Here is a 56,521-nt window from a genome sequence, read left to right as displayed (position 1 = left end):
ACGTAGATCAGTACCTGCACCCAGGCGATGAACTCGGCCGTGAGCAGGAGGTACTCGACGGCGATGCCGCCGAGCGCCACGACGAGCCAGAGTGCGGCGTGCACGAGCTGCTTGGTCGTGACGGTGATGACGGCTGCGCCGAACGTGGCGAGGCCGACCAGGAGGAAGGCGATCTCCACACCTGTCGGGGAGAGGAACCCCGGGTGGGCCGCGGCGGCTGCGAGCGTCACTCCTGGCCCTCCTGTCCGGATTCCTTGGGCTGCGCGGTGTCCTGGGCCTGCTCGGGCTGCTGGGCCTGCTGGGCTTCCCTGGCCTGCTGGGCCTGCTCGGCTTCCTGGGCCTTGAGCTTGTCCGCCGTCTTGCGGGCGGCGGCGAGCTCCTTCGGCTCCTCGGCTCCCGGGTCGAGCGCCGGCGGCTCCGGCACGGTCCACATCCACTCGCGGAGCTTGTCGCGCTCATGGGTGAGTTCGAGGATGTCCGTCTCCGCGTACTCGAACTCCGGCGACCAGAACAGGGCGTCGAAAGGACAGACCTCGATGCAGATACCGCAGTACATGCAGAGGGCGAAGTCGATCGCGAAGCGGTCGAGGACGTTGCGGCTGCGCTCGCGGCCGCCCGGTGCGGCGGCGGGCACCGTCTCCTTGTGGGAGTCGATGTAGATGCACCAGTCCGGGCACTCGCGGGCGCAGAGCATGCAGACCGTGCAGTTCTCCTCGAACAGTCCGATGACGCCCCGGCTGCGGGGCGGCAGTTCGGGCTGGACATCGGGGTACTGCGCGGTGACCGTGCGCTTCGTCATGGTCCGCAGGGTGACGGCGAGACCTTTGGCCAGGCCGGAGCCGGGGATCGGGGCCATTAGTTGATCGCCACCTTCACGATGCCGGTGAGCGCGATCTGCGCGAGGGCGAGCGGGATGAGCGTGGTCCAGGCGAGCTTCTGCAACTGGTCCTCGCGGAGTCGGGGGTAGCTGACGCGCAGCCAGATGACGACGAAGGCGAGGACCGCGGTCTTGAGGAGCGTCCAGACCCAGCCGAGTCCGTCGGCGCCGAGCGGGCCGTGCCAGCCGCCGAGGAAGAGGACGGTGGTCAGTCCGCACAGCACGACGATGCCCGCGTACTCGGCGAGCAGGAACAGCGCGAAGCGCAGGCCGGTGTACTCGGTGTAGGCGCCGAAGATGATCTCCGAGTCGGCGACCGGCATGTCGAACGGGGGGCGTTGGAGTTCGGCGAGACCGGCCACGAAGAAGACCAGGGCACCGACGATCTGCCAGGGCAGCCACCACCACTCGAAGGCGTTGAGGATGCCGGGGAGGGAGACCGTGCCCGCCGCCATGGCCACGGAGGCGGCGGCGAGCAGCATCGGCAGCTCGTAAGCGAGCAGTTGCGCGGCGGTGCGCAGCCCGCCGAGGAGGGAGAACTTGTTGGCCGAGGCCCAGCCGGCCATGAGCGAGCCGAGCACGCCGACGCCCATCACGGCGAGCACGAAGAAGATGCCCGCGTCGACGACCTGGCCGACCGCGCCCTCGCTGGGGCCGATGGGGATGGCGACGAGCACGAGGAGGTACGGGAGGAGGGCGACGGCGGGTGCGAGCTGGAAGACGCGCCGGTCGGCATCCGCCGGAACGATGTCTTCCTTCTGTACGAACTTCACGCCGTCCGCGGCGAGCTGGGCCCAGCCGTGGAAGCCACCCGCGTACATGGGGCCGAGGCGGCCCTGCATGTGGGCCATCACCTTGTGTTCGGTCTGGCCCACGACGAGCGGGGCGACCATGAAGACCGCGAAGACGATGAGGAGCCGGAGGGCGACGTCGAGTACGTCGTTCACGCGGTATCGCCTCCGGCGGGGTGGTCGGGGTCGGTCTCGGGGGTGGCCTTGGGCGGCGCGGGGGCGTCCGTGGGCTCGGCGGGAACCGCGGGCTCGGCGGGAACCGCGGGCTCGGCGGGAACCGCGGGCTTGCCGCCGGTCCGGTCGCCGGTCTCGTCGTCCGGGGTGTCGAAAGCCGGGCGCGCGTCGTGCCACGGGGCGTCCGGGCCGCGTGGCGCCGGTTCCGGGGCCGTGGGCGGTGGCGGCTGCTGGCTCGCCGAGCCCTGGGACACGCTGCGGGAGCGGCGCGCGGGAGCGGCCGGGGCCGTGGTGGCCGTCGGCTCCGCCGGGGTCGCCGCGTCGCCCTCCGCCGTGGGCCGGGTCCGGCGGGCCGGGCGGTCGCCTGCGGGGCGGGCGGCTCTGGCCGGGCGGGCCGGGGCGGGAGGGAGCTGGCCCTTGAGGGGGCCCCACTCGTTCGGGTCGGGGACTCCGGGCGGGAGCATCGTGCGCCGCTTGGGGCCGCCGTGTTCGGACTCGCCCGGCTCCTTCGCGCCGGGCCATGCCTTGGCGACGCGGGCGGCAAGGACGAAGTCCTTGCGCAGCGGGTGGCCCTCGAAGTTCTCGGGCAGCAGCAGCGGGACCAGATGCGGGTGGCCCTCGAAGGCGATGCCGAACATCTCGTGCGTCTCGCGCTCGTGCCAGTCGGCACCCGCGTAGACGCCGAGGGCGGTGGGAAGGGAGGGGGCGTCGTGCGGGACGGTCGTGCGGACCAGCAGGCGCCGGACCCTTCCGGTCCCGGGTGCCGCGACATGGACGCAGACCCGGAAGCCCGTGTCCGCTTCGTCGACGGCGCTGAGCCAGTCGAAGTAGCTGAGGCCCAGTTCGTCGCGGGCCGTTTCGAGGGCTGCGGTCCAGGAGGCCGCCGGTACGTCGACGGTGAGCAGGTCGTAGGCGTACTCGGCCGTGGCGTCCGCACCGAAGATCTCGGTGACGGCGTCGGGGAGACGGTCGTACGTGTCGGAGGGGTTCGCGGTCACTTGCCCTCCTCCCCCGCTGCCGGAGCCGCCGGGGCCGCCGGGGCCTGCGGGGCCTGCGGGGCGGCGATCAGACCGCTGCGGAGTGCGGCGGCGGAGGGGCGGCCCGCGTCGGGCGCGCCGTACCGCTCGGCGAGCGACTCGCGGGCGATCTTCTCCTGGAGCTTGATGATGCCCTGGAGCAGGGCCTCCGGCCGGGGCGGGCAGCCCGGTACGTACACGTCGACCGGGATGATCTGGTCGACGCCCTTCGTCACGGAGTACGAGTCCCAGTAGGGGCCGCCGCAGTTGGAGCAGGCCCCGAAGGAGATGACGTACTTCGGCTCGGGCATCTGCTCGTAGAGCCGCTTCACGGCCGGGGCCATCTTGTCCGTCACGGTGCCGGACACGACCATGAGGTCGGCCTGCCGGGGGCCGGGAGCGAACGGGATCACGCCGAGCCGCATGAAGTCGTGCCGTGCCATGGACGCGGCGATGAACTCGATGGCGCAGCAGGCGAGCCCGAAGTTGAAGACCCAGAGGCTGTAGCGGCGGCCCCAGTTCAGGACCACCTTCATGGGTTCGGGCGCGAGCCGGGACAGCACGCCGAGCTTCTTGGGCTCCAGCAGCGTCGGATCCGGCAGCGCGACGGGTCCTGGCTGCGGTTCGCTCGTCACGCCCATTCGAGGACGCCCTTCTTCCATGCGTAGAGCAGTCCTACGGCCAGGAAGCCGAGGAAGATGAACATTTCCACCAGCGTCGTCGCCCCGTATCCGGGTGCGGCGAATACCGTCGCCCACGGGAAAAGGAAGATCGAATCCACGGCGAAGATCACGTACAGGAAGGCGTAGACGTAATAACGGACTTGAGTGTGCGCCCAGCCCTCTCCCACGGGGTCGACACCGCACTCGTAGGTGAGGAGTTTCTCCGGCGTCGGGACCACGGGCCTGAGCAGCCGGCCGGCGCCGAAGGCGACGGCGACGAACAGCACGCCGATGACGGCGAGCAGTCCGACCACTGAATAGCTCTCGAAGTACTCCGCCGCGAGAACGGTCGATTCCGGCACGCTCCGCACGTCCGCCACGTCCGCCCCTCGCTCCCTCGAACCTGTTCGACGATCTGTACGCACGGGAGTCTAGGCCCTGCTAAAGGGACGGTAAGCAGCCGCGTCGGACAACGGTGGGGTTATCCCTACTTCACCCCACCCACGTACCCCATGGCGTGCGCAGGTCCCGCCCGGCAGGCTGGGCGTATGACCATGAGCCCTTCTGTGCCGGACAACGACCGGCCGCCGCCCGCCCGTTTCGCCCTGGGTCCGTGGGCCTGGAAGGAGATCGCTTATCTGCTGGCCAATCTCCCGATGGCGATTGCCGGCTTTGTTTACACAGTGTTCATGATCGGTGTCGGCGTGGGGCTTTCGGTCACCGTCATCGGTCTGCCGCTCCTGGTGGCGGGGCTCCAGGGCGCCCGCTGGATCGGCCGCCTGGAGCGGGGCAGGGCGCGGGCGATGCTCGGGGTGCGGATCGACGAGCCGAGCGCGATCACGCGCGGCAGTCGCGAGACGGGGTTCTTCCCCTGGCTGTGGGCGGGGCTGAAGGACCCGGTGGGGTGGCGTTCCCTGCTGTACGCGTTCATCCGGCTGCCCTGGGGCGTACTGACGTTCACGGTGGCGCTGGTCAGCCTGTTCGTCCTGTGGCCCGTACTTCCCTTCATCGCCCGCGGTCTGACCAACGCCGACCGGGCCATGGTGCGGGGGCTGCTCTCCCCCTCCGACGAACTGGAGCGCAGGATCGCGGAGCTGGAGTCGGACCGGGGTGTCGTCGTGGACACGGCCGCCGCCGACCTGCGCCGCATCGAACGCGACCTGCACGACGGCGCCCAGGCACGCCTCGTCGCCCTCGCCATGGGGCTCGGCCTCGCCAAGGAGAAACTGACCGACGACCCCGAGGCCGCGGCCCGCATGGTCGACGAAGCCCACGGCGAAGTGAAGGTCGCCCTCCAGGAACTGCGCGACCTCGCCCGCGGCATCCACCCCGCCGTCCTCACCGACCGCGGCCTGGACGCCGCACTCTCAGCCATCGCCTCCCGCTGCACCGTCCCCGTGAAGGTCGACGTGGAGCTGACGGGGCGGCCGGCGGAGGCGATCGAGGGGATCGCGTACTTCACGGTGTCGGAGCTGCTGCAGAACGTCAGCAAGCACAGCCGCGCCCGGTCGGCGTCCGTCGGTGTGTGGCGGTCCGGGGACCGGCTGCTGATCCAGGTGCAGGACGACGGGTCCGGTGGCGCGCGGATGGACGGCGGTACGGGCATGGCCGGGCTCGCGGAACGGCTCGGGGCCGTGGACGGGGTGTTCGTCCTCGACAGCCCGGTGGGCGGTCCGACGACGGTCACGGCGGAGCTGCCGTGGCGGGACCGCGTGGGCACGGCGCCGGAGCCGACACCCACAGCCGGGCCGTAGTCGGCCCATGGCCCTATCCGTGTCCGTGTCCGCGCTCGCGTCGGATCGGCGCGGAAGCCCCGGGGTGGGGAAAACCCCCGCCCGGATACGGCGACCGCCCTCATGGTGCGCTTCCCTCCGGCACAGCACTCTTGACAGAGCGAACAACCCGGTGAGACGACCGCTGAGAAGAAACGGACGGCATCCATGGCCACGGCATACGGACCGGACACCCGGGACCACCAGAGGTACGGGTCCGGTTCCGGGGACCACCCCCCGGCGAGGCACGTCTTCCCGGCGGCACTGCGCGCGCCGTTCGAGGCGCGGACCTGGCGCGAGTTCGGTTATCTGATGCTGAGTCTGCCGATCAGCGCGGTGCTGTTCAGCCTCGCCATCGCCATGACCTCACTGGGCATCGGCATGCTGATCACCTTCCTCGGCATCCCGATACTCGCCGCCTGTCTCGCCATGTGCCGTGGCTTCGGCGCGATGGAGCGCACCCGGGCGCGCGCCCTGCTCAAGCTGGACGTGGCGGACCCCGCGCGGGTGCGCGGCAGGACGGGCGGCCTGATGTCCTGGGTCGGCGCGGTCCTGAAGAGCGGGGTGTCCTGGCGGCACCTGCTCTACGCGCTGCTGCACCTCCCCTGGGCGGTGTTCGCCTTCTCCGTCTCGCTGACCTTCTGGGCGTACGGATGGAGCGCGCTCACCTACCCGCTGTGGCGCTGGGTCTTCCCGGTGTACGCGGGGGTCGACGGCATCCAGCTGTACGGGGACAGGGGCCACAACGTCTACCTCGACTCCCCCTTCGAGCTGGCGGTGACCAGCGCCGTGGGGCTGTTCCTCGTCCTGATCACGCCGTGGATCATCCGGGGTCTCGCCTCCGTCGACCGGGTGATGGTCGTCGGTCTGCTGAGCCCGTCCCGGCTGGCGGTCCGGGTCTCCGAGCTGGAGTCGGACCGGGGTGTCGTCGTGGACACGGCCGCCGCCGACCTGCGCCGCATCGAACGCGACCTGCACGACGGCGCCCAGGCACGCCTCGTCGCCCTCGCCATGGGGCTCGGCCTCGCCAAGGAGAAACTGACCGACGACCCCGAGGCCGCGGCCCGCATGGTCGACGAAGCCCACGGCGAAGTGAAGGTCGCCCTCCAGGAACTGCGCGACCTCGCCCGCGGCATCCACCCCGCCGTCCTCACCGACCGCGGCCTGGACGCCGCACTCTCAGCCATCGCCTCCCGCTGCACCGTCCCCGTGAAGGTCGATGTGGACCTGGACGCCCGGCCCGCCCAGGCGATCGAGGGCATCGCGTACTTCACGGTGTCGGAACTGCTGCAGAACGTCAGCAAGCACGCGCACGCGACCCGCGCGTCGGTGGACGTCTGGCGCGCGTCGAACCGGCTGATGCTCCAGGTCACCGACGACGGCCGGGGCGGCGCCGATGTGGCGGCCGGCAGCGGGCTGGCCGGTCTGACCGAGCGGCTGGACGCGGTGGACGGCATTCTGGTCGTCGACTCCCCCGCCGGCGGCCCGACGAGGGTCACGGCGGAGCTGCCCTGGCGGGGCTGAACCGGCCATTTTCCCGCGCACCCGTCCTTCCTCAACCGTGTACACGTCCGAAAGTGTCCCGGCCCGGCCCATGGAGGCGCCGATGCTGGGATGCTGGAACCCGCAAGGGGCGGCGCCGGCGTCTGTGACGCCGGCCAGCACGTACACATCAACAGTGGGGGACACAGCGTCGTGGAGGACAGGGTGCGGGTGGTCATCGCCGAGGATTCGGTGCTGCTCAGGGAAGGACTCACCCGGCTTCTGACCGATCTCGGGCACGACGTCGTCGCGGGGGTGGGAGACGCCGAGGCACTGCTCAAGACCGTGGCGGATCTCGCCGCGCAGGACACGCTGCCCGACGTCGTCGTCGCCGATGTGCGCATGCCGCCGACCCACACGGACGAAGGGGTACGGGCAGCCGTACGGCTGCGCAAGGACTACCCGGAGATCGGGGTACTCGTCCTGTCCCAGTACGTGGAGGAGCAGTACGCCACCGAGCTCCTCGCCGGCAGCACCCGGGGCGTGGGCTACCTGCTCAAGGACCGGGTCGCCGAGGTCCGGGAGTTCGTGGACGCCGTGGTCCGGGTGGCCCAGGGCGGCACGGCGCTGGACCCCGAGGTCGTGGCCCAGCTGCTGGGGCGGAGCCGTAAGCAGGACGTGCTGGCGGGACTCACGCCGCGCGAGCGGGAGGTCCTCGGCCTGATGGCGGAGGGCCGGACGAATTCCGCGGTCGCCAAGCAGCTGGTGGTCAGCGACGGGGCCGTGGAGAAGCACGTCAGCAACATCTTCCTGAAGCTGGGCCTGTCGCCCAGTGACGGGGATCACCGGCGCGTTCTCGCCGTCCTGACCTACTTGAGATCGTAAAACGCTGATACTCCGTCAGGCGGCGACGGAGGCCGGGGAGACCTAGACCCAAAGAATGAGCGCACGGCGTCTTCGACGAACGGCTGGGGGGCCTGTTAACTATGACGAACCAGGACAAACGCGCGTCTCAAAATGACGTCCACCATATGATCGGTCCAGGGAAGGCGACCCTTACCGAAGTAGGGTGGGCTGCGGGACCGCCGGTGGGCCGGCCGATCCCGAGCCGCCGCCCCGAGGGAGGTCCAGTTCAGTGACCCAGGTCAGTAGCCCAGCCGAAAAGGCCGACGAGGCCAGCGAGGCTGTCGTCGGGGAACAACGAATCCCCGTGCCCGGCAGTGCGGGCGGCACCGGTGAGAAAGAGGTCCGCCGCCTCGACCGCGTGATCATCCGGTTCGCGGGCGACTCCGGTGACGGCATGCAGCTCACCGGCGACCGCTTCACCTCCGAGACCGCGTCCTTCGGGAACGACCTCTCGACGCTGCCCAACTTCCCCGCCGAGATCCGGGCCCCTGCCGGCACCCTGCCGGGAGTCTCGTCCTTCCAGCTGCACTTCGCCGACCACGACATCCTCACGCCGGGTGACGCGCCGAACGTGCTCGTCGCGATGAACCCGGCCGCGCTCAAGGCCAACATCGACGACGTGCCGCGCGGCGCCGAGATCATCGTCAACACCGATGAGTTCACCAAGCGGCCGATGGCCAAGGTCGGTTACGAGACGAGTCCGCTGGAGGACGGGTCACTGGAGGCGTACAACGTCCATCCGGTGCCGCTCACCACGCTGACCGTCGAGGCACTGAAGGAGTACGGGCTCTCCCGCAAGGAGGCCGAGCGCTCGAAGAACATGTTCGCGCTCGGACTGCTGTCGTGGATGTACCACCGGCCGACCGAGGGGACGGAGAAGTTCCTGCGGCAGAAGTTCGCCAGGAAGCCGCAGATCGCCGAGGCGAACGTGGCGGCCTTCCGGGCCGGCTGGAACTTCGGCGAGACCACCGAGGACTTCGCGGTGAGCTACGAGGTGGCGCCCGCATCGCAGGCGTTCCCCACGGGCACGTACCGCAACATCTCCGGCAACCTCGCCCTCTCCTACGGGCTCGTCGCCGCAGGCCGGCAGGCCGATCTGCCGCTGTATCTGGGGTCGTACCCGATCACCCCGGCCTCGGACATCCTGCACGAGCTCAGCAAGCACAAGAACTTCGGCGTGCGGACCTTCCAGGCCGAGGACGAGATCGCGGGCATCGGTGCCGCGATCGGCGCCGCGTTCGGCGGTTCGCTCGCGGTGACGACCACGTCCGGTCCGGGTGTGGCGCTCAAGTCGGAGGCCATCGGGCTCGCGGTCTCGCTCGAACTGCCGCTGCTCATCGTCGACATCCAGCGTGGCGGCCCCTCCACGGGTCTGCCCACCAAGACCGAACAGGCCGACCTGCTCCAGGCCATGTTCGGACGCAACGGCGAGGCTCCGGTGCCGATCGTGGCGCCGATGACCCCCGCCGACTGCTTCGACGCCACGATCGACGCCGCGCGGATCGCCCTGCGCTACCGCACCCCGGTGTTCCTGCTCTCCGACGGCTACCTCGCCAACGGTTCCGAGCCGTGGCGCATCCCCGAGGTCGACCAGCTCCCGGACCTTCGGGTGCAGTTCGCCACCGGGCCCAACCACGAACTGGCCGACGGCACCGAGGTGTTCTGGCCCTACAAGCGCGACCCGGAGACCCTGGCCCGCCCGTGGGCCGTACCCGGCACGCCCGGTCTCGAACACCGCATCGGCGGCATCGAGAAGCAGGACGGCACGGGCAACATCTCCTACGACCCGGCCAACCACGACTTCATGGTCCGCACCCGCCAGGCCAAGGTCGACGGCATCGAGGTCCCCGACCTGGAGGTCGACGACCCCGCGGGCGCCAGGACCCTGGTGCTCGGCTGGGGTTCGACGTACGGCCCGATCACCGCGGCCGTACGCAGGCTGAGGGCGGCCGGAGAGCCGATCGCCCAGGCCCACCTGCGTCACCTCAACCCCTTCCCGAAGAATCTCGGCGAGGTGCTGAAGCGTTACGACAAGGTCGTCGTCCCGGAGATGAACCTCGGTCAGCTGGCGATGCTGCTCCGGGCGAAGTACCTGGTGGACGCCCACAGTTTCAACCAGGTCAACGGAATGCCGTTCAAGGCCGAGCAGCTCGCCACAGCTCTCAAGGAGGCCATCGATGCCTGACACCAACGAGCTTCTCCAGCTGGTGCCCAAGGCCGAGGCGAAGCAGTCCATGAAGGACTTCAAGTCCGACCAGGAAGTGCGCTGGTGCCCGGGCTGCGGTGACTACGCGGTCCTCGCCGCCGTCCAGGGCTTCATGCCCGAGCTGGGCCTGGCGAAGGAGAACATCACCTTCGTCTCCGGCATCGGCTGCTCCTCCCGCTTCCCGTACTACATGAACACGTACGGGATGCACTCCATCCACGGCCGCGCCCCCTCCATCGCGACCGGGCTCGCCACCTCACGCCGTGACCTGTCGGTCTGGGTCGTCACCGGCGACGGCGATGCGCTGTCCATCGGCGGCAACCACCTGATCCACGCGCTGCGGCGCAACGTCAACCTGAAGATCCTGCTGTTCAACAACCGGATCTACGGACTGACGAAGGGCCAGTACAGCCCCACGTCCGAGGTCGGCAAGATCACCAAGTCGACGCCGATGGGGTCGCTGGACGCGCCCTTCAACCCGGTGTCGCTGGCGATCGGCGCGGAGGCGACCTTCGTCGCGCGCACCGTCGACTCCGACCGCAAGCACCTCACGAGCGTGCTGCGCGCGGCTGCCGACCACCCCGGCACGGCGCTGGTGGAGATCTACCAGAACTGCAACATCTTCAACGACGGCGCCTTCGAGGTCCTGAAGGACAAGGAGCAGGCGCAGGAGGCGGTGATCCGGCTGGAGCACGGCGAGCCGATCCGCTTCGGTGCCGACGGCTCGAAGGGCGTCGTGCGGGACGCGGTCACCGGTGATCTCGAAGTGGTCGCGGTCACCGAGGAGAACCAGTCGCGGATCCTGGTCCACGACGCGCACGCCGCGTCACCGGCCACGGCCTTCGCCCTCTCCCGGCTCGCCGACCCGGACACCCTGCACCACACCCCCATCGGGGTGCTGCGCAGCGTCGTCAGACCGGTCTACGACACCCTGATGTCCGAGCAGCTGGACACCGCCATCGAGCGGGACGGCAAGGGCGACCTGAGCTCGCTGCTCGCGGGCAACGACACCTGGACGGTGGTCGGCTGACCGGCCCGCCACCTCCCGTACCACCGAGGCCCGGAGCCGACCCCCCCGAACGGTCGGCTCCGGGCCTCGTCGTATGCCGCAGGTCTACCGCGATGCCCCGGACGGTCAGCTCCGGGCCTCGTCGTATGCCTCCCGCGCCGCCTGTACGGCCGGGACACGCCGCTCCGTCCAGCGCGCCAGCGCCCACACCTGCTCGGCGGCCTCCCTGCCGAGCGGGGTGAGCGCGTAGTCCACCCGCGGCGGGATCACCGGCTTGGCGTCCCGGACGACGAAGCCGTCGCGCTCCAGTGTCCGGAGGGTCTGGGCGAGCATCTTCTCGCTGACGCCGCCGACCGTGCGCCGCAGCTCGCTGAAGCGGTACGAGCGCTCCAGCAGCGCGGCGAGCACGAGGACGCCCCAACGGCTCGTGACGTGCTCCAGCACCAGGCGGGAGGGGCACATCGCCTGGTTGACGTCCGGTCCTCGGTCCATAGCACTAACGGTCATACCAGTACCTTACTTCAAAGTGGGTACTTTCCCCTGGTTAGTACCGGCCGTACAGTGAGGAGCTCAACGCCGGATAACGGACCAAAGCATCACGAAGGAGCAGCCCGCATGAGCATCGTCGTCACCGGAGCAACCGGAGAGCTCGGCCGCCTCGTCATCGACCAGCTGGTCGCCACCGTCCCCGCAGGGTCGGTCGCCGCCGTCGTCCGCGACAAGGAGAAGGCCGCCGGCCTCGCCGCGCGCGGGATCGAGCTGCGCATCGCCGACTACAACCACCCGGAGACGCTGGCCGGGGCCTTCCGGGCCGGCGACCGGGTGCTGCTCATCTCCGGCAGCGAGGTGGGCCGGCGGGTGCCGCAACACTCCGCGGTGATCGACGCGGCGAAAGCCGCGGGCGTCGCGCAGCTCGCGTACACCGGGGTGCTGGGCGGTCCGGACGCCGACTTCCAGCTGGCCGCCGAGCACCAGGTGACCGAGCGGCTGATCCTCGCGTCGGGGCTGCCGTACACGTTCCTGCGCAACGGCTGGTACACGGAGAACTACACGGCGAATCTGGCACCCGTCCTTGAGCACGGCGCCGTGGTCGCCAACGCGGGCGAAGGGCGCGTCGCCTCCGCCTCGCGCGCCGACTACGCGGCCGCCGCCGCTGCCGTGCTCACGGGCGACGGCCACCTGAACGCCACGTACGAGCTGAGCGGCGACGTCGCCTGGTCCCTCGCGGAGTACGCGGCGACGGTCGCAGCTGCGACCGGCAAGGAGATCGCGTACAAGAACGTCCCGGCCGCCGTGCACCAGGAGATCCTGGTCGGCGCGGGGCTGCCCGAGGGCTTCGCCGCGATCCTCGTCGACGTCGACGAGGCGATCGGGCGCGGGCTGCTCGCGGGGACCAGCGGCGACCTGTCCCGTCTGGCCGGCCGTCCGACGACGCCGCTCGCCGACTCGGTGAAGGCGGCGGTCGCGGGCATCTGATCCACCGCGCCGGGAGCCGGGGCGGCGCTCAGGGCCGGGCGGACCGGGCGAGACGGAATCCCACGTCGTCGATCCGGAAGGTCGGGTGGCTGCGGCGTCGCACGGAGGCCCGGCAGCTCCAGGGCTCGTCGAACCAGCCGCCGCCCCGCAGCACCCGGTAGGTGCCGTAGACCTCGGCGTCGTAGACGTCCCAGCACCACTCCCAGACGTTGCCGAGCATGTCGTACAGGCCCCAGGAGTTGGGCTCCCTGCCGCCCACGTCGTGAATGCTCTCCTGCGAGTTGCCACGGTGCCAGGCGATGGCGTCGAGCTGCCCGTACCTCGCCCCCTCCGTGCCGGCGCGGCACGCGTGCTCCCACTCGGCCTCGGTGGGCAGCCGGTATCCGTCGGCCGAGGTGTCCCACTCGACGGCCTCGGGCCGGCCCGTTTCGAGGCCGTAGGCGGGCGTGTACCCCTCGCGCCGCGACAGGGCGTTGCAGAACTCGACGGCGTCCAGCCACGAGACGCCCTCGACAGGCACGCGGTCGCCCTTCGCGGTGCCGGGCCGCACGCCGGTGACCTCCGCGTAGCGGAGCTGGGTCACCGGGTACGCGGCGAGCCGGTAGGGCGCGAGCTCCACCGGCCAACTGCGGCGGGTACGGCGGTCGGACAGCGTCACGCGTCCCGGCGGCACGGCGACCATCTCGTTCTCAGCACTCGGCTCCATGAGCCGGAGAGCCTACCAACCGCCTCTCCCCGGGCGTCACGACCGTTTCCCTGAGACGGCCATGACACGGCACCCCCTGCGGCGTTACCTTCGTCAGGTCGGCCGTTCCGCCGACGAGGACGCCGGGAGGGCCCGTGCAGGGGAAGAACGAACAGCGGGCAGGACTGCTGTACGGAATCGGTGCCTACGGGATGTGGGGCCTCGTCCCCCTCTTCTGGCCGCTGATGAAGCCCTCCGGGGCGGTCGAGATCCTCGCCCACCGGATGGTCTGGTCACTGGGTGTCGTCGGCATCGCCCTCCTCCTCGTACGCCGATGGGCCTGGGTCGGCGAACTGGTGCGGCAGCCGCGCAAGCTGGGCCTGATCGCGATAGCGGCAGCCGTCATCACGGTCAACTGGGGTCTCTACATCTGGGCCGTCAACAACGGTCAGGTCGTCGAGGCGTCGCTCGGCTACTTCATCAACCCGCTGGTCACCATCGCCATGGGCGTCCTGCTCCTGGGCGAACGGCTGCGGCCCGCGCAGTGGGTGGCGGTCGGGACCGGGTTCGCGGCGGTGCTGGTGCTCGCGATCGGCTACGGGCGCCCGCCCTGGATCTCGCTGACGCTGGCGTTCTCCTTCGCCACGTACGGCCTGGTGAAGAAGAAGGTCAACATGGGCGGCCTGGAATCGCTGGCCGCCGAGACCGCGGTGCTCTTCCTGCCCGCACTCGGATTCCTGCTGTGGCTGGGGGCGAGGGGCGAGGCGACGTTCACCGCCGGAGGCGCCTGGCACGGGGTGCTGCTCGCCGCGACCGGCATCGTCACGGCTGCCCCGCTGGTCTGCTTCGGCGCGGCGGCGATCCGCGTACCGCTGTCCACGCTGGGGCTGTTGCAGTATCTGGCGCCGGTCTTCCAGTTCGCGCTCGGCATCCTCTACTTCCACGAGGCCATGCCGCCCGAGCGCTGGGCCGGATTCTCGCTGGTGTGGCTGGCGTTGACGCTGCTGACCTGGGACGCGTTGCGGACGGCACGACGGACGAGGGCCCAGGCGACGCGGCTGGCCAAGGCCGCGGCGACCGCTTTCCCTGGCCCTGTCCCCGGTTCCGCTTTCCCTGGCTCTGTTTCCGGTTCCGTTTCCGCGGCCGCTCCGGGGCCGGTGCCGGTGCCGGATGCGGACGCCGGAGCCGGGGCCCCGGAGCGGGCACCGACGTCCTGAAGCGGGCGTTCCGGTCCCCGTACGCCCCCGGGGAGAGCCGCCCCCCGGACGTACGATGTCGACTTGGCCAAGCCGGTGGGTGCCGCGTCAGGTGCCCTCTTCGGCGGATTCCGTGTGGCGGGCCCGGTGGGCCCGCACCTTGTGACGGTTTCCGCAGCGCTCCATCGCGCACCAGCGCCGCCTGCCGGGGCGCGAGGTGTCGACGAAGAGCAGCGCGCAGTCATGGGCCTCACAGACGCGGATCCGCTCGGCGAACGGACCGGTGAGAAGGTCCACGGCGTCACGGGCGACCGTCGACAGCAGGGCGGTGCCGGTCGCTTCCGGCGCCCACGCGCGGCGGCCTTCGGCGTCGATCCGGGCCACCAGGGGCGGGGCGGCGGCCACGGCGTTGACCACGTCGAGATCGTCAGGACCGGGCCCCCGCCCCTCCGCGTGATCCTGGGTCAGCCTCCAGAGCGCCGAGCGCAGGTGACGGGCGAGCACCAGCTCCGCCGCGCTCACCGTGAGCGCCAGCCCTGCGGGCAGCCGGCTCTCCCCCGCCCACCGGACCAGATCGGCGGGCTCGCGCAGGACCTCGTACACCGCGTACGGCCCGATTCCGCCGGTGGGCAGCAACTCCAGGCACAGGGTGCCCGGATCGAAGCGGAACGGGCGCCCCTCCCGCGGGCGGAGCACCAGTCCCGGCGTGTCCCTTGCCGCCTCGCTCATGTAACCACTATAAACGGTTTCCATGACTCTGGACTGGAAAGTCGTCATCGACGCAGCCGATCCGCACGCCCAGGCCGGCTTCTGGGCCGAAGCCCTGGGATATCTGGTCGAGGACAACAGCCCCCTGATCGAGGAGTTGCTCGGTCTCGGCGCCGTGCCCGAGGAGGCGACCGTCGAGGCGCACGGACGGCGCGCCTGGCGCGACCTCGCCGCGGCACGGCACCCCGACGATCCGTACGAGCAGAAGTCCGGCTCGGGTCTCGGACGCCGGCTGCTGTTCCAGCGCGTACCGGAGCCCAAGACGGTGAAGAACCGTGTCCATCTGGACCTGCACGCCGGTCCCGAGCGCCGGGAGGCCGAGGCGGCACGGCTGGTGGAGCTGGGGGCGAGCATCCTGCGCAGCGTCGCGGAACAAGGCGGGACCTGGATCGTGCTCGCCGATCCGGAGGGCAACGAGTTCTGCGTCCAGTAGAGCCCGGTGCTCCGAACGGGCGGCGAGTGATCGTTTCCCCGGAGCCCCGGTACCCACCGCGACAGCGGTCGTACCGGGGCTCCGCGCACTCCATAGGGTGGCCCTCATGCCCACCCCACCCGCACCCTCATTCACTCTGGTCGCCACGGATCTGGACGGCACACTGCTGCGCCCCGGCGACCTCGTCAGCCCCCGCTCCCTCGCCGCGCTCGCCCGCGCCGCGTCGGCCGGCGCCCGGCATCTCGTCGTCACCGGCCGTCCGGTGCCCGGCATACGGGGGCTGCTCGCCGCGCTGGGCACCGACGGCCCGGTCGTCTGCGGGCAGGGAACCCAGTTGTACGACGCCGGGACCGGCCGCCTGCTGCGTTCCGTCACGCTCGACCGGGAGCTCGCCGAAACCGCGCTGGGCAAGATCGAGGCGGAGGTCGGCGCGGTCTTCGCGGCCGTGGACCAGGACGGCGTGGAGGGCCGGACCCTCATCGAGCCGGGCTATCTGATGCCCCATCCGACGCTGCCCGCCGTACGGACTCGGGACCGCGCCGCCCTGTGGGCGAGCCCGATCATCAAGGTGCTGGTGCGCCACCCCGAACTCTCGGACGACGCGCTCGCGTCCACCGCCCGGGCGGTCGTGGGTGATCTGGCCACCGTCACGATGGCGGGCCCCGGCACGGTCGAGCTGGCGCCGTACGGCGTCGACAAGGGCACCGGCCTCGCGCTCGCGGCAGAGACGCTCGGCCTGGACCCGGCAGGCACGATCGCCTTCGGTGACATGCCCAACGACCTGCCGATGTTCCGCCGCTCCGGGTACGGGGTGGCGATGGCCAACGCGCATCCCGAGCTGAAGGCGGAGGCGGACGAGGTGACCTCCTCGAACGAGGAGGACGGGGTGGCCGAGGTGCTGGAGCGGGTGTTCGGCCGGGGCTGAGGCGGAGGCCGGGCCGAGGCGGAGACGGGGCCGAGGCGGAGCCGGCGCTCAGGAACCGGTGGCGTCCGGGTCCTCGGCCGGTTTCACCTCCTGCTCGGTCCACAGCGCCTTGCCGTCGCGGCTGAACCTGGTTCCCCAGTGGCTGGCCAGCTGCGACACGATGAACAGCCCCCGTCCGCCCTCGTCGACGGTGCGGGCATGCCGCAGGTGCGGCGCCACCGAGCTGCTGTCGTGGACCTCACAGGTGAGGGTGCTGTCCAGCAGGAGCCGCAGCTGGAGCGGCGGGGTGCCGTAGCGGACGGCGTTGGTGATGAGTTCACTCACGATGAGTTCGGTGGCGTAGACCGACTCCTCGTCGAGGTTCCAGGCTTCGAGCTGCTCGCGCACCAGCCCGCGGGCCACGCTCGGAGTCGTACGGTCGTGCGCCAGCTGCCACGTCGCGACATGATCGGCGGGAACGGTGCCGGTGCGTGCCAGCAGGAGGGCGGCGCCGTCCGGGTGGGAACCGGCGGGCAGGGTGTAGACGACGCGGTCGCAGAGTTCCTGGAGCCGCCCCACCGGGTGGGCGAGGGCGTTCTCGATACGGGTGGCCGAGCCGGCGTCGGAGAGGAACGAACCGGTGAAGAAGGCGAGGAGGCTGCCCTCTTCGAGATCGATGGCGGTGGGCGCGAAGGGCGCGGAGTCTTCCGAGAAGAGGCCGGGGCCCTCGGGAACGTCGGCCTCCAGCGGTGTGCCGTCGGGGCCGATGACGACGGGTTCGGGGTGCCCGGCCCTGGCGATGGTGCAGGTGCGGGCGAACGGGTCGTAGACGCCGTACATGCAGGTCGCCGTCAGCGCCTCCTTCTGCAGGGAGTCGCCGGGCGGCAGCGCGGCCCGCTCCTCCGCGAGACGGTGGGCGGTGTCCTTGAGCCTGGCCAGCACTTCGTCGGGCTCCAGGTCGAGACCCGCGAGCGCATGGATGACCGTACGCAACTGGCCCATGGCGATGGCCGTCTGGAGGCCGTGCCCGCCGACCGTGCCGATGACCAGGGCCGTGCGGCCGCCGGACAGCGCGATGGTGTCGAACCAGGAACCGCTGTTGCGCCCGGCCAGCAGGACGTGCGCCGTTTCGAGGGCGGTCCGGGGGCCCTGGTCCTGCGGGAGCAGCCTGCGCTGGACCGTCGAGGCGATCACATGGTCGCGCTCGTAGCGGCGTGCGTTGTCGATGCTCAGCGCGACACGGGCACCGGCCGCGCGGGCGAGACTCGTGTCGTCCTCGTCGAAGGGCTCCGCGCCCTCGCACCGGTAGAGGCTCAGCAGTCCGAGAACCGTGCCGCGCAGCGTCAGCGGGACGACCATCAGAGAGTGGGCACAGGTCGCCTCGATCAGCCGGGCCGCGTCCGGGTCGGCGTCCAGCCACGGGGTGTCGTCGTCGAGCAGGACGACTCGGGTTTTGAGGTCCGCGGCCGCCAGGGCGTACGGGGTGTGGGGGGCCAGCCGTCGCATCTCGGGGACGCCCACCTCCCGGCCGCCCCCGTCACCGGGACGGCCGGCGTCCGCGCCCTCGTCGCTCGACGCGTCCTCCTCGCCCAGCTCCCCCTCCTCGGCGCCGGCACCCCGGAACCCCGTGCCGGCTGCCCGCCGCAGCGGGACGTCGGGGCCCAGCGGTCCCAGGGGCGGGTCGGCGCCGCGCAGCACGTCGTCCACCACCTCGATGACCGCGAAGTCGACGAAGGCCGGGACCACGGCGTCGACGAACGCCCGACAGGTGGCCGCCACGTCCAGGGAACTGCCCACGCGCTCGCGGACCGCGGTCAGACACCTCTCCCTGGCCTGCGCCTTCTCCCGGGCGGTGACGTCCACGATCGCCGCCATCAGACCGATGGGCCGGCCCTCCGCGTCGTCCAGCCGGTACACGGACACGGTCAGGCTGAGCAGCGGGCCCCCCGCGCCCGTGAACCGCCCGCGGACCAGCCGCCCCAGGACAGGGACGCCGGTGCGCAGCACCTCCCGCAGCAGCTCCTCCGTGTCCTGCGGCACGTCGAGGCGGTAGACCTCGTCGAACCGGAGCCCCAGCAGCCGGTCCACCGGGCCCATGTCGGTCAGGAAGTTGACCCTCACCAGCCGGAGCTCCGTGTCAAGCACGTGCAGGCCGACCGCGGACTGGTCGAACAGCGTGTTCAGGAGCGCCGCCCCCAGGCCGTCGGGAGCCTCGTCCCACACCCGGGACCCCGGCTCTCCCGTACCTGCGTCCGCCACGGATTCACCCCACGTCGATGGCTCTGCGCATCTCGCGCGCCGGCCTGCTTCAGACCAGCATCGAGCCACCCCGCCCACTCCGCCACCGGGGTCGGGGCGGTGGGGTCAGGTGCCCTGCGCACCCAGGGAGCGCAGTACGTGGTCGACGAGCGCGGCGACCGTCGCCTCGTCCTGCGGCGGTTTGCGCAGCACATGGCGGTAGTAGACGGGGCCGTAGAGCATCTCGACCGCGAGCGGCAGATCCGCGTCCGCCGGGATCTGTCCCTGTTCCTGGGCGCCGCGCAACCGCGCCACCGCGCGCTCGAAGCGCGGTTCGACGAGATCCTCCCTGACGGCTCTGGCGAGGGCGTCGTCGTGGTGGACCTCGGAGAGGATGCCGGCGTAGGCGGGGCCGAACGGCGAGGTGGACAGCAGTCGCACCGCCGCGCGGATGTGGGTACGCAGGTCGGCGGCGATGTCGCCGGTGTCGGTGAACGGGGTGGCGTCGACGAGGCCCTCGGTGAACGCCTCCAGCATCACCGCGCCCTTCGACGGCCACCAGCGGTAGATCGTCTTCTTGCTCACGCCCGCGCGGGCGGCGATGGCCTCGACGGTGACGCGGGCGTAGCCCTTCTCCGCGCACAGCCCGAGGGCGGCCTCGAGCGTGGCCTTTCGTGATCGCTCGCTCCGGCGCTGGGAACTCGGCGATGTGATCATTCGGTGAGCATAGGTGGATTCGAGCCATTCCTTGTTGACAGCGTGTCGTCAGAAGTCGAACAATAACCAGGCGGAAACGGAACGTGCCGTGTCGTCACGTTCCTGCTGTTCGCACCGTTCGTGCCGTCGTGCCGCGGCGAGCCGATCGGGGGACGGCTCGACCGGCCGGCGGCACGGACGAACCTTCCCCGCGCGCTCACGTGGTGATGTCCTTCGCCGTGAACCGAGCCCAGGCCGCCGACCCGAACACGGCAGCGTACAGCCCCTGCAGGGTGAGGTTCTTGACCAGCCCGTCCCAGAGGACCGGCTCGCGCAAGAGGTCCGCGAAGGACAGCCAGTAGTGCGGGAAGAGATACGGATGCACCGCGTCCAGCTGCGGAATCGTATCCAGGATCTGCACGGTGATCAGCACCCCGACGGTGGCGGCCATCGCCGCGATGCCGCTGTTGGTCAGCGTCGAGACGAACAGGCCGAGCGCCGCGAATCCGATCAGTGACGCCGCCACCGCGACGGCGATCAGCCCGGCGCGCACCAGCCCCTCCCCGAATCCGATCCGGGTCCCCGAGATCGTCGTGACGTCGCCGACGGGGAACAGCAGCGCGCCCACGGCCAGGGCAGACGACGCCACGACCAGCGTTCCGACCAGGCAGAACGCCAGCACGGACGCATACTTCGCCAGCAGCAGCCGGGTCCGGCCCGCCGGGGCGACCAGCAGATAGCGCAGGGTGCCGCCGCCGGCCTCGCCCGCGACCGAGTCGCCCGCCACCACCGCGACGGCCATCGGCAGGAAGACCGGAAGCGTGGCGGCGAGCGAGGCGAAGACCAGGAAGAGGCCGTTGTTGGTGACCTGGGCGAGGAAGGCAGGTCCCGCGCCACCGTCGTGACCGCCCGAGGGACCGCCGCCGCCCGTCTCCATCCTCACCGCGATGCCGATCAGTACGGGCACGGCGGCGAGCACCCCGAGCAGGGCGAAGGTGCGCCGGCGGCGCAGGGTCGTGACCAGTTCGGAACGGAGGATTCCGAATGTCCACAGGGGGTTGCGGGGCGTGGTGACGCCGGTGAGTTCAGCCTGCGACATCGAATCCCTCTCCGGTGAGTGCGACGAAGGCGTCCTCCAGGGAGGCCCGTTCGACCCCGAAGGACCGTACGCGGACCCCGCCCCGTACGAGTGCGGCGTTCAGCTCGGCCGGGTCCGTGCCGAGCGGCGGGGCGTCGGCGGTCACCCGCTCCCCGTCGGCCACCAGGCCGGTGGCCCCGTGCTCCTTGAGGATGCGGGCGGCGTCGGCGGGGTCCGGGGTCGTGACGGCCAGCCGGGCCCGGGAGCCCGCGGCGAGTTCGGCGACGGGGCCCTGGGTGACGAGCCGGCCACGCGCCATGACGGCGGCGTGCGTGCAGACCTGTTCGATCTCGTCGAGGAGGTGGGAGGAGAGGAAGACGGTGGTGCCCTCCGCCGCCAGTTCCCGGATCAGCGAACGGATCTCACGCATGCCCTGCGGGTCCAGGCCGTTGGTCGGCTCGTCGAGGACGAGCAGGCGGCGCGGCTGGAGCAGGGCGGCGGCGAGCCCGAGGCGCTGCTTCATGCCGAGCGAGTACGCTTTGGCCCTCTTGCCGGCGGCGGCCGCGAGCCCCACCCGGTCCAGGGCGCCTTCGACCCGTGCGCGGCGGGTGCGCGGATCGGCGGCCGGGTCGGCGGAGTCGAACCGCACCAGATTGTCCCGGCCCGTCAGGAAGCCGTACAGCGCGGGCCCCTCGATCAGCGCGCCGACCTGCGGAAGCACGGTACGGGCCCCGCCGGGCATCGGCCGGCCGAGGACCCGCGCGGTGCCGGATGTCGGGGCGATGAGACCCATCAGCATGCGGATCGTGGTGGTCTTCCCGGAGCCGTTGGGGCCCAGGAAGCCGAAGACGCTGCCGGCGGGGACCCGCAGGTCGAGCCCGTCGACGGCGAGCTGGCCGCCGCGGTACCGCTTGGTGAGACCCCGGGTCTCGATGACGGCCGCTTCCCCGGCCCCTGCGTCGGTCATACGCACTCCCAGTCACAGTCCCGGCCGCCCGTCGGGCCGCGCGGATGGTCCCGCCGTACGGAGCCGCCCCGCCGTACGGAGCGTACGGCGGGGCGGCTCCCGCGGCGGTGACTACTTGGCGGTGTCGGCCGCGCGCACCAGCGCGTCCTTCGTGACCGCGCCGACGTAGACCTTGCCGTCGTCCGTCATCAGCGCGTTCACCAGACGGGTCTTGAAGACCGTGCCCGAGCCGAACGAGCCGGTGACCCGGTCACCCAGCGCGTCCAGGAACTGCTGCGCTTCGGCCGGGACGCCGTCGGTGCCCTTCGTGGGCAGTCCGGCGCCGCCCGGCACCTCGATCTCGGCGACGGAGGTCCAGCCCTCGCCGATCACGTTGAGCCCCTGGAAGCCCTCCAGCGCGCCGAGTTCCTCGGGGGCCTTGTCCGCCTTGCCGTTCTTCTCGGCCTCGGCCTTCAGATCCTCCGCCTCGGTCACCTTCGCGCCCTTGGGCGGGGTGAAGGTGAAGGTGGACGCGTCCGGCTTCCCGAAATCGACCTTGGTGAACCCGGCGTCGATCACGGCCTTGCCGCCGCTGCTCGGAGCCAGGGTGAACTTCAGCGGCACGCCGTTCTCGGCGTCGACCGCGATCGTGACCGAGCCGATCGTCGAGCCGGACTGCTTCGGCTTGATCAGCAGCTTGTACGCATCGCGCCCGGCCACCTGCGCCGTGCCGTCGACCGTGACCGACGTGGTGTCACCGGCGGCCGCGAGCGCCTCCTCGGCCAGCTCCCTGGGTGTGGTGGGCACACCCTTCGGCGCCTTGTGCTCCTTGCCCTCGGTGCCCGTGGCCCCTGCCTCGTCCGCCTCGGCGTGGTAGACCTCGTCGGACTTGCTGTCGTACGCCCAGACCTCGCCCGCGTTGTGGATCAGGCTGTACTCGGCGGCCTCCCCGATGATCGACAGGCGCTGCTTGTCGGGGCCGTCGGCTGCCAGTCGCAGCGTGTGCGTACCGGAGGTGAGCTCCATCAGCTTGGCCTGCGGGTCGGCGGCGGAAGCGTCGCCCCCCTTGCCGGCGCCGCCGCCCGGGGCGAAGGAGCCCGCGAGCCCGCCGACCGACGGCAGGCCGAGGTCGGCGGTCACCTTCAGCGTGCCGGACAGCTGCTCCTGGTCCGAGGCGGCGATCTTCTCGATGAGTTTCTGAGCGGTGATCTTCGGCAGCTCCGGGTCCCCGGAATCCGCCAGCGCCGGGACGAGGCCGATCGTCGCGGCCGCCACCCCCGCGACCGCGACGGGGACGATGTAGCGGGCTGCCTTGCGGCGGCCCACGACCGTGGCCGTGGTCCCGTCGGTGGTCTCCGCGCTGTCGTTCGGTGCCATGTGTGCCCTACCTCCGTGGTCGGCGGCTTCCATCCACGCTGGGCCACTCCCTGCCGCCCTGCTCACCCGATGTGGTCAGGAGTGGTTGTTCTCCATCTGACCAAATCGGGCGCCGACAAGCGTCAGCCCGCGGGATCAACTCCGCGTACTGCTCCGGTATGACACCGAGCCGCCCGGAGTCACCCTTCCAGTAAGGGTTGCCGTGCGGGGCCCGAGCCGAAACCCGGACGGGCCGGCGTGGGTACTCAGCCCGCGCGGTGCACCACGGCGTCGCAGAGCTCTTCGAGCGCGGCCTTCGCGTAGCAGTCGGGCAGCGGCGCCAGCGAGGCCCGCGCCTCCTGCGCGTAACGGATGGTGTCCCGCCGCGCCTGGTCGAGCGCCGGGTGGGCGCGCAGCCTGCGCAGCGCCTCCGCCAGACTGGCGTCGTCGCTCAGGTCTCCGTCCAGGAGCTCCACGAGCTCCACGTCGTCCGGCTTGCCGTCCGCCGCGGCCTGCGCCCGCAGCAGGAGGACGGGCAGGGTCGGGATGCCCTCGCGCAGGTCGGTGCCGGGCGTCTTGCCGGACTCGTGGGAGTCGGAGGCGATGTCGAGCACGTCGTCGGCGAGCTGGAAGGCGACACCGAGCCGCTCCCCGTACTGGGTGAGGATGTCGACGACCGAATCGTCGGCGCCGGCCATCATCGCGCCGAACCGCCCGGACACGGCGATCAGCGAGCCGGTCTTGCCTGCGATGACGTCGAGGTAGTGGCCGACCGGGTCGCGCCCGTCGCGCGGGCCCGCGGTCTCCAGGATCTGACCGGTGACCAGACGCTCGAACGCCTGCGCCTGGATGCGTACGGCCTCCGGGCCGAGGTCGGCCAGGATGTGCGAGGCGCGAGCGAAGAGGAAGTCACCGGTCAGGACGGCGACCGAGTTGCCCCAGCGGGTGTTGGCGCTGTCCACCCCGCGGCGTACGTCCGCCTCGTCCATCACGTCGTCGTGGTACAGCGTCGCCAGATGGGTCAGCTCGACGACCACGGCCGAGGGCACGACACCCGGCGCGTCGGGGTCACCGAACTGGGAAGCGAGCATCACCAGCAGCGGACGGAACCGCTTGCCTCCTGCACGGACCAGGTGCTGCGCGGCCTCCGTGATGAAGGGCACCTCACTCTTGGTGGCCTCCAGCAGCCCCGCCTCGACAGCGGACAAACCGGCCTGGACATCGGCCTCAAGAGCCTGGTCCCGCACGCACAGTCCGAACGGCCCGACGACGGTCACGAGGGGATCTCCTGTCTGCTGACGATCACACGGAATGTCGATGTGTCGCTGTCTCCACTCAAGTCAGCGTATCGGGTCCCGTTTGGATCACCGTGGGCGCCTTCCCGCGACCGCCGGTATGTTCGGGATCAGCTCATACGATCAGGAGTTGCCCCTTTGTCCCACACCGTCAGCGATACGGAGCCGACCCAGCCGCCGCCGGAGGACGACCGCGCCTTCTTCGGACAGCCGAAGGGTCTGATGACCCTGTCCGGCCTGGAGGTCTGGGAACGCTTCTCGTTCCTGGGCATGCAGGCGATCCTCGTCCTCTTCTTCGCCGACACGGTGTCCGACGGCGGCATGGGGATGGACCCGGGAACGGCCGCGTCGGTCTCCGCCGCCTACGGCACCCTGGTCTACCTGGTCTCCGTCGCCGGCGGCTGGCTGGCCGACCGCATCCTCGGTTCGTACCGCGCCGTCCTGTACGGCGGCGTCCTCATCGCCTGCGGTCACTACTCGATGGCCGTGCCGACCGACACCATGACGTGGGTCGGCCTGGGACTGATCAGCGCCGGGACGGGCCTCCTCAAGCCCAACGTCGCCTCAATGGTCGGCAAGCTCTACCGCACCGACGACGACCGGCGCGACGCCGGATTCGCCCTCTACTACATGGGCATCAACATCGGCGCCTTCGCCGGACCGCTGATCACCGGCTGGCTCGGTGACCACGCGAGCTGGCACTGGGGCTTCTCGGCCGCCGCCATCGGTATGACGTTCGGTCTCATCCAGTACGTGGCCGGACGGCGTCACCTGGCCGGGCGCAAGCACGCGGCCGAGTTCGCCCTCGCACCGGAGCCGATGCGGCGCGCCCTGCGGCTCATCGCCGCCGGCATCGTCGTGTTCGCCCTGATCACCACCGCGCTGGCACTGGCCGGCTGGCTGACGATGGACCGGTTCGTCGACCTGCTCACCCTGATCTCGGTGATCGCCCCGGCCGTCTACTTCGTGGTGATGTTCCGCAGCCCCCGGGTCACCACCGAGGAACGCGGGCGGCTGCGCCCGTACGTCGTGCTCTTCCTGGCCTCGGTCGCCTTCAACTTCATCCTGTTCCAGGCGTACTCGACGATGATGCTGCTCGCGTCGGCCAACGCCCGCACGGAGATCTTCGGCTTCCACTTCCCGGCGAGCTGGTACGCCTCCGCGCTCGGCGCCTTCGAGGTGGCGCTCGCGCCCGTCGTGGCCGCCGTCTGGGCGCGGATGGGTCCGCGCCAGCCGCACGCCTCCAACAAGATCGCGATCGGGGTGATCCTCGGCGGTCTGTCCTTCCTCCTGATGGTCCTGCCGACCTCCGGTCACGCCGACGACACGTACAAGATGGCCGCCTGGTGGATCGTCGGCTCCTACCTCCTGCTCGGACTCGGCGACGTCCTGCTGGAGACCTCCGGCATGTCCGCCACCACCAAGCTCGCCCCCAAGGCGTTCGCAAGCCAGACGATGGCGTTGTGGTTCCTGTCCCTGGCACTCGCCAACGGCATCCAGGCCCAGATCGTGAAGCTGTACGGCGAGGTCTCCAACCCCGCCTACTTCGGTGTCAATGGCGCGATCGCGGTGGTCGCCGGTCTGGCCGTCATGGCCGCCGGACCCTGGCTCAAGCGCACCATGCACCCCGTCCACTGAGGTACCGCCATGCGCATCCGCACTGAATTCCCGTACGAGACGACCCGCGAGGACCTGTACATCCCGCTGCCGGACGGCACGCGGCTGTACGCCCGGATCTGGCGGCCGGTCACCGAGGACCCCGTACCGGCACTGCTGGAGTACCTCCCCTACCGGCTCAGCGACTGGACGGCTCCGCGCGACTGGCAGCGCCACCCCTGGTACGCGGGACACGGCTACGCCTCCGTACGGGTCGACGTGCGCGGCCACGGCAACAGCGAGGGCATGCCGGGCGACGAGTACGACGCGACGGAACTGGCCGACGGCGTCGCCGTCATCCACTGGCTCGCCCAGCAGGAGTGGTGCTCGGGCAGCGTGGGCATGTTCGGCATCTCCTGGGGCGGCTTCAACTCGCTCCAGCTCGCCGCGCTCGCCCCCGAGCCGCTGAAGGCCGTCGTCACGGTCTGCTCGACGGACGACCGCTACGACAACGACGTCCACTACATGGGCGGCTCGGTGCTCGCCGTCGACATGCACGCCTGGGCGGCCACCATGCTGGCCTTCGTCTCCCGGCCGCCGGACCCGGCGCAGGTCGGGGACGTGTGGAAGGAGATGTGGCTGAACCGGCTGGAGGCGGTCGAGCCGTTCATCCACACCTGGCTGGAGCACCAGACCCGCGACGCGTACTGGAAGCACGGCAGCGTCTGCGAGGACTACGGCGCCATCAAGGCGTCCGTGCTCGCGGTGGGCGGCTGGCACGACCCGTACCGCGACACCGTGCTGCGGCTGGTCGAGCACCTGGACGCGGCGAAGGTGCGCGGGCTGATCGGCCCGTGGTCGCACCAGTACCCGGACCGCGGGCTGCCCCCGGGGCCCGGCATCGGCTTCCTCCAGGAGACGCTGCGCTGGTGGGACCACCACCTCAAGGGCGCGGACAACGGGGTGATGAACGAGCCCCTGCTGCGGTCCTGGATCAGCGGTTCGCACCGGCCCGCCACGGTCTACGAGACGCTGCCAGGCCGCTGGGTCGGAGACGCGGCCTGGCCGTCGGAGAACGTCGTCCCCGTCGTGTACGCCCTCCAGGGCGGTCCGCAGATCGTCCGGTCACCGCAGCAGACCGGGCTGGACGCCGGCCGCTTCTTCCCCTTCGGCAACGACGGCGACCTGCCACCAGACCAGCGCGACGAGGACGCCAAGTCGGTCTCGTTCGAGTTCCCCGTCGAGGACGCCCCCATCGAGATCCTGGGCCGCCCGAAGGTGAAGCTCCACATCCGGATGGAGGTGCCGCGCGGCCAGGTCATCGCCCGGCTCTGCGACATCGCGCCCGACGGCTCCTCCACCCTGGTCACCCGCGGAGCCCTCAACCTCTCCGCGCGGCACGGCCGCGACCGGTCCGACGACTGGCCGATCGGCGCGACGGAGGACGCGAACTTCGAGCTGAACGGCATCGGGCACACCTTCCCGCGCGGCCACCGGATCAGGCTCGCGGTCTCGTCCTCGTACTGGCCGTGGATCTGGCCGCAGGCCGGTTCGGCGGGCTTCACCCTGGACGCGGACGGCAGCTTCGTCGAGCTTCCGGTGCGCCGCCACACCGAGGACCACGCCATCTCCTTCGGCGAACCGGAGCAGTCGGAAGCGCTCGGCGTCGTGTCCCCGGCGACGCTCGACGAGCAGCGTCCGGAGCGCCTGGTGGTCCGGGACGTCGCCAAGGGCGAGTGGCGCATGGAGGTCGACCCGCGCTACGGGGGCACCCGTGTCTACCCGGACGGGCTCGAATTCACCGAGGACGCGGTGGAGACGTACACGATCCAGGAGCAGGACCCGCTCTCGGCCCGCACCCGCTCGGACTGGACGATCCGGCTGCACCGGCCCGAGATCGCCTGGGACGTACGGATCGAGACCCGTTCGGAGATCGGCGCGGACGCCCAGGACTTCATCACCTCGAACGAAGTGATCTGCAAGGACGGCGGCGAGGTCGTCTTCCACCGGACCTGGGAGAAGCGCATTCCGCGCACCGCGGGCTGATCCGGACATGTTCGGCCGTGGGGTTCCCGGTTTTCCGGGAATCCCACGGAACTTTCGGGGCATTAGGGATAGTTGAGACACTGCCGCTGGGTGGCAACACCGACGTAACGTGTCCCTCAAGAGACCTGGAAAGCGAGGCAGCAACACATGCCCGAGCAGAGCAGCCCGCTCGATCTGGCCGAGGGCGACCCCTTCGGTCCGCACAACCTTCCGTACGGTGTGTTCTCCACCCCCGACCACGCCGGCCACCGCAGGGTCGGTGTCCGCATCGGCAACCACGTGCTGGACGCCGGAGCAGCGGCCCACGCGCTCGGCTCTCCCTACGCACAACTGCTCGCACAGCCCAGCCTGATGCCGCTGCTCGCGGCCGGCCGCACCGCCTGGCGCGACGTGCGACGGGCACTGACGGCCTGGGTGACGGTCCCGGCGCACCGCGCGGACATCGAGCCCCTGCTGCACCCGGTCGACTCCGTGACGCTCCACCTGCCGTACGAGGTCGCGGACTACGTCGACTTCTACGCCAGCGAGCACCACGCCACCAACGTCGGCAAGATCTTCCGGCCCGACGGCGACGCGCTGACCCCCAACTGGAAGCACCTGCCCATCGGTTACCACGGGCGGGCCGGCACGGTCGTCGTGTCGGGCACGGATGTGGTGCGCCCCTCGGGCCAGCGCAAGGCCCCTTCAGACCCGGCGCCGGTCTTCGGCCCGTCCGTGAAGCTGGACATCGAGGCCGAGGTCGGTTTCGTCGTGGGTGTCCCCTCCGAGCAGGGCACCGCGGTGCCCCTCGGCGACTTCCGCGAGCACGTCTTCGGGCTCTGCCTGCTCAACGACTGGTCGGCGCGCGACATCCAGGCGTGGGAGTACGTGCCGCTCGGCCCGTTCCTCGGCAAGTCCTTCGCCACGTCCGTCTCGGCGTGGGTGACCCCGCTGGAGGCGCTGGACGCGGCCCGTACGCAGCCGCCCCGGCGCGACTTCCCGCTGCTTCCCTACCTGGACGACGCGGACGAGGAGGAGCACGGCGGCATCGATCTGCGGATCTCGGTCGCGATCAACGGCCACCTCGTCTCCGAGCCGCCGTTCGCGTCCATGTACTGGACCGCGGCCCAGCAGCTCGCCCAGATGACGGTGAACGGCGCCTCGCTGCGTACCGGCGACCTGTACGGCTCCGGCACCGTCAGCGGCGCCGAGCCGGCCCAGCGCGGCTCCCTCCTGGAGCTCACCTGGAACGGCCGCGACCCGCTGGAACTCCCCGACGGCAAGCGCACGTTCCTGGAGGACGGCGACACGGTCACCCTGACCGCGTGGGCCCCGGGACCGCACGGCACGCGCGTGGGCCTCGGCGAGGTGACGGGGCGGATCGTTCCGTCAGCCTGATGCCACGTGTTGACGGCCGCCCCCCTCGACGGAGAGCGGCCGTCAACGGCACCGATGGGTTCACCTGTTCGCGCGGTTCCGAACGGCTTATCGGCGGATACGCTGGACGGACCCGCGAGACTCCTTCGTATGGGAGCACTGATGAGCATCGAACCCGAGGCGCCCGAGCCGCGGTGGGCGGTTCCGCCCGTGGGCGGCTGGACCGCCGATGACCTGGACACACTCCCGAATCTGCCTCCGCACACGGAGCTGATCGACGGGAGCCTTGTTTTCGTGAGTCCGCAGACTTTCTTCCATTCATGGGCAGTGGACTTCTTCACCTGGCAGCTGCGGTCTCTGGCGCCGCCGGATCTGCAGGTCGTGCGCGAATTCACCATCGACATCGACAGCTACAACCGGCCCGAGCCCGATGTGATCGTCTTCGACAGCGATGTCGTCCCGGACCCCAACCAGACCCGGTTCCTCGCCGAGTCCGTGCAACTGGCAATCGAGGTCGTCTCCCCGGAATCCCTGTCACGGGACCGGGAGACCAAGCCCGTGAAGTACGCCCGGGCGAAGATCCCGCACTTCTGGCGGGTGGAGAACCACGACGGGCGGGCCGTGGTCTACGTCTTCGAGCTGGAGCCCGCCACCGGTGCGTACACCTCGACAGGGATCTTCCACGACCGGATGAAGGTGTCCGTCCCCTTCCCCGTCGATCTCGACCTCACCGCCATCACCCCGCGCCGCCGGGCGGCGGACCCCCGGTAGGACCCTCCGCCCGAGGCGACGGCTCACTCGTACTCGGGCGGTTCCTCGTCCCAGCCGAACTCCGGGTCCGGGGCCGGGACCGTCACCCGGGCCGCAGGCGCGGCTGCCGGTTCCCCGGCCGCCGGCTGCGCCTTCTCCGCCGCGACGGCCGCGCCCGCTGCCTGCTGCGGCAGCGGCGTGGGTTCGGCCGCACCGAACGTCGCCAGGACCTCCAGCACCCCGTCGCCGTACGTCGCCAGCTTCTTCTCGCCCAGGCCGCTGATCCCGCCCAGCTCGTCCCGCGAACCGGGACGCAGCGCGGCGATCTCCCGCAGCGTGGCGTCGTGGAAGATCACGTACGCCGGGAGTCCCAGCTCCTTCGCCTGGGCGCCCCGCCAGGCGCGCAGCGCCTCGAAGACCGGGACGGCCGACTCCGGGAGGTCGGCGACGGCGGCCTTCCCCTTGCGCTCGCCCTTCGCGGAGGACGCGGACCGGGACGTGGGCTTCTTCGGCTCCTTGCGCAGCAGCACCTCGCGCTCACGTCCGAGGACGGAGGCACTGTCGTCGGTGAGCACCAGCGTGCCGTACTCGCCCTCGACCGCCAGGAGGCCCTGGGCCAGCAGCTGGCGCACGACGCCCCGCCATTCGGCCTCGGCCAGCTCCTCGCCGATGCCGAAGACCGAGAGCTGGTCGTGGTCGAACTGGATGATCTTCGCGGTCTTCCGGCCGAGCAGGATGTCGATGATCTGGCCCGCGCCGAACTTCTGGCCGCGCTCCCGCTTCAGCCGCACCACCGTGGACAGCAGTTTCTGCGCGACGACCGTGCCGTCCCAGGTCTCGGGCGGGGTGAGGCAGGTGTCGCAGTTGCCACAGGTCTCCGCCCCGGGCTCCTGGCCGAAGTACGTCAGGAGCTGGGCGCGGCGGCACTGGACGGTCTCGCACAGGGCCAGCATGGAGTCCAGGTGGGAGGCCGCGCGGCGCCGGAACGCCTCGTCGCCCTCGCCACCCTGGATCAGCTTGCGCTGCTGGACGACGTCCTGGAGCCCGTACGCCATCCAGGCCGTGGAGGGCGCGCCGTCCCGCCCGGCGCGGCCGGTCTCCTGGTAGTACCCCTCGACCGACTTGGGCAGGTCGAGGTGGGCGACGAAACGGACGTCGGGTTTGTCGATGCCCATGCCGAAGGCGATGGTCGCGACGACGACCAGGCCCTCCTCGCGGAGGAAGCGCGACTGGTGCAGGGCGCGCGTGCCGGAGTCCAGGCCCGCGTGGTACGGCACGGCCTCGATGCCGTTGCGGCAGAGGTACTCGGCGGTCTTCTCGGTGGAGTTGCGCGAGAGGCAGTAGACGATGCCCGCGTCCCCGGCGTGCTCCTCCTTGAGGAAGGTGAGCAGTTGCTTCTTCGGGTCGGCCTTGGGCACGACGCGGTACTGGATGTTGGGCCGGTCGAAGCTCGCCACGAAGTGCTTGGCGTCCGGCATCCCCAGGCGCTGGGTGATCTCCTGGTGCGTGGCGTCCGTCGCGGTCGCGGTCAGTGCGATGCGGGGTACGTCGGGCCAGCGCTCGCCCAGCACGGACAGGGCCAGGTAGTCGGGGCGGAAGTCGTGGCCCCACTGGGCCACGCAGTGCGCCTCGTCGATGGCGAAGACGGAGATCTCGCCGCGGGCGAGCAGCGCGAGGGTGGAGTCCAGTCGCAGCCGCTCGGGGGCGAGGTAGAGCAGGTCGAGCTCGCCCGCGAGGAACTGGGACTCCATCGAGCGGCGCTCGTCGAAGTCCTGCGTGGAGTTGACGAAGCCGGCCCGCACGCCCAGCGCCCGCAGGGCGTCCACCTGGTCCTGCATGAGGGCGATGAGCGGCGAGATCACGATGCCGGTGCCGGGCCTGACCAGGGCCGGGATCTGGTAGCAGAGGGACTTGCCGCCACCGGTCGGCATGAGCACGACGGCGTCGCCGCCCGCCACCACATGGTCGATGACGGCGCCCTGCTCGCCGCGGAACGCCTCGTACCCGAACACCCGGTGAAGCGTCTGCTGTGCTTCGCTCTCGGCCACACTCATGGTCACGCCCGTCCCGCTCATCTGCTCTGTCCCCCGTGGTCCGCGCTGTCCGACCTGTCCCGTCCCCCACCACGATAGGCGGCGCCTACGACAACGCCGGACGGGCTCGAAGTCGAGCCCGTCCGGCGTGGAGGACAGTGAGTACCGCCGCGGCTACCGCACGAACACTCCGGCCTGGCTCGCCAGGTCCAGGAAGTACTGCGGGGCCAGGCCCAGCACCAGCGTCACGGCCACTCCGACCGCGATCGTCGTCATCGTCAGCGGGGACGGGACGGCGACCGTGGGGCCGTCCGCCTTCGGCTCGCTGAAGAACATCAGGACGATGACCCGGATGTAGAAGAACGCGGCGATGGCCGAGGAGATCACACCGACCACGACCAGGCCGCCCGCGCCGCCCTCCGCCGCCGCCTTGAACACGGCGAACTTGCCGGAGAAGCCGGAGGTGAGCGGGATGCCGGCGAACGCCAGGAGGAACACCGCGAAGACCGCGGCGACCAGCGGCGAGCGGCGGCCGAGCCCGGCCCACTTCGACAGGTGCGTCGCCTCGCCGCCCGCGTCGCGCACCAGGGTGACGACGGCGAAGGCGCCGACCGTCACGAAGGAGTACGCGACCAGGTAGAAGAGGACCGAGGAGATGCCCTGCGGCGTGGTGGCGATGACACCCGCGAGGATGAAGCCCGCGTGCGCGATGGACGAGTAGGCGAGCAGTCGCTTGATGTCGGTCTGGGTGATCGCGACGATCGCGCCGCCCAGCATCGTGACGATGGCCACCGCCCACATGACCGGACGCCAGTCCCAGGCGAGGCCCGGCAGCACCACGTACAGCAGACGCAGCAGCGCACCGAACGCGGCGACCTTCGTGGCCGCCGCCATGAATCCGGTGACCGGGGTCGGGGCGCCCTGGTAGACGTCCGGCGTCCACATGTGGAACGGGACGGCACCGACCTTGAAGAGCAGACCGGTCACGATCATCGCGCCGCCGATGAGCAGCAGCACGTCGTTGCCCATGGTGTCGGCGAGCGCCGGGTCGATGCCCTGGACGGAGCCGTCCACCACGCCGGCGATGGTGGCGTACGAGACGGAGCCCGCGTACCCGTAGAGCAGCGCGATCCCGAAGAGCAGGAACGCGGAGGAGAAGGCGCCGAGCAGGAAGTACTTCACCGCGGCCTCCTGCGACATCAGCCGCTTGCGGCGGGCGACGGCGCACAGGAGGTAGAGCGGCAGGGAGAAGACTTCCAGCGCGATGAAGAGCGTCAGCAGATCGTTGGCGGCCGGGAAGACCAGCATGCCCGCGACGGCGAAGAGCACCAGCGGGAAGACCTCGGTCGTGGTGAATCCGGCCCGGACCGCGGCCTTCTCGCTGTCGCTGCCCGGTACGGAACCGGCCTGCGCGGCGAAGGAGTCGACGCGGTTTCCGTGCGTCCCCGGGTCCAGGCGCCGTTCCGCGAAGGTGAAGACGGCGACCATGGAGACCAGGAGAATGGTGCCCTGCAGGAACAGCGCGGGGCCGTCCACGGCGATGGCGCCCATCGCCGCGATGTGGGCCTTGGTCGTGCCGTACCCGCCGGCCGCCAGGCCGACGACGGCGGCGAAGGCGGCGGCGAGCGCGACGACGGTCAGGAACACCTGCGTGTGGTACCGGCCCCTGCGCGGGACGAACGCCTCCGCCAGCACGCCGAGGACGGCGGCGCCGACGACGATCAGGACGGGCGCCAGTTGGGCGTACTCGATGGTCGGCGCCGTGAACGTGTCGCCCGGAGCGGCCGATGTCACCCCGCCCATCGTTGTCCACAGGCCGTGGACAGCTGTTGCGCTCACTTGGCGGCCTCCACCTCGGGCTGGGGGTCCTGCTTCTGTACGTCCTGCATGGTGTGCTGGACCGCGGGGTTGACGACCTCGGTCAGCGGCTTCGGGAACACCCCGAGGAAGATCAGCACCGCGATCAGCGGAAGGGCGACCGCCAGCTCCCGGACCTTGAGGTCGGGCATGCCCCGGACCTCGGCCCTGACCGGTCCCGTCATCGTCCGCTGGTAGAGCACCAGGACGTAGAGCGCGGCCAGCACGATGCCGGAGGTGGCGATGACGCCCGCCGCCGGATACACGCTGAACGTGCCGACCAGGACCAGGAATTCACTGACGAACGGTGCCAGCCCCGGCAGGGAGAGCGTGGCCAGACCACCGATCAGGAAGGTCCCGGCCAGGACCGGTGCCACCTTCTGCACCCCGCCGTAGTCGGCGATGAGCCGGGAGCCGCGCCGCGTGATCAGGAACCCGGCGACCAGCATCAGCGCGGCCGTCGAGATCCCGTGGTTGACCATGTAGAGCGTGGCGCCGGACTGGCCCTGGCTCGTCATCGCGAAGATGCCGAGGACGATGAAGCCGAAGTGCGAGATCGAGGCGTACGCGATCAGCCTCTTGATGTCCCGCTGGCCGACCGCGAGCAGTGCCCCGTACACGATGGAGATCAGCGCGAGCACGATGATCACCGGGGTCGCCCACTTGCTGGCCTCCGGGAACAGCTGGAGGCAGAAGCGGAGCATCGCGAAGGTACCGACCTTGTCGACGATCGCGGTGATCAGCACGGCGACCGGCGCCGTGGCCTCGCCCATGGCGTTGGGCAGCCAGGTGTGCAGCGGCCACAGCGGGGCCTTCACCGCGAAGGCGAAGAAGAACCCGAGGAACAGCCACCGCTCGGTGCTGGTCGCCATCTCCAGCGAACCGTTGGCCCGGGCCTCGGCGATCTCGGCGAGCGAGAAGCTCCCCGCGACCACGTACAGACCGATCACCGCGGCCAGCATGATGAGCCCGCCGGCCAGGTTGTAGAGGAGGAACTTGACCGCGGCGTACGAGCGCTGCGCCGCGGCGTTCTCGTCGCTACCGGAGTGCGCCCGGTCCCCGAAGCCGCCGATGAGGAAGTACATCGGGATGAGCATGGCTTCGAACAGGATGTAGAAGAGGAAGACGTCGGTGGCCTCGAAGGAGAGGATCACCATCGCTTCGACCATCAGGATCAGGGCGAAGAAGCCCTGGGTGGGCCGCCAGCGGGAGGACTTCGTCTCCAGGGGGTCGGCGTCGTGCCAGCCGGCCAGGATGACGAAGGGGATCAGCAGCGCGGTGAGCGCGAGGAGCGCCACCCCGATGCCGTCCACACCCAGCTCGTACCGCACGCCGAAGTCCGCGATCCAGGCGTGCGATTCGGTCAGCTGGTAGCGGTCGCCGCCGGGCTCGAAGCGGGCGAACACGAGGCCCGCCAGGACGAGGGTGCCGAGCGAGAACAGCAGGGCCAGCCATTTGGCGGCGGTGCGCCGCGCGGCCGGGACGGCGGCGGTGGCGATCGCTCCGATCGCCGGAAGCGCCGCCGTCGCTGTCAGGAGGGGAAAGGACATGTGATCAGACCGCCCTCATCAGCAGGGTCGCGGCGATGAGAACCGCCGTACCGCCGAACATCGAGACCGCGTAGGTGCGGGCGTAGCCGTTCTGCAGCTTGCGCAGCCGGCCGGAGAGCCCGCCGACCGAAGCGGCCGTACCGTTGACGACGCCGTCGACCAGACTGTGGTCGACGTAGACGAGCGAGCGGGTGAGGTGCTCACCGCCCCGGACCAGGACCACGTGGTTGAAGTCGTCCTGGAGGAGATCGCGGCGGGCGGCCCGGGTGAGCAGCGAACCGCGCGGGGCGACGACCGGGACGGGCCTGCGCCCGTACATCACCCAGGCGAGGGCGACGCCGATGAGCAGCACCACCATGGTGGCGCCCGTGACGGTGGCCGCGCTGATCGGGGCGTGCCCGTGCTCGTACTGGGTGACGGGCTCCAGCCAGTGCGTGAAGCGGTCGCCGATCGAGAAGAACCCGCCCGCGAACACCGAGCCGAAGGCCAGCACGATCATCGGGATCGTCATCGACTTCGGGGACTCGTGCGGGTGCGGCTCGTGACCCTCGGCGTCGGGCTGCCAGCGCTTCTCGCCGAAGAAGGTCATCAGCATCACGCGCGTCATGTAGAACGCGGTGATCGCCGCGCCCAGCAGGGCGACAGAGCCGAGGATCCAGCCCTCGGTGCCGCCCTTCGCGAAGGCGGCCTCGATGATCTTGTCCTTGGAGAAGAAGCCGGAGAGGCCGGGGAAGCCGATGATCGCGAGGTAGCCGAGGCCGAAGGTGACGAAGGTGACCGGCATGTACTTCCGGAGGCCGCCGTACTTGCGCATGTCGACCTCGTCGTTCATGCCGTGCATGACCGAACCGGCGCCGAGGAATAGCCCGGCCTTGAAGAATCCGTGCGTCACCAGGTGCATGATCGCGAAGACGTAGCCGATGGGGCCGAGGCCCGCGGCGAGGATCATGTAGCCGATCTGCGACATCGTCGACCCGGCGAGGGCCTTCTTGATGTCGTCCTTGGCGCAACCGACGATCGCACCGAACAGGAGCGTGACCGCGCCGACGACGACCACGGCCAGCTGGGCGTCGGGAGCGGCGTTGAAGATCGCGCCGGACCTGACGATCAGATAGACACCCGCGGTGACCATGGTGGCGGCGTGGATGAGGGCGGAGACCGGGGTCGGGCCCTCCATCGCGTCACCTAGCCAGGACTGCAGCGGGACCTGGGCCGACTTGCCGCAGGCCGCCAGGAGGAGCATCAGGCCGATCGCCGTCAGCTTGCCCTCGCTCGTCTCGCCGGTCGCCGCGAGCACCGGACCGAAGGCGAAGGTGCCGAAGGTGGTGAACATCAGCATGATCGCGATCGACAGACCCATGTCGCCGACGCGGTTGACCAGGAACGCCTTCTTGGCGGCGGTCGCCGCGCTGGGCTTGTGCTGCCAGAAGCCGATGAGCAGGTACGACGCCAGACCGACGCCCTCCCACCCGACGTACAGCAGCAGGTAGTTGTCGGCGATGACCAGCAGGAGCATCGCCGCGAGGAAGAGGTTCAGATAGCCGAAGAAGCGGCGACGGCGTTCGTCGTGCTCCATGTAGCCGATCGAGTAGATGTGGATCAGCGTGCCCACACCGGTGATCAGCAGAACGAACGTCATCGACAGTTGGTCGAGCTGGAACGCGACATCGGCCTGGAAGCCCTCGACCGGAATCCAGCTGAACAGATGCTGACGCATCGTCCGGGCCTCGGTCTCGTACCCCAGCATGGCGCTGAAGAGCACGACACCGACGCCGAACGAGGCGGCGGCGAGCAGGGTGCCGATCCAGTGGCCGGCCCGGTCGAGCCGACGGCCGCCGCAGAGCAGCACCGCCGCTCCGAGCAGGGGCGCCGCGACCAGCAGCGCAATCAGGTTCTCCACGATTCCGACCCCTTACAGCTTCATCAGGCTGGCGTCGTCGACCGAGGCCGAGTGGCGGGAGCGGAACAGCGACACGATGATCGCGAGCCCGACGACGACCTCCGCGGCGGCGACGACCATCGTGAAGAAGGCGATGATCTGGCCGTCGAGGTTGCCGTGCATCCGGGAGAACGTGACGAGCGCGAGGTTGCACGCGTTGAGCATCAGCTCCACGCACATGAACACCACGATCGCGTTCCGCCTGATCAGCACCCCGGAGGCGCCGATGGTGAACAAAAGGGCCGCGAGGTAGAGGTAGTTGACCGGGTTCACTTGGCGACCTCCTCTTCGTCGTTGTCACGGCCCAGCCGTGCCTCCGAGCGCTGTTCCAGCGCCTTGAGGTCGGCGAGTGCCTCGTTCGACACGTCACGCATCTGGCCGCGCTTGCGCAGCGTCTGCATGACGGTGAGTTCGGACGGGGTGCCGTCCGGGAGAAGCCCCGCGATGTCCACCGCGTTGTGCCGGGCGTAGACACCCGGCGCGGGCAGCGGCGGCAGGTGACTGCTGCGCACCCGGTCCTCGGACATCTCCCGCTGCGTCTTGGCCCGCTCGGTGCGCTCGCGGTGCGTGAGCACCATCGCGCCGACCGTCGCCGTGATCAGCAGGGCGCCGGTGATCTCGAAGGCGAAGACGTACTTGGTGAAGATGAGGCTTGCGAGCCCCTCGACGTTCCCGCCGTGCGCGGCGTTGGCGGCGCCGAGCCCGTTGAAGCTGTTCAGCGAGGCGTTGCCGATGCCCGCGCAGAGCAGGATGCCGAAGCCGAGCCCGCAGCCGGCGGCCAGCCAGCGCTGGCCCTTGAGCGTCTCCTTCAGCGAGTCCGCCGCCGTGACGCCGACGAGCATGACCACGAAGAGGAACAGCATCATGATCGCGCCGGTGTAAACGACGATCTGGACGACACCGAGGAAGTACGCCCCGTTGGCGAGGTAGAAGACCGCGAGGATGATCATGGTCGCGGCGAGTGACAGTGCGCTGTGCACCGCCTTCTTCATCAGGACGGTGGAGAGTGCGCCGATCACGGCGACCGTGCCGAGGATCCAGAACTGGACGGCCTCGCCGGTCGAGGTGACGGAGGCCGCGGCGGCCAGGCCGGTCATGCGTCCACCTCCTCGTCCGCGGGGGCCTTCTCGTTCGCGGGGGCCTTCTCGTTCGCGTCCTCGGAGACCGCCTCCTGGCGCTCCGTACCCGGCGCGGCCTCGGTCACCAGGCCCCGGTAGTAGTCCTGTTCGTCCATGCCGGGGAAGATCGCGTGCGGACTGTCGACCATGCCTTCCTCCAGCCCGGCGAGCAGCTCGTCCTTGGTGTAGATCAGGCTCTCGCGAGTGGTGTTGGCGAGCTCGAACTCGTTCGTCATCGTCAGCGCCCGTGTGGGGCAAGCCTCGATGCACAGTCCGCAGAGAATGCAGCGCGCGTAGTTGATCTGGTAGACGCGGCCGTAGCGCTCACCCGGGGAGTAGCGCTCCTCCGCGGTGTTGTCCGCGCCCTCCACGTAGATCGCGTCGGCCGGACAGGCCCAGGCGCACAGCTCGCAGCCGACACACTTCTCCAGGCCGTCGGGATGACGGTTGAGCTGATGCCGGCCGTGGAAGCGCGGCGCCGTCACCTTCTGCGTCTCCGGATACTGCTCCGTCAGCCGCTTCTTGAACATGGCCTTGAAGGTCACGCCGAAGCCGGCCACAGGATTCTGGAACTTCTCCCCTGAGGGCTCTGATGACTCAGACACCGTCAGCCTCCTTTCCGTCACTCGAATTCTCGTCACTGTGAGTATCCGACCCACCACTGACAACGAGCTCGCGCTCACGTCGCGATCTGCGCCGCGGCACCGGCGGCAGGGTCTGTCCGGGCAGCGGCGGCACCGGGAACCCGCCCGCCATCGGGTCGAACTCCGGCTCGGGTCCGGCCGCCGCGTCCGCCTCCTTGACCTTGCGGTCGCGGAAGATGTCGACGACGAAGGAGATCAGCAGGATCGCGATCACGGCCCCGGCGACGTACAGGACGATCTTCGAGAAGTCGTAGCCCTCGTTGCGCAGCGCGCGGACGGTGGCGACCAGCATCAGCCAGACCACCGAGACCGGGATCAGGACCTTCCAGCCGAGCTTCATCAGCTGGTCGTAGCGCACGCGTGGCAGCGTGCCGCGCAGCCAGATGAAGAAGAACAGCAGCAACTGGACCTTGATGACGAACCAGAGCAGCGGCCACCAGCCGTGGTTCGCGCCCTCCCAGAAGGTGCTGACCGGGTACGGAGCCCGCCAGCCGCCCAGGAACAGGGTCACGGAGACCGCGGAGACGGTGACCATGTTGACGTACTCGGCGAGCATGAACATCGCGAACTTGATCGACGAGTACTCGGTGTTGAAGCCGCCCACGAGGTCGCCCTCGGACTCGGGCATGTCGAACGGTGCGCGGTTGGTCTCGCCGACCATCGTGACGATGTAGATGATGAAGGAGACCGGCAGCAGGATGACGAACCAGCGGTCCTCCTGCGCCTCCACGATCTTCGAGGTCGACATCGACCCGGAGTAGAGGAAGACCGAGGCGAACGCGGCGCCCATCGCGATCTCGTAGCTGATCATCTGGGCGCAGGAACGCAGTCCGCCTAGCAGCGGGTACGTCGATCCGGAGGACCAGCCCGCCAGCACGATGCCGTAGATACCGACCGAGGCGACCGCGAGGATGTACAGCATCGCGATCGGCAGGTCGGTCAGCTGCATCGCCGTACGGTGCCCGAAGACCGACACCTCGTTGCCCGCGGGACCGAACGGGATCACCGCGATCGCCATGAACGCGGGGATGGCGGCGATGATCGGCGCCAGGACGTAGACGACCTTGTCCGCCCGCTTGACGATGACGTCTTCCTTCAGCATCAGCTTGATGCCGTCGGCGAGGGACTGGAGCATGCCCCAGGGTCCGTGCCGGTTGGGTCCGATGCGCAGTTGCATCCAGGCGACGACCTTGCGCTCCCACACGATGGAGAAGAGCACGGTCACCATCAGGAACGCGAAGCAGAAGACCGCCTTGATGGCGACCAGCCACCAGGGGTCGGTGCCGAACATCGAGAGATCCTCGGCGGCGAGCACCGCACCCTGCGGTGCCGCGGCGAGTTGAGCGAGGCCAGTCACGCTCGCACCTCCGGTGAGTCTGCGGGGGCTCCGGCGGCGGGGCCGATCCGGACCAGTCCGCCGGGCTGCGCGCCCGTGCCGGCAGGGACGCCCTTCCCGGTGGAGTTCAGCGGCACCCAGACCACCCGGTCCGGCATGACGGTGACGGCGAGCGGGAAGACGACGGTGCCGGTGGGGCCGGTGACGGCCAGCAGGTCGCCGTCCTTCACTCCGGTCTCCGCCGCGGTGGTCGCCGACAGCCGGGCGACGGCCGCGTGCCGGGTCCCGGCCAGCGCCTCGTCGCCCTCCTGCAGCCGGCCCAGGTCGAGCAGCATCCGGTGGCCCGCGAGGACCGCCTCGCCGTCGCCGGGCCTGGGCAGCGGCTGAGCGGACTCCCGCGGTTCGTCGGCGAGGGACCCTGCCCAGCCGCCGAGCCGGTCCAGCTCGCGCCGGGCCGCCCTCAGATCCGGCAGCGCCAGCTGACCGGGACGACCAGCGCCTCCGGCGCGGGCGAGTGCGTCGGCCAGCATGTGCAGCACCCGGGCGTCGCTCGGGGCGAGCGTCCGCGCCATCTGCTCCGGCTTCAGCGCCGCCTCGAACATCCGGGCCCTGCCCTCCCAGTTGAGGAAGGTGCCGGGCTTCTCGGCTACCGCCGCGACGGGGAAGACCACATCGGCCCGCCGGGTGACCTCGCTGGGCCGAAGCTCCAGCGAGACCAGGAAACCGACCTGGTCCAGTGCCTCCAGCGCACGGGCCGGGTCCGGCAGGTCCACGGTCTCCACACCGGCGACGAGCAGGGCGCCCAGTTCGCCGGTGGCCGCTGCCTCGACGATCTGGCCGGTGTCGCGGCCGTAACGGGAGGGGAGTTCGGCTACGCCCCAGAGGGACGCCACCTCCTCCCTCGCCCGCGGGTCGGTCGCCGGGCGTCCGCCGGGCAGCAGCGAAGGCAGTGCGCCCGCCTCGACGGCGCCCCGCTCGCCGGCCCGCCGCGCAATCCACACGAGCGTGGCGCCGGTGGCGGCGGCGGTCCGTACGACCGCGCTCAGCGCGCCCGGCACTCCGGCCAGCCGCTCACCGACGACGATCACCGAACCGGAGCCGCGCAGCGCCTCGGCCGCGACGGCTCCGTCGCCGTCCAGGCCGACACCGCCCGCGAGCGCGTCGAGCCACTCGGTTTCGGTGCCCGGGGCGGCGGGAAGCAGCGTGCCGCCCGCCTTCGTGAGACCGCGCGTGGCGTGCGTGGCGAGGGCGAAGGTCCGCTGCCCGTGCTTCCGGTTGGCCTTGCGCAGCCGGAGGAAGACGCCGGGCGCCTCCTCCTCGGACTCGAACCCGACGAGCAGAACGGCCGGGGCCTTCTCCAGCGTGGTGTACGTGACACCGCTGCCGTCCAGGTCACGGCCGCGCCCGGCCACACGGGCGGCCAGGAAGTCGGCCTCCTCGCTGCTGTGGACGCGGGCCCGGAAGTCGATGTCGTTCGTGTCGAGGGCGACCCGCGCGAACTTGCTGTACGCGTAGGCGTCCTCGACGGTCAGCCGGCCGCCGGTGAGTACACCGGTACGGCCCCGGGCGGCGGCGAGCCCGCGGGCCGCCGTCTCCAGCGCCTCGGGCCAGCTCGCCGGTTCGAGCACGCCGTCCGCGTTGCGGACGAGCGGCGTGGTGAGCCGGTCGCGCTGCTGGGCGTACCGGAAACCGAAGCGGCCCTTGTCGCAGAGCCACTCCTCGTTGACCTCGGGGTCGTTGGACGCCAGGCGCCGCATGACCTTGCCGCGCCGGTGGTCCGTACGGGTGGCGCAGCCGCCCGCGCAGTGCTCGCACACCGAGGGCGTCGACACCAGGTCGAAGGGCCGGGAGCGGAATCGGTACGCCGCCGAGGTCAGCGCCCCGACCGGGCAGATCTGGATGGTGTTGCCGGAGAAGTACGACTCGAAGGGGTCGCCCTGTCCCGTACCGACCTGCTGGAGCGCGCCGCGCTCGATCAGCTCGATCATCGGGTCGCCCGCCACCTGGTTGGAGAACCGGGTGCAGCGCGCGCAGAGCACGCACCGCTCACGGTCCAGCAGCACCTGGGTGGAGATCGGAACGGGCTTCTCGAACGTGCGCTTCTTCCCGTCGAACCGGGAGTCGGTGCCGCCGTGCGACATCGCCTGGTTCTGCAGGGGGCACTCGCCGCCCTTGTCGCAGACGGGGCAGTCCAGCGGGTGGTTGATGAGCAGCAGCTCCATCACACCCTTCTGGGCCTTGTCCGCGACGGGCGAGGTGAGCTGCGACTTCACGACCATGCCGTCGGTGCACGTGATGGTGCAGGACGCCATCGGCTTGCGCTGTCCCTCGACCTCGACGATGCACTGGCGGCAGGCGCCCACGGGGTCGAGGAGCGGGTGGTCGCAGAAGCGCGGGATCTCGATGCCGAGGAGCTCGGCGGCCCGGATGACGAGGGTGCCCTTGGGCACGCTGATCTCGATGCCGTCGATGGTCAGCGTGACAAGGTCCTCGGGCGGAACCGCCGCCTCGCCGCCCCCGGAGGGCGCACTCGTGGTGACTGTCATGCGTTCACCCCCCGGTGAGCGTTCTTGTCGTCGGCCCAGAGGGTCGACTTGGCGGGATCGAAGGGGCAGCCCCTGCCCGTGATGTGCTGCTCGTACTCCTCGCGGAAGTACTTCAGCGAGGAGAAGATCGGCGAGGCGGCGCCGTCGCCGAGGGCGCAGAAGGACTTGCCGTTGATGTTGTCGGCGATGTCGTTGAGCTTGTCCAGGTCCGACATCCGGCCCTTGCCCGCTTCGATGTCGCGGAGCAACTGGACCAGCCAGTAGGTGCCTTCGCGGCAGGGCGTGCACTTGCCGCAGGACTCATGGGCGTAGAACTCCGTCCAGCGGGTGACGGCCCTGACCACACAGGTGGTCTCGTCGAAGCACTGGAGCGCCTTGGTGCCGAGCATGGAACCGGCGGCGCCGACGCCCTCGTAGTCGAGCGGGACGTCGAGGTGTTCCTCGGTGAACATCGGGGTGGACGAGCCGCCGGGGGTCCAGAACTTCAGACGGTGACCGGCCCGGATGCCGCCGCTCATGTCGAGGAGCTGGCGCAGCGTGATGCCGAGCGGGGCCTCGTACTGGCCGGGACTGGTGACGTGCCCGCTGAGCGAGTACAGCGTGAAGCCCGGGGACTTCTCGCTGCCCATCGACTTGAACCAGTCCTTGCCCCGGTTCAGGATCGCGGGAACGGAGGCGATCGACTCGACGTTGTTCACCACGGTGGGGCAGGCGTACAGACCGGCGACCGCGGGGAAGGGCGGACGCAGCCGGGGCTGGCCGCGCCGTCCTTCGAGTGAGTCGAGCAGTGCGGTTTCCTCACCGCAGATGTACGCGCCGGCGCCCGCGTGCACGGTGAGTTCCAGGTCGAGCCCGGAGCCCTGGATGTTCTTCCCGAGGTATCCGGCCTCGTACGCCTCGCGGACCGCCTCGTGCAGACGCCGCAGCACGGGGACGACTTCACCGCGCAGATAGATGAAGGCGTGGGAGGAGCGGATCGCGTAGCAGGCGATCACCATGCCCTCGATGAGGCTGTGCGGGTTGGCGAAGAGGAGCGGGATGTCCTTGCAGGTCCCGGGCTCCGACTCGTCGGCGTTGACGACCAGGTAGTGCGGCTTGCCGTCGCCCTGCGGGATGAACTGCCACTTCATCCCGGTGGGGAAGCCGGCGCCGCCGCGTCCGCGCAGACCGGAGTCCTTGACGTACGCGATGAGGTCGTCCGGCGACATGGCGAGGGCCTTGCGCAGACCCTCGTAGCCGTCGTGACGCCGGTAGGTCTCCAGCGTCCAGGACTCCGGCTCGTCCCAGAAGGCGGACAGGACCGGTGCCAGAAGCTTCTCGGGGCTGGTCCCGTTCTTGTCGATCTCGGCAGCCAACGTCATCACTCCCCCTCCTCGGCGACAGGACCGGCCGGGTGGTCCGGGTCGGAGGCCGAGGTCTGCTGCGGTGCGTCGTGGGAGCTGAGGTGCTCGGCGCCCTTGTGCGGTTCGTCCCGCGGGACCTCGCCGCGGGGGCCGACCACGCGCGCGTGCGGGGCCTCGCCCCTGGCGAGCTTCAGCCCGGTCAGCGAGGCGGGGCCCGCCCCGCCGGTGGCCTCGACGGCGCCGGGGCGCTCGTCGGGGAATCCGGCCAGGATGCGGGCCGTGTCCTTGTAGGTGCAGAGCGGGGCGCCGCGGGTGGGCTCGACGGTCCGGCCCGCGATGAGGTCGTCGACGAGCTGCGTCGCGCTCTCGGGCGTCTGGTTGTCGAAGAACTCCCAGTTCACCATCACGACGGGGGCGAAGTCGCAGGCCGCGTTGCACTCGATGTGTTCGAGCGTGACCTTGCCGTCCTCGGTCGTCTCGTCGTTGCCGACGCCCAGGTGGTCCTTGAGCCGGTCGAAGATGGCGTCGCCGCCCATGACCGCGCACAGGGTGTTGGTGCAGACACCGACCTGGTAGTCGCCGCTCGGCCTGCGCCGGTACATCGAATAGAAGGTCGCGACCGCGTTCACCTCGGCGGTGGTGAGGTCGAGGAGTTCGGCGCAGAAGGCCATGCCCGTACGGGAGACGTACCCCTCCTCGGACTGCACGAGGTGGAGCAGCGGCAGCAGCGCGGAGCGGCTGCCGGGGTAGCGGGCGATCACCTCCTTCGCGTCCGCTTCGAGCCGGGCGCGCACCTCGGCCGGGAAGCCGGGGGCGGGGAGCTGCGGCATCCCCAGACTGACCTCTTGATTGATTCCGGTCACCGGTCGACGCCTCCCATCACGGGGTCGATGGACGCGACGGCGACGATGACGTCGGCGACCTGGCCGCCCTCGCACATCGCCGCCATGGCCTGGAGGTTGGTGAAGGACGGGTCACGGAAGTGGACCCGGTAGGGGCGGGTGCCGCCGTCCGAGACGACATGCACGCCGAGCTCGCCCTTGGGCGACTCGATCGCGGTGTACGTCTGTCCTGCCGGGACCCGGAAGCCCTCGGTCACCAGCTTGAAGTGGTGGATCAGGGCCTCCATGGAGGTGCCCATGATCTTCTTGATGTGGTCGAGCGAGTTGCCGAGTCCGTCCGGGCCGAGCGCGAGCTGCGCGGGCCAGGCGATCTTCTTGTCGGCGACCATGACCGGACCCGGTGCGAGCCGGTCCAGACACTGCTCGACGATCCGCAGCGACTGGCGCATCTCTTCCAGGCGGATGAGGAAGCGGCCGTAGGAGTCGCACGTGTCCGCGGTGGGCACGTCGAACTCGTAGTTCTCGTAGCCGCAGTACGGGTCGCTCTTGCGCAGGTCGTGCGGGAGTCCGGCGGAGCGCAGGACGGGACCGGTGGCGCCGAGCGCCACGCAGCCGGTCAGGTCGAGATAGCCGACGTCCTGCATGCGGGCCTTGAAGATGGGGTTGCCGGTGGCGAGCTTGTCGTACTCCGGCAGGTTCTTCTTCATGGTCTTGACGAACTCGCGCAGCTGGTCGACCGCGCCCGGGGGCAGGTCCTGGGCGAGTCCGCCGGGCCGGATGAACGCGTGGTTCATCCGGAGGCCGGTGATCAGCTCGAAGAGATCGAGAACGAGTTCACGATCGCGGAAGCCGTAGATCATGATCGTGGTGGCGCCGAGCTCCATGCCGCCGGTGGCGATGCACACCAGGTGGGAGGAGATCCGGTTGAGCTCCATCAGCAGGACGCGCAGGACGGTGGCCCGGTCGGGGATCTGGTCCTCGATGCCGAGCAGCTTCTCGACGCCGAGGCAGTACGCGGCCTCGTTGAAGAACGGCGTCAGATAGTCCATGCGCGTGACGAAGGTGGTGCCCTGCGTCCAGTTCCGGAATTCGAGGTTCTTCTCGATGCCGGTGTGGAGGTAGCCGATGCCGCAGCGGGCTTCGGTGACGGTCTCGCCGTCGATCTCCAGGATCAGCCTCAGCACGCCGTGCGTGGACGGGTGCTGGGGGCCCATGTTGACGATGATGCGCTCGTCGTCGGCCTTGAGCGCCGACTCGACGACCTCGTCCCAGTCGCCGCCGGTGACTGTATATACAGTCCCCTCGGTCGTGGCGCGGGGAGTTGCGTGGGGAGTGGTCATCAGGAGTACGACCTCCGCTGGTCCGGAGCCGGGATCTGGGCGCCCTTGTACTCGACGGGGATGCCGCCGAGGGGGTAGTCCTTGCGCTGCGGGAAGCCCTGCCAGTCGTCCGGCATCATGATCCGGGTCAGGGCCGGATGCCCGTCGAAGACGAGCCCGAAGAAGTCGTACGTCTCGCGCTCGTGCCAGTCGTTGGTCGGGTAGACCGCGACGAGGGACGGGATGTGCGGATCGCTGTCCGGGGCCGACACCTCCAGGCGGATCAGCCGGCCGTGGGTGAGCGAGCGCAGGTGGTAGACGGCGTGCAGCTCGCGGCCCACGTCCCCGAGGAAGTGGACGCCGCTGACGCCCGTACAGAGCTCGAAGCGCAGGGCCGGGTCGTCGCGCAGGGTCCTGGCGACCTGGACGAGGTGTTCCCGGGTGATGTGGAAGGTGAGCTCGCCCCGGTCGACGACGGTCTTCTCGATGACGTTGGCGGGAAGCAGGCCCTGTTCCTCCAGGGCCCCTTCGAGCTCGTCGGCCACTTCGTCGAACCAGCCGCCGTACGGGCGGGCCGTGGGTCCCGGCAGGGTCACGGTACGGACGAGGCCGCCGTAGCCGGAGGTGTCGCCGCCGTTGTTGGCGCCGAACATCCCCTTGCGTACGCCGATGACCTCGCCGGAGTCGTCGCGCGGGGCGGGCACCTGACCACTGTTGGTGTTCAACTCGTCGCTCATCGCAGCAGCCCCTTCATCTCGATGAGGGGGAGTGCCTTGAGGGCCGCCTCCTCCGCCTCGCGGGCGGCCTCCTCCGCGTTGACCCCGAGCTTGGTGCCCTGGATCTTCTGGTGGAGCTTGAGGATGGCGTCGATCAGCATCTCGGGACGCGGCGGGCATCCCGGCAAATAGATATCAACCGGCACAATATGATCAACACCCTGCACAATGGCGTAGTTGTTGAACATTCCGCCCGATGATGCGCAAACTCCCATGGAGATGACCCACTTGGGGTTCGGCATCTGGTCGTAGACCTGCCGCAGGACGGGCGCCATCTTCTGGCTGACCCGTCCCGCGACGATCATCAGATCCGCCTGCCGCGGCGAACCGCGGAAGACCTCCATACCGAAGCGGGCCAGGTCGTAGCGCCCGGCTCCGGTCGTCATCATCTCGATTGCGCAGCAGGCGAGGCCGAAGGTGGCGGGGAAGACGGAGGACTTCCGCACCCAGCCGGCGGCCTCTTCCACCGTCGTCAGCACAAAGCCGCTTGGCAGTTTCTCTTCGAGTCCCATGGTGCCCCTCAGCCCCTCAGTCCCATTCCAGGCCGCCGCGGCGCCACACATACGCGTAGGCGACGAAGACGGTGAGCACGAAGAGCAGCATCTCGACGAGCCCGAAGATCCCCAGGGCGTCGAAGGTGACCGCCCAGGGATAGAGGAAGACGATCTCGATGTCGAAGACGATGAAAAGCATCGCCGTCAGGTAGTACTTGATGGGGAAGCGGCCGCCTCCGGCCGGAGTGGGGGTGGGTTCGATACCGCACTCGTACGCTTCGAGCTTTGCCCGGTTGTAGCGCTTGGGGCCGATAAGCGTGGCCATGACCACGGAAAAGATCGCAAACCCTGCCCCGAGGGCGCCGAGCACGAGGATGGGCGCGTAGGCATTCACGCTCCTCGCTCCTTCCAGTCGTCCTTGACCGTTGGACCGCATCGGGCGACCGGCTCGCCACCTCACCAAGATCGTGCACATGTGAGGCAGTTCACAAGCCCGACTGCTCCGCATCCTATGCCTGCGGTCCTGTGATCTGCGACACGGGGTGCGACAACGTCTTTGTGATCTCCACCACCCGACGAAGGATCATGAAGCCGGATGAGCAGTGATCTTCGTACGCGAAGCGGCCGAGTGATCACGAGACGTGACATCTGATGCGGTTACCGCTGGTCAAGGGCGTTCCGCAGTATCAACCGAGCGGGCGCTCAGGCAAATTGGAGTTGGACGGCACGGAGTGGTAAAGGGATCGGCGGCATCCCGCACTCACCCGGAAGAGGGGCTCGCGGGCCGCGATGTGGACATGTGCATCCATTCACGAACTTCCGGACGCACGAGCGACGCACACCCGGATGCCCCGCGCGGACGCGCAGGCGTCCGGCCACCCCTCCGGACGCCCCTCCGGCCTACCTCCTGATCCACCCTTCGGCCCACCATCTGATCCACCCCCTGATCCACCCCCGACGCCCACTCGGCTGACTTACCGTCAGTCCGGTCACGATGCTCCGACTTCCGCACTCCTCGCCGGCCCGCGCGATCGCCCGTCATGGCCGACTCTCGCTGTGACCTGCATCACTCCACGTAGGCTCCAACTAAAGCGGGCTTGGCCATCGGTGTGAACGGATGGTAAGCGCCGGGCAATTCGGACCTAATACGGAAAGCAGGTGATCACAGCAGGGATAGGGGATGCCCGATTTGCCCGTTACGGCGTCAATAAGGGCCGTCAGCAAGCGGATTCACAGGTTCCGGACGTAACTGTGTCGCAACACACGTTTCTTGAAGGGACCCCGGATGCCCTGATAGCGCTAGTTCTCATGTCCCACACCGCTCACATACCCAGCCACCGGAAACCCCGCCAGAGTGCTTCGAAGACGGCACTGCGAGCCGGAGTTGCCGGTGGCGTCCTCAGCACCATCGCGGTCGCCGGTGCCGCCGGTCCGGCTCAGGCCGAGCCGGTGACCCAGACCATCGAGATGCCCACCATCACCTCCGGGCTCTCCCCCGCCGTCGCGGCGTCCGCCGAGGCCACGCAGCAGGTCGCCCTCGACCTGGAGACGCAGGCCCACGAGGACGCGGCAGCCGAGACCGCCGCCAAGAAGGCCAAGAAGGCCAAGGCGGAGGCCATACGCAAGGCCGAGGCCGAGAAGAAGGCGGAGGCCGCCGCCAAGGCGAAGGCCGAGGCGGCCGAAGAGGCCGCCGAGCGCGCCTCCCGCACCGCCGAGCGCACGACGCTCAGCGCCTCCACGAGCTCCTCCGCGTCCTCCTCCTCCTCCTCCTCCTCGCCGTCGTACACGTCGAACGCCACGGGCTCCGCCGCGTCCATCGTGGCCTTCGCCAAGGCGCAGGTCGGCGACGCGTACGTGCCCGGCGGCACCGGCCCCAACTCGTGGGACTGCTCCGGGCTCGTCCAGGCCGCGTTCAAGACCGTGGGCGTCGACCTGCCGCGCGTCTCGCAGAGCCAGTCGACGTTCGGCACCCAGGTCTCGCTGAGCAACCTCCAGCCCGGCGACATCCTGTACTGGGGCAGCGCGGGCAGTGCCTACCACGTCGCGATCTACGTCGGCGGCGGCGAGTTCGTCGGCGCGCAGAACTCCAGCACGGGCACCGTGCAGCGCTCGCTGGACTACGACATGCCGACCGGCGCGGTCCGCGTTCTCTGATTCACAAGCGCACCCGCGCGCCTGAAGCGTGACGAAGGGCCGCCACTCCCCCGCTCGGGAATGGCGGCCCTTCGGTATGCGTCGGTCCGGTCGGCGCGTGGCTCGGTAGCCCGTGTGAACGCCGCTGTTGTCGAAGCGCGGCCGCTTGAGCTGGTCGCGGCTCTCCGAGCCGTAGATCCCGTCGGCTCCGGCACCGGCCCGGCCCTGTGCGTCCGTGAGGGCGGACTTCGTGGCGGGGCCGAAGTCCCCGTCGACCGTGATGCTCCGCCCGTAGCCGACCGCACACGCTGAGCTCATCGGCTCCGTGCGGTCGGACGAGCGGAGGTTTCCTCACTTCCGTGACCGTACGCGTATCAGCACCGCCGACAGGGCGAGCGCCGCCCCCGCCAGGAGCACGCTGACCCAGACCGGTGCGCGGAAGCCGAACCCCGCTGCGAGGGCCAGGCCGCCGAGCCACGGGCCCAGCGCGGCGCCCACGTTGAAGGCGGCCGTGGCGAACGAGCCCGCCATCGTCGGGGCGTCGGGGGCCAGCTGGAGGACCCACGTGATGAGCGCCGTCCCGGTCGCGAAGGCCAGCGCGCCCTGGAGGAGCACCAGGACGAGCGCCGCGACCGGGCTGCCCGCCGTGAGCGCCAGGACCGCCCAGCCGAGGACCAGTGCCGTCGTACCGGCCCCGACGAGCGCGGCCGGCCGGGTTCCGGCGACACGGCCCGCGACGGTGACGCCGATGAACGAGCCCACGCCGAAGAGCGCGAGGACCGCGGGCACCCACCCGTCGCCGAACCCGGTGACGCGGGTGACCAGCGGTTCCAGATACGAGAACGTGCAGAACGTCGCCCCTTGGACGAGCGCCATGACGAGCAGGGTCAGCAGGAGCCGGGGGCGGCCCAGGGAACGCAGTTCACGGCGCGCACCCGTCACCGCGGTGCCGGGGCGGCCCGGCGGGATCGCCCGCGCGAGGGCGAGGAGCGCCGGTACGGAGACGAGAGCCACCGCCCAGAACGCCGACCGCCAGCCCCACAGAGCGCCGAGCGCCGCCCCGGCCGGCACCCCCACGACGCAGGCGACGGTGACCCCGCCGACCACGACGGCGGTGGCCCGCGCCCTGGCGTGCGGCTCGACCAGCCCGATCGCGGTCGTCAGGGCGACGGCCCAGAACCCCGCGTTCGCGAGGGCCCCGACGACCCGGGTGGCGAGCAGCACCCCGTACCCCGGGGTGAGTGCCCCGATCACGTGGACGGCGACGAAGACGGACAGGAAGAGCAACAGGGCGCGGCGCGGCGGCCAGGTGCGGCTCAGCAGTGCGGTGAGCGGCGCCCCTGTCACCATCCCGACGGCGAAGGCCGACGTGAGCAGCCCGGCTGCGGGCAGGGAGACCTCCAGGTCGGTGGCGATGCCGGAAACGAGCCCGGACAGCATGAACTCCGAGGTGCCCTGGGCGAAGACCGCCAGCCCGAGCACGTAGACAGCGAATGGCATGAAGTGGACCCCTTGGACGGAACCGTCGGTGGATCGACCGGTGTACGAGGGGGTGGGCCACGCCCGCGAAGCCGCCGGTGGTCGGCAGCAGGCGGCGACGCGGTGGAACGTCCGGGCCGCCCCGGGGCGGTCGGACATGACTCGGCCATGCGTACGGGCATGGCGAGGAGAAGAGGAAATGCGCGGCCCACACCACGAGGGTCCGGCCGTGGGCGGCGTGCCGTCGCCGAAGCCCGCGACCGCTCGGGCCGTTCGGGCCGTCCGGGTCGTCCGGGTCGTTCGGTCAGTTCGGCAGAGGTCCGGCCACCGGCGGACCGGTGGCTACCGTCTGTCCGACTCGGGGGTGGACATGGGCCGGACGCTACCAGCGCGGTGCCCCCGGCCTCCACCGCTTTCGGCCACGGAAGGATCAGGCCACTGTCGGCGACCGGGACGCCTCCGGTTGGCATGAGCAGGCAAACTGGGGCCCATGGCCGACAGCGCTCTCTGGATCGCCTCGCTCACCGCGGGTACCGCGGTCCTCGCGAGCTGGGTGACCAGCCGGGGTACAGCTCAGGCCGCCAGGACCCAGGCGGACGCCGCCGCGAGCACACAGCGGTCCGTCCGCATCCGGGAGACCCGCAGGGCCGCGTACGTGAATCTCATCGAGCAGGCCCACCGGATGGCCGACCTGTACTGGCGGGTGTCGGACATCCACAAGTCCGGAACCCCGGAGACCCGGACTCCGGAGCTGCGTGAGGTCCGGCTGCGCCTGCGCGAGGAGTACAGCAAGCTGCGCCACTTCGTCTGGGTCGTGGCGCTCGAAGGCCCCGCGCACGTCGCGGAGGCGGCGGAGCGGCTGCGGCTCGCGACGCAGCCGCCGTTCAGGGCACTTGAGGCGTCGATCGCAGGTGACGCCGACGCCGTCCGCGCGTTCGACGCCGGCTACGACCCGTTCTGGAAGTCAATCCTGACCTTCGTCGCCACCGCGAAGACCGCGGTGCACGACATGTGAGGGCCGGACCGTCGGCTCAGGACTTCGGCGACACCTTCGACAGGCCGTCAGTGCCGGACCTCAGTCGTCCAGCCAGCCCAGGGGGTCCTCTTCGGGCAGGCCTGTGCTCGTAAGAGTGGTGAAAGAAACAGGGAGATTCAAGGAAGTCAGCTGCTCAATAGACGGTGGAGGAATGAACAGTTGCGAACCGGTTTCAACGGACCCCGCGATGGCCACCTGAACATGGTGTCCGGCCTGCAGGAGAACAGCGAACCGCTCCAGGCGAGGTCTCACTTGGCCTACCAGTAGGGAAATCTGTTCGTCCAGCGTGAGGGCGGCTGATCCATCGTAGGTGGAAGCCCACCAGTTCGGCCCCGATTTGATATGGCAGCCATGCCCTGCCAAAGAGTAGTCGATTTTCAGGGTGTCATGAACGAAGGAAGGATTGATGGCCTCTTTAGTGATGGCCAATGATGTCGAGACTGAAATCCAGTGCTTAGCCGAAGTCACGCGCACTCCCATGATGACGCATCTATCGCTCATTGAGGTTCGGGGTAAGCTTCAAAGACAAGCCGAGTCGGCAAATCCTTCCCATGGCCTGAGCAGAAAAGGAAATCTGGGAATCATTGTCCGCGAAACCCTCGACCGCCAAAAGGGTCTCGCAGCCTTCGCTTCTGAGGGACGCGAGTTCCTTGGCGCGCCTTTCTGCCGCCTGCAGAATAATGTCGACCTGTTCGGTAAAATTCCTCGTGGTGTGTTCATCACACCTCAGGCGCCACTGCCCGTCAGTATCACCCCCAGGAGGGGCCCAGCGGTCGAACCCGGGTGCTTTCACGGCTGATGGCTGAAGACCGAGGAACTCTGTGACATGCCCGGGATCCAGATCGCTCTTCTTGACCACAAGCGTGACATCTGTCAGCGTCCACAATTCTTCGGGATGCGGGTTGCCTGTCATGCTTCACCTGCATTTCTGTCGAGCTTCCGTTTTTGCTACTGCTTGAACTCACGACAGGCGGCCCAGTGCACATCTCCCATGTCCGACTTCAGGAGATCCGAAAGCATCGCCCGTTGCGCAACGGGCGTTGAGTTCTCGTAAACGGTGAAACCGCCGGGCCCTTTTGGTTCGGGCGGTGCGAGCGTGTAGTTCGAGGCCGGGTATTCTTTCTCCATGGGGCATGTAGAAGGATATGGTAGCCCCCGGGGGTACTGCTATTTTGCCCGCGCCGACCTCGAAATATCCGTGTCCAGCCAATACGGTTTCGCCGTCCGGACGACCTCCTTTGAGGACTCGACTCGCGTAGTAGCGCCCGTCATCTTCAGGCCATTTATGTGCCAAAACTTCTGGTTTGCTTCCAGTCAGTGCTCTCTTTACTTCTTCGGGAGCCGGGATTTCCGCTCCCGAGCCTCTACTTGCCAAATCTTCAAGCGCGACACTGTCGTCTACCCCACGCCGAAAAGTGTTCTTCATGTCGCCACGAAGGACGGCCTTAAGGCCGCCTGCGCCCTTCGTGGACGTGTAGTACCTCCACCGCCTGCCCCACGCCGTAGTCAGCCAGATTGAACCTGGCCCGGTCGGTGGCGGAGGGTTCAGCCGGTGCGTGTGCGAGGGCGACTGTGACCGCCTTGTTCGCCGTGTCCTCGGCCTCGTTGCGCTGGCGCCGGGCTTCGTCGAGGATCTCCTGGGCACGTTCGCGCAGTGCCGTGCCCGGATCCACGAAGGCGTCCGGTCTGGGCAGCGGGTTCGCACCGCCGTACGCGTCCTTGTAGGCGTCGACCTGCTTGTCGTACGCGGTGGCCGCCGACTGCGTCGCGGAACGCGTCGGCCGCGACACCCTTCCACTGGCCGGAGATGTGACTTACCGGCCGAATCCCGCCTGATCAGGCCTGAATGTTGCCCCTGTGCTCGGCGGAGGCCGCCCAGGCTTCGCGCGAGGCAATGAATGTGGCCCGCCTGCGGATCCTTGAAGCTGTTCTCTCCCACCCGGTTTCAGGCGGCGGGTCCGTCCAGGGTGAACCAGACAGTCTGCGCATGTGACCTCCACCCGCCACGCGTTACAGCTCCCCACCGTGGGGTGAGGCCGTCCACGAGCAGGAGCCCTCGGCCGCCCTCGCGCGGCCCCGCGTCGCCTGGTTGCCCGCGCGGTGGTCAACAGGGCCTCGGTGGCGAACCCGTCCCGTCATCGCTGACGTATCGCGTGGCGCTACGGTCCCCATGCGTTGCGAACGTCGGCCATGACAGCAACAGGGCCAACCCCCGGACTGTGTAACTCCCCTTGCCTGCAGGCCCATTCAAGCAGGGGCCCTTGACGCTGCGATCGGACGGTCGACCATGCGTACACCACCCCGTACCGCCCCCGTGGTACGCCCTCCGCCAGGCCGGGGCGCAGGGTGGCGGGTGTGGGCCGGCACATCGAGAGGAACGTGAGCCCACTGACGTACGAGTCGCTCGCGCCCGCGACCTGCGGACGCGAGCGCGCCATCGTCAGGACTTCGGCGACACCTTCGACAGGCCGTTGATGATGCGGTCCATCGCGTCGCCGCCCGTCGGGTCGGTCAGGTTGGCCAGCATCTTCAGGGTGAACTTCATCAGGACCGGGTGGGTCAGGCCGCGTTGCGTCGCGATCTTCATGACCTTCGGGTTGCCGATGAGCTTCACGAAGGCGCGGCCCATCGTGTAGTACCCGCCGTAGGTCTCCTTGAGGACCTTCGGGTAGTTGTTCAGGGCCAGTTCGCGCTGGGCGGGGGTCGCGCGGGCGTGTGCCTGGACGATGACGTCCGCGGCGATCTGCCCCGACTCCATGGCGTACGCGATGCCTTCGCCGTTGAACGGGTTGACCATGCCGCCCGCGTCACCGACGAGCAGCAGGCCCTTGGTGTAGTGCGGCTGGCGGTTGAACGCCATGGGCAGCGCGGCGCCCCGGATCGGCATCGTCATGTTCTCCGGGGTGTAGCCCCAGTCCTCCGGCATGGACGCGCACCATGCCTTGAGGACCTCGCGCCAGTCCAGCTCCTTGAAGGCGGAGGAGGAGTTGAGGATGCCGAGGCCGACGTTGGACGTGCCGTCGCCCATGCCGAAGATCCAGCCGTAGCCCGGCAGCAGCCGGTCCTCGGCGCCGCGGCGGTCCCACAGCTCCAGCCAGGACTCCAGGTAGTCGTCGTCGTGGCGGGGCGAGGTGAAGTACGTACGCACCGCGACGCCCATCGGGCGGTCCTCGCGCCGGTGCAGGCCCATCGCGAGGGAGAGCCGGGTGGAGTTGCCGTCGGCGGCGACGACGAGCGGGGCGTGGAAGGTGACCTCGGTCTTCTCCTCGCCGAGCTTCGCGTGGACTCCCGTGATGCGGCCCGTGCGGTCATCGAGGATCGGGGCGCCGACGTTGCAGCGCTCGTACAGCCGCGCGCCCGCCTTCTGTGCCTGCCGGGCCAGCTGCTCGTCGAAGTCGTCACGCTTGCGGACCAGTCCGTAGTCCGGGTACGAGGCGAGGTCCGGCCAGTCCAGCTGGAGGCGGACGCCACCGCCGATGATGCGCAGGCCCTTGTTGCGGAGCCAGCCGGCCTCTTCGGAGATGTCGATGCCCATGGAGACGAGCTGCTTGGTCGCACGGGGCGTGAGGCCGTCGCCGCAGACCTTCTCGCGCGGGAAGGCCGTCTTCTCCAGGAGGAGTACGTTCAGCCCGGCCTTGGCCAGGTAGTACGCGGTCGTGGAGCCGGCTGGGCCCGCCCCGACGACGATCACATCCGCGCTGTGTTCGGAGAGGGGCTCGGTCACGGTCGGATCTCCCGAAGACTCGAAATAGCGTGCCGCTCGGCACAGGTCCCGTGCAGTCTATGGGGGCATGCCGGTCAACTTTCCGAAGGGCTCCCCGATGCCGATCGCGCCTGGTCCGACCCCCGCCGTACGTCTGCGTGTCCCGACCGACGAGGACGCGCTCGCCTGGCACCGGGTCTTCGCCGACCCCGAGGTGATGGAGTTCCTGGGCGGCAGGCCCGCGGAGTTCTCGGTGTACGAGGAGCTGACCGCACGCCAGCGGCGCCACGACGCGGAGCTCGGCCACTGTCTGTGGACCGTGCTGGACGAAACGGACCAGGTGCTCGGCTTCACCGGCGCGCAGCCGTGGCCGCACACCGCGTACGGGCCGGTGGGCGAGATCGAGATCGGCTGGCGGCTGGGGCGGGCGGCCTGGGGCCGGGGTTACGCGACCGCCGCCGCCCGCACCTCGCTGGAGCGGGTACGTGCGGCGGGGGTGACGGACGTCGTCGCGATGGTCGACTCGCGGAACACGCGCTCGCTGGCGGTCGCCCGCCGGCTCGGGATGCGGCAGGCGGAGACCTTCACGACTCCGGTTCCGGGGCAGCGGGCGCACTGCTTCCGGCTGGAGCTGTGAGGGGCCGCGCCGGGGGCGTACG

At 69.9% G+C, this 56,521-nt stretch carries 52 protein-coding genes and 2 pseudogenes (1 of these 54 cut by a window edge); 16 read left to right on the top strand and 38 right to left on the bottom strand.

Annotated elements, in window-relative coordinates; genetic code table 11:
• The 6 genes in view from ACFWSK_RS04110 to ACFWSK_RS04085 are tightly spaced (each overlapping or abutting the next) and all read right to left on the bottom strand, a layout consistent with a single transcriptional unit that may run on beyond the window.
• A protein-coding gene (locus ACFWSK_RS04110; RefSeq protein ID WP_383781653.1) for an NADH-quinone oxidoreductase subunit J crosses the window boundary here: on the bottom strand, positions 1-230 show its start. It extends 379 nt beyond the left edge of the window; the window shows 230 of its 609 coding nt (coding positions 1-230); its start codon is at positions 228-230; its stop codon lies off the left edge, out of view.
• Positions 227-856 (bottom strand): NuoI/complex I 23 kDa subunit family protein, encoded by a 630-nt coding sequence (locus tag ACFWSK_RS04105; RefSeq protein ID WP_383781650.1) that lies wholly within the window; start codon positions 854-856, stop codon positions 227-229. Before ACFWSK_RS04105 ends, ACFWSK_RS04110 begins: the two co-directional genes overlap by 4 nt.
• A complete protein-coding gene (locus ACFWSK_RS04100; RefSeq protein ID WP_383781648.1) occupies positions 856-1,824 on the bottom strand; it encodes an NADH-quinone oxidoreductase subunit H in 969 nt (322 codons plus the stop codon). The genes ACFWSK_RS04105 and ACFWSK_RS04100 overlap by 1 nt, the downstream gene beginning before the upstream one ends.
• Positions 1,821-2,840: an NADH-quinone oxidoreductase subunit C gene (locus ACFWSK_RS04095; protein WP_383781646.1), complete on the bottom strand. Its 1,020-nt coding sequence runs from the start codon at positions 2,838-2,840 to the stop codon at positions 1,821-1,823. Before ACFWSK_RS04095 ends, ACFWSK_RS04100 begins: the two co-directional genes overlap by 4 nt.
• Positions 2,837-3,499: an NADH-quinone oxidoreductase subunit B gene (locus tag ACFWSK_RS04090; protein ID WP_383781643.1), complete on the bottom strand. Its 663-nt coding sequence runs from the start codon at positions 3,497-3,499 to the stop codon at positions 2,837-2,839. Before ACFWSK_RS04090 ends, ACFWSK_RS04095 begins: the two co-directional genes overlap by 4 nt.
• Positions 3,490-3,891, bottom strand: a complete 402-nt coding sequence (locus tag ACFWSK_RS04085) for an NADH-quinone oxidoreductase subunit A (protein WP_383781925.1) — start codon at positions 3,889-3,891, stop codon at positions 3,490-3,492. The genes ACFWSK_RS04090 and ACFWSK_RS04085 overlap by 10 nt, the downstream gene beginning before the upstream one ends.
• Before the next feature lie 177 nt (positions 3,892-4,068).
• Between ACFWSK_RS04085 and ACFWSK_RS04080 the strand changes: the two genes are divergently transcribed.
• The 5 genes from ACFWSK_RS04080 to ACFWSK_RS04060 all read left to right on the top strand — a co-directional run bounded on the left by ACFWSK_RS04080 (position 4,069) and on the right by ACFWSK_RS04060 (position 10,916).
• Entirely contained in the window at positions 4,069-5,274 is a 1,206-nt protein-coding gene (locus ACFWSK_RS04080) for a sensor histidine kinase (RefSeq protein WP_383781641.1), read from the top strand.
• A gap of 186 nt (positions 5,275-5,460) precedes the next feature.
• A complete protein-coding gene (locus tag ACFWSK_RS04075) occupies positions 5,461-6,816 on the top strand; it encodes a sensor histidine kinase (RefSeq protein WP_383781639.1) in 1,356 nt (451 codons plus the stop codon).
• Between the two features lie 183 nt (positions 6,817-6,999).
• The gene (locus ACFWSK_RS04070; protein WP_383781922.1) at positions 7,000-7,659 is read left to right on the top strand and encodes a response regulator; all 660 of its coding nucleotides are present in this window, start codon (positions 7,000-7,002) and stop codon (positions 7,657-7,659) included.
• 250 nt (positions 7,660-7,909) lie between these two features.
• Positions 7,910-9,865 carry a 2-oxoacid:acceptor oxidoreductase subunit alpha gene (locus ACFWSK_RS04065; RefSeq protein ID WP_383781637.1) on the top strand — a complete coding sequence of 652 codons (1,956 nt, stop codon included), beginning with the start codon at positions 7,910-7,912 and terminating at the stop codon, positions 9,863-9,865.
• A complete protein-coding gene (locus tag ACFWSK_RS04060) occupies positions 9,858-10,916 on the top strand; it encodes a 2-oxoacid:ferredoxin oxidoreductase subunit beta (RefSeq protein ID WP_383781635.1) in 1,059 nt (352 codons plus the stop codon). Before ACFWSK_RS04065 ends, ACFWSK_RS04060 begins: the two co-directional genes overlap by 8 nt.
• A 105-nt stretch (positions 10,917-11,021) precedes the next feature.
• On the opposite strand, the gene ACFWSK_RS04055 is transcribed toward ACFWSK_RS04060, so the two are convergent.
• Positions 11,022-11,402 carry a winged helix-turn-helix transcriptional regulator gene (locus ACFWSK_RS04055; protein WP_383781633.1) on the bottom strand — a complete coding sequence of 127 codons (381 nt, stop codon included), beginning with the start codon at positions 11,400-11,402 and terminating at the stop codon, positions 11,022-11,024.
• 108 nt (positions 11,403-11,510) lie between these two features.
• On the opposite strand from ACFWSK_RS04055, the gene ACFWSK_RS04050 reads away from it, so the two are divergent.
• Positions 11,511-12,371 carry an SDR family oxidoreductase gene (locus ACFWSK_RS04050; RefSeq protein ID WP_383781631.1) on the top strand — a complete coding sequence of 287 codons (861 nt, stop codon included), beginning with the start codon at positions 11,511-11,513 and terminating at the stop codon, positions 12,369-12,371.
• 28 nt (positions 12,372-12,399) lie between these two features.
• On the opposite strand, the gene ACFWSK_RS04045 is transcribed toward ACFWSK_RS04050, so the two are convergent.
• Positions 12,400-13,077, bottom strand: a complete 678-nt coding sequence (locus ACFWSK_RS04045; protein WP_383781629.1) for a formylglycine-generating enzyme family protein — start codon at positions 13,075-13,077, stop codon at positions 12,400-12,402.
• A gap of 134 nt (positions 13,078-13,211) precedes the next feature.
• On the opposite strand from ACFWSK_RS04045, the gene rarD reads away from it, so the two are divergent.
• The gene (gene rarD / locus ACFWSK_RS04040) at positions 13,212-14,273 is read left to right on the top strand and encodes an EamA family transporter RarD (RefSeq protein ID WP_383781626.1); all 1,062 of its coding nucleotides are present in this window, start codon (positions 13,212-13,214) and stop codon (positions 14,271-14,273) included.
• Positions 14,274-14,360: 87 nt separating this feature from the next.
• Here the strand turns inward: rarD and ACFWSK_RS04035 are convergent, their stop codons facing one another.
• Complete coding sequence (locus tag ACFWSK_RS04035; protein WP_383781623.1) at positions 14,361-14,981, bottom strand: CGNR zinc finger domain-containing protein; 621 nt, start codon at positions 14,979-14,981, stop codon at positions 14,361-14,363.
• 22 nt (positions 14,982-15,003) lie between these two features.
• Between ACFWSK_RS04035 and ACFWSK_RS04030 the strand changes: the two genes are divergently transcribed.
• The gene (locus ACFWSK_RS04030) at positions 15,004-15,453 is read left to right on the top strand and encodes a VOC family protein (protein WP_383781620.1); all 450 of its coding nucleotides are present in this window, start codon (positions 15,004-15,006) and stop codon (positions 15,451-15,453) included.
• Between the two features lie 106 nt (positions 15,454-15,559).
• Positions 15,560-16,378: an HAD family hydrolase gene (locus ACFWSK_RS04025; protein WP_383781618.1), complete on the top strand. Its 819-nt coding sequence runs from the start codon at positions 15,560-15,562 to the stop codon at positions 16,376-16,378.
• A gap of 48 nt (positions 16,379-16,426) precedes the next feature.
• Here ACFWSK_RS04025 and ACFWSK_RS04020 read toward each other — a convergent pair whose 3' ends face one another.
• From ACFWSK_RS04020 to ACFWSK_RS03995, 6 genes are all read right to left on the bottom strand, one after another.
• Complete coding sequence (locus ACFWSK_RS04020) at positions 16,427-18,616, bottom strand: SpoIIE family protein phosphatase (protein WP_383781615.1); 2,190 nt, start codon at positions 18,614-18,616, stop codon at positions 16,427-16,429.
• Positions 18,617-18,721: 105 nt separating this feature from the next.
• Entirely contained in the window at positions 18,722-19,312 is a 591-nt protein-coding gene (locus ACFWSK_RS04015; protein ID WP_383781612.1) for a TetR/AcrR family transcriptional regulator, read from the bottom strand.
• Positions 19,313-19,508: 196 nt separating this feature from the next.
• Positions 19,509-20,390 (bottom strand): ABC transporter permease, encoded by an 882-nt coding sequence (locus tag ACFWSK_RS04010; protein ID WP_383781609.1) that lies wholly within the window; start codon positions 20,388-20,390, stop codon positions 19,509-19,511.
• On the bottom strand, positions 20,377-21,336 hold the full coding sequence (locus tag ACFWSK_RS04005) for an ABC transporter ATP-binding protein (RefSeq protein ID WP_383781606.1): 960 nt from the start codon (positions 21,334-21,336) through the stop codon (positions 20,377-20,379). Before ACFWSK_RS04005 ends, ACFWSK_RS04010 begins: the two co-directional genes overlap by 14 nt.
• A 111-nt stretch (positions 21,337-21,447) precedes the next feature.
• Complete coding sequence (locus tag ACFWSK_RS04000; RefSeq protein ID WP_383781603.1) at positions 21,448-22,692, bottom strand: outer membrane lipoprotein carrier protein LolA; 1,245 nt, start codon at positions 22,690-22,692, stop codon at positions 21,448-21,450.
• A gap of 245 nt (positions 22,693-22,937) precedes the next feature.
• Complete coding sequence (locus ACFWSK_RS03995; RefSeq protein WP_383781600.1) at positions 22,938-23,948, bottom strand: polyprenyl synthetase family protein; 1,011 nt, start codon at positions 23,946-23,948, stop codon at positions 22,938-22,940.
• Positions 23,949-24,104: 156 nt separating this feature from the next.
• On the opposite strand from ACFWSK_RS03995, the gene ACFWSK_RS03990 reads away from it, so the two are divergent.
• The 4 genes from ACFWSK_RS03990 (at position 24,105) to ACFWSK_RS03975 (ending at position 29,735) form a co-directional block, all read left to right on the top strand.
• On the top strand, positions 24,105-25,604 hold the full coding sequence (locus ACFWSK_RS03990) for a peptide MFS transporter (RefSeq protein ID WP_383781598.1): 1,500 nt from the start codon (positions 24,105-24,107) through the stop codon (positions 25,602-25,604).
• 9 nt (positions 25,605-25,613) lie between these two features.
• The gene (locus ACFWSK_RS03985) at positions 25,614-27,608 is read left to right on the top strand and encodes a CocE/NonD family hydrolase (RefSeq protein WP_383781596.1); all 1,995 of its coding nucleotides are present in this window, start codon (positions 25,614-25,616) and stop codon (positions 27,606-27,608) included.
• A 147-nt stretch (positions 27,609-27,755) separates the two neighbouring features.
• A complete protein-coding gene (gene fahA, locus ACFWSK_RS03980) occupies positions 27,756-28,985 on the top strand; it encodes a fumarylacetoacetase (RefSeq protein WP_383781593.1) in 1,230 nt (409 codons plus the stop codon).
• A gap of 141 nt (positions 28,986-29,126) precedes the next feature.
• Complete coding sequence (locus ACFWSK_RS03975; protein ID WP_383781591.1) at positions 29,127-29,735, top strand: Uma2 family endonuclease; 609 nt, start codon at positions 29,127-29,129, stop codon at positions 29,733-29,735.
• Positions 29,736-29,758: 23 nt separating this feature from the next.
• Here ACFWSK_RS03975 and recQ read toward each other — a convergent pair whose 3' ends face one another.
• From recQ to ACFWSK_RS03900, 15 genes are all read right to left on the bottom strand, one after another.
• Positions 29,759-31,768 carry a DNA helicase RecQ gene (gene recQ, locus ACFWSK_RS03970; protein ID WP_383781919.1) on the bottom strand — a complete coding sequence of 670 codons (2,010 nt, stop codon included), beginning with the start codon at positions 31,766-31,768 and terminating at the stop codon, positions 29,759-29,761.
• A gap of 153 nt (positions 31,769-31,921) precedes the next feature.
• Positions 31,922-33,586 (bottom strand): NADH-quinone oxidoreductase subunit NuoN, encoded by a 1,665-nt coding sequence (gene nuoN, locus ACFWSK_RS03965; RefSeq protein WP_383781588.1) that lies wholly within the window; start codon positions 33,584-33,586, stop codon positions 31,922-31,924.
• A complete protein-coding gene (locus ACFWSK_RS03960) occupies positions 33,583-35,154 on the bottom strand; it encodes an NADH-quinone oxidoreductase subunit M (RefSeq protein WP_383781586.1) in 1,572 nt (523 codons plus the stop codon). The genes nuoN and ACFWSK_RS03960 overlap by 4 nt, the downstream gene beginning before the upstream one ends.
• Positions 35,155-35,158: 4 nt before the next feature.
• Positions 35,159-37,054, bottom strand: a complete 1,896-nt coding sequence (gene nuoL / locus ACFWSK_RS03955) for an NADH-quinone oxidoreductase subunit L (RefSeq protein ID WP_383781582.1) — start codon at positions 37,052-37,054, stop codon at positions 35,159-35,161.
• Positions 37,055-37,066: 12 nt separating this feature from the next.
• Entirely contained in the window at positions 37,067-37,366 is a 300-nt protein-coding gene (gene nuoK / locus ACFWSK_RS03950; protein ID WP_185299156.1) for an NADH-quinone oxidoreductase subunit NuoK, read from the bottom strand.
• A complete protein-coding gene (locus ACFWSK_RS03945) occupies positions 37,363-38,190 on the bottom strand; it encodes an NADH-quinone oxidoreductase subunit J (RefSeq protein ID WP_383781580.1) in 828 nt (275 codons plus the stop codon). Before ACFWSK_RS03945 ends, nuoK begins: the two co-directional genes overlap by 4 nt.
• A complete protein-coding gene (gene nuoI / locus ACFWSK_RS03940; protein ID WP_383781577.1) occupies positions 38,187-38,816 on the bottom strand; it encodes an NADH-quinone oxidoreductase subunit NuoI in 630 nt (209 codons plus the stop codon). Before nuoI ends, ACFWSK_RS03945 begins: the two co-directional genes overlap by 4 nt.
• On the bottom strand, positions 38,809-40,212 hold the full coding sequence (gene nuoH, locus ACFWSK_RS03935; protein WP_383781574.1) for an NADH-quinone oxidoreductase subunit NuoH: 1,404 nt from the start codon (positions 40,210-40,212) through the stop codon (positions 38,809-38,811). Before nuoH ends, nuoI begins: the two co-directional genes overlap by 8 nt.
• Positions 40,209-42,737, bottom strand: coding sequence for an NADH-quinone oxidoreductase subunit G (locus ACFWSK_RS03930; protein ID WP_383781572.1), 2,529 nt, complete (start codon positions 42,735-42,737; stop codon positions 40,209-40,211). Before ACFWSK_RS03930 ends, nuoH begins: the two co-directional genes overlap by 4 nt.
• Positions 42,734-44,098, bottom strand: coding sequence for an NADH-quinone oxidoreductase subunit NuoF (gene nuoF, locus ACFWSK_RS03925; RefSeq protein WP_383781570.1), 1,365 nt, complete (start codon positions 44,096-44,098; stop codon positions 42,734-42,736). The genes ACFWSK_RS03930 and nuoF overlap by 4 nt, the downstream gene beginning before the upstream one ends.
• Complete coding sequence (gene nuoE, locus ACFWSK_RS03920) at positions 44,098-44,910, bottom strand: NADH-quinone oxidoreductase subunit NuoE (protein WP_383781915.1); 813 nt, start codon at positions 44,908-44,910, stop codon at positions 44,098-44,100. Before nuoE ends, nuoF begins: the two co-directional genes overlap by 1 nt.
• 29 nt (positions 44,911-44,939) lie before the next feature.
• Entirely contained in the window at positions 44,940-46,262 is a 1,323-nt protein-coding gene (locus ACFWSK_RS03915; protein ID WP_383781568.1) for an NADH-quinone oxidoreductase subunit D, read from the bottom strand.
• On the bottom strand, positions 46,262-46,978 hold the full coding sequence (locus tag ACFWSK_RS03910; protein WP_383781565.1) for an NADH-quinone oxidoreductase subunit C: 717 nt from the start codon (positions 46,976-46,978) through the stop codon (positions 46,262-46,264). The genes ACFWSK_RS03915 and ACFWSK_RS03910 overlap by 1 nt, the downstream gene beginning before the upstream one ends.
• Positions 46,975-47,529 (bottom strand): NADH-quinone oxidoreductase subunit B family protein, encoded by a 555-nt coding sequence (locus ACFWSK_RS03905; RefSeq protein ID WP_185299164.1) that lies wholly within the window; start codon positions 47,527-47,529, stop codon positions 46,975-46,977. Before ACFWSK_RS03905 ends, ACFWSK_RS03910 begins: the two co-directional genes overlap by 4 nt.
• 16 nt (positions 47,530-47,545) lie before the next feature.
• Entirely contained in the window at positions 47,546-47,905 is a 360-nt protein-coding gene (locus tag ACFWSK_RS03900) for an NADH-quinone oxidoreductase subunit A (protein ID WP_003992243.1), read from the bottom strand.
• Positions 47,906-48,819: 914 nt separating this feature from the next.
• Here ACFWSK_RS03900 and ACFWSK_RS03895 point away from each other — a divergent pair.
• Entirely contained in the window at positions 48,820-49,665 is an 846-nt protein-coding gene (locus ACFWSK_RS03895) for a C40 family peptidase (RefSeq protein WP_383781563.1), read from the top strand.
• A 165-nt stretch (positions 49,666-49,830) separates the two neighbouring features.
• On the opposite strand, the pseudogene ACFWSK_RS03890 reads toward ACFWSK_RS03895, so the two are convergent.
• Both ACFWSK_RS03890 and ACFWSK_RS03885 read right to left on the bottom strand, forming a co-directional pair.
• Positions 49,831-49,962 (bottom strand): annotated as a pseudogene (locus tag ACFWSK_RS03890) (peptidoglycan-binding protein); the annotation flags it as partial.
• A 33-nt stretch (positions 49,963-49,995) separates the two neighbouring features.
• A complete protein-coding gene (locus tag ACFWSK_RS03885) occupies positions 49,996-51,144 on the bottom strand; it encodes a Cmx/CmrA family chloramphenicol efflux MFS transporter (protein ID WP_383781560.1) in 1,149 nt (382 codons plus the stop codon).
• A gap of 469 nt (positions 51,145-51,613) precedes the next feature.
• On the opposite strand from ACFWSK_RS03885, the gene ACFWSK_RS03880 reads away from it, so the two are divergent.
• Positions 51,614-52,138: a hypothetical protein gene (locus ACFWSK_RS03880; protein ID WP_383781557.1), complete on the top strand. Its 525-nt coding sequence runs from the start codon at positions 51,614-51,616 to the stop codon at positions 52,136-52,138.
• 60 nt (positions 52,139-52,198) lie between these two features.
• On the opposite strand, the gene ACFWSK_RS03875 is transcribed toward ACFWSK_RS03880, so the two are convergent.
• The 6 genes and pseudogenes from ACFWSK_RS03875 to ACFWSK_RS03850 all read right to left on the bottom strand — a co-directional run bounded on the left by ACFWSK_RS03875 (position 52,199) and on the right by ACFWSK_RS03850 (position 55,883).
• Complete coding sequence (locus tag ACFWSK_RS03875) at positions 52,199-52,627, bottom strand: hypothetical protein (RefSeq protein ID WP_383781555.1); 429 nt, start codon at positions 52,625-52,627, stop codon at positions 52,199-52,201.
• Between the two features lie 22 nt (positions 52,628-52,649).
• Complete coding sequence (locus tag ACFWSK_RS03870) at positions 52,650-53,072, bottom strand: DUF4279 domain-containing protein (protein WP_383781553.1); 423 nt, start codon at positions 53,070-53,072, stop codon at positions 52,650-52,652.
• Positions 53,073-53,107: 35 nt separating this feature from the next.
• Entirely contained in the window at positions 53,108-53,287 is a 180-nt protein-coding gene (locus tag ACFWSK_RS03865; protein WP_383781551.1) for a putative adhesin, read from the bottom strand.
• A pseudogene (locus ACFWSK_RS03860) lies at positions 53,283-53,585 on the bottom strand (hypothetical protein); the annotation flags it as partial. The pseudogene ACFWSK_RS03860 and the gene ACFWSK_RS03865, both read right to left, overlap by 5 nt.
• A 19-nt stretch (positions 53,586-53,604) precedes the next feature.
• Positions 53,605-53,949 carry a putative T7SS-secreted protein gene (locus tag ACFWSK_RS03855; RefSeq protein WP_383781547.1) on the bottom strand — a complete coding sequence of 115 codons (345 nt, stop codon included), beginning with the start codon at positions 53,947-53,949 and terminating at the stop codon, positions 53,605-53,607.
• Between the two features lie 650 nt (positions 53,950-54,599).
• Entirely contained in the window at positions 54,600-55,883 is a 1,284-nt protein-coding gene (locus ACFWSK_RS03850) for a geranylgeranyl reductase family protein (RefSeq protein ID WP_383781544.1), read from the bottom strand.
• Positions 55,884-55,980: 97 nt separating this feature from the next.
• Here ACFWSK_RS03850 and ACFWSK_RS03845 point away from each other — a divergent pair, with 97 nt between their 5' ends.
• Positions 55,981-56,499, top strand: coding sequence for a GNAT family N-acetyltransferase (locus ACFWSK_RS03845; RefSeq protein WP_383781541.1), 519 nt, complete (start codon positions 55,981-55,983; stop codon positions 56,497-56,499).
• Positions 56,500-56,521: the final 22 nt, after the last annotated feature.

It is taken from the genome of Streptomyces sp. NPDC058620 (assembly GCF_042717135.1).
In the GTDB taxonomy this organism is placed as follows: domain Bacteria; phylum Actinomycetota; class Actinomycetes; order Streptomycetales; family Streptomycetaceae; genus Streptomyces.
This window is presented reverse-complemented; position numbering and strand designations above follow the sequence as displayed.

Bases quoted from the DNA above. Each gene is read 5' to 3' on its own strand.
- ACFWSK_RS03870 (WP_383781553.1), bottom strand. From the start codon at position 53,072: ATGACAGGCAACCCGCATCCCGAAGAATTGTGGACGCTGACAGATGTC.
- ACFWSK_RS03915 (WP_383781568.1), bottom strand. From the start codon at position 46,262: ATGACCACTCCCCACGCAACTCCCCGCGCCACGACCGAGGGGACTGTA.
- ACFWSK_RS04090 (WP_383781643.1), bottom strand. From the start codon at position 3,499: ATGGGCGTGACGAGCGAACCGCAGCCAGGACCCGTCGCGCTGCCGGAT.
- ACFWSK_RS04035 (WP_383781623.1), bottom strand. From the start codon at position 14,981: ATGAGCGAGGCGGCAAGGGACACGCCGGGACTGGTGCTCCGCCCGCGG.
- ACFWSK_RS03985 (WP_383781596.1), top strand. From the start codon at position 25,614: ATGCGCATCCGCACTGAATTCCCGTACGAGACGACCCGCGAGGACCTG.
- ACFWSK_RS04005 (WP_383781606.1), bottom strand. From the start codon at position 21,336: ATGACCGACGCAGGGGCCGGGGAAGCGGCCGTCATCGAGACCCGGGGT.
- ACFWSK_RS03885 (WP_383781560.1), bottom strand. From the start codon at position 51,144: ATGCCATTCGCTGTCTACGTGCTCGGGCTGGCGGTCTTCGCCCAGGGC.
- ACFWSK_RS03845 (WP_383781541.1), top strand. From the start codon at position 55,981: ATGCCGATCGCGCCTGGTCCGACCCCCGCCGTACGTCTGCGTGTCCCG.
- recQ (WP_383781919.1), bottom strand. From the start codon at position 31,768: ATGAGTGTGGCCGAGAGCGAAGCACAGCAGACGCTTCACCGGGTGTTC.
- ACFWSK_RS03865 (WP_383781551.1), bottom strand. From the start codon at position 53,287: ATGGAGAAAGAATACCCGGCCTCGAACTACACGCTCGCACCGCCCGAA.
- nuoF (WP_383781570.1), bottom strand. From the start codon at position 44,098: ATGACGTTGGCTGCCGAGATCGACAAGAACGGGACCAGCCCCGAGAAG.
- ACFWSK_RS03895 (WP_383781563.1), top strand. From the start codon at position 48,820: ATGTCCCACACCGCTCACATACCCAGCCACCGGAAACCCCGCCAGAGT.
- ACFWSK_RS03880 (WP_383781557.1), top strand. From the start codon at position 51,614: ATGGCCGACAGCGCTCTCTGGATCGCCTCGCTCACCGCGGGTACCGCG.
- ACFWSK_RS03930 (WP_383781572.1), bottom strand. From the start codon at position 42,737: ATGACAGTCACCACGAGTGCGCCCTCCGGGGGCGGCGAGGCGGCGGTT.
- ACFWSK_RS04045 (WP_383781629.1), bottom strand. From the start codon at position 13,077: ATGGAGCCGAGTGCTGAGAACGAGATGGTCGCCGTGCCGCCGGGACGC.
- ACFWSK_RS04080 (WP_383781641.1), top strand. From the start codon at position 4,069: ATGACCATGAGCCCTTCTGTGCCGGACAACGACCGGCCGCCGCCCGCC.
- ACFWSK_RS04055 (WP_383781633.1), bottom strand. From the start codon at position 11,402: ATGACCGTTAGTGCTATGGACCGAGGACCGGACGTCAACCAGGCGATG.
- nuoE (WP_383781915.1), bottom strand. From the start codon at position 44,910: ATGCCGCAGCTCCCCGCCCCCGGCTTCCCGGCCGAGGTGCGCGCCCGG.
- ACFWSK_RS03910 (WP_383781565.1), bottom strand. From the start codon at position 46,978: ATGAGCGACGAGTTGAACACCAACAGTGGTCAGGTGCCCGCCCCGCGC.
- ACFWSK_RS03975 (WP_383781591.1), top strand. From the start codon at position 29,127: ATGAGCATCGAACCCGAGGCGCCCGAGCCGCGGTGGGCGGTTCCGCCC.
- ACFWSK_RS04000 (WP_383781603.1), bottom strand. From the start codon at position 22,692: ATGGCACCGAACGACAGCGCGGAGACCACCGACGGGACCACGGCCACG.
- ACFWSK_RS04060 (WP_383781635.1), top strand. From the start codon at position 9,858: ATGCCTGACACCAACGAGCTTCTCCAGCTGGTGCCCAAGGCCGAGGCG.
- ACFWSK_RS03905 (WP_185299164.1), bottom strand. From the start codon at position 47,529: ATGGGACTCGAAGAGAAACTGCCAAGCGGCTTTGTGCTGACGACGGTG.
- ACFWSK_RS04050 (WP_383781631.1), top strand. From the start codon at position 11,511: ATGAGCATCGTCGTCACCGGAGCAACCGGAGAGCTCGGCCGCCTCGTC.
- ACFWSK_RS04015 (WP_383781612.1), bottom strand. From the start codon at position 19,312: ATGATCACATCGCCGAGTTCCCAGCGCCGGAGCGAGCGATCACGAAAG.
- ACFWSK_RS04105 (WP_383781650.1), bottom strand. From the start codon at position 856: ATGGCCCCGATCCCCGGCTCCGGCCTGGCCAAAGGTCTCGCCGTCACC.
- fahA (WP_383781593.1), top strand. From the start codon at position 27,756: ATGCCCGAGCAGAGCAGCCCGCTCGATCTGGCCGAGGGCGACCCCTTC.
- ACFWSK_RS04010 (WP_383781609.1), bottom strand. From the start codon at position 20,390: ATGTCGCAGGCTGAACTCACCGGCGTCACCACGCCCCGCAACCCCCTG.
- ACFWSK_RS04075 (WP_383781639.1), top strand. From the start codon at position 5,461: ATGGCCACGGCATACGGACCGGACACCCGGGACCACCAGAGGTACGGG.
- ACFWSK_RS04025 (WP_383781618.1), top strand. From the start codon at position 15,560: ATGCCCACCCCACCCGCACCCTCATTCACTCTGGTCGCCACGGATCTG.
- ACFWSK_RS03960 (WP_383781586.1), bottom strand. From the start codon at position 35,154: ATGTCCTTTCCCCTCCTGACAGCGACGGCGGCGCTTCCGGCGATCGGA.
- ACFWSK_RS03945 (WP_383781580.1), bottom strand. From the start codon at position 38,190: ATGACCGGCCTGGCCGCCGCGGCCTCCGTCACCTCGACCGGCGAGGCC.
- ACFWSK_RS04030 (WP_383781620.1), top strand. From the start codon at position 15,004: ATGACTCTGGACTGGAAAGTCGTCATCGACGCAGCCGATCCGCACGCC.